The organism is Escherichia sp. WS568 (assembly GCF_046486085.1).
GTDB lineage: Bacteria > Pseudomonadota > Gammaproteobacteria > Enterobacterales > Enterobacteriaceae > Escherichia > Escherichia coli.
Window position 1 is genome coordinate 57,159 of the sequence record NZ_JBJQMC010000012.1, and the last position, 57,671, is coordinate 114,829.

Sequence of the window (57,671 nt, forward strand, 5' to 3'; positions counted from 1 at the left end):
ATAACAAAATACGGCGTAAGGTGAAGATAATCATGGCTTTTTCACCTCATCCTGTTTCTCGCGATACACCCCAGCAAAGGAGGCGTTACCAAACGGGCTAAGTACCAGACCTTTGATATCGTACCGATAGGCCTGCAAACGCAATGACGACGCCAGCGGCAGAATAGGTAATTCCTGCGCCAGAATACTTTGCGCTTCGTCATAGGCTTCAATACGCGCCGCCAGCTGCTGCGAAGAGAGCGCCTTACGCAATACGCTGTCGAATTTCGGATCGCACCAGTGGGCGAGGTTGGTCTGTGAATGAATTGCCGCGCAGCTCAGTAACGGACGGAAGAAACTGTCCGGGTCGTTACTGTCCGTCGCCCAACCGGATAACGTCAGATCATGGCTCATATCCATCAACCGCGCCTCCTGAAAACGACCTTCTACCGGCACAATCACCACTTTTACGCCAACCTGTGCCATATCCGCCTGAATCAGTTCGGCGGTTTTCAGTGGACTGGGGTTCCACGCCTGCGAACGTGTGGGCACCCACAGTTTCAGCGTTAAGTTTTCCAGCCCCAACGCCTTCAACTGTTCGCGCGATTTTGCCGGATTGTATTCAGTAATTTTAGCCTCGTTGTCATAGGCCCACGAGGCGCGCGGTAAAATAGAGGCCGCCGTTTCAGCCGTACCATAATAGATGGATTGCATCAGGCGCTGGTTATTAATCGCCAGTGCCAGTGCATGGCGGACCGCCGGATTATTTAGCGGCGGTTTAGCGGTGTTAAACGCCAGATAGGCGACGTTCATCCCCGGGCGCAGCGTTAAACGCAAGCGCGGGTCGTCACGCAAAATGGATAGCTGACTGGCGGCAGGCCAGGCCAGAACGTCGCATTCCCCGGTCAGGAGTTTCGACAGACGTCCGGTGCCGCCGGAGCCTAAATCCACCACCACCTGCGGCATTAACGGCTTACCACGCCAGAAGTCATCATGACGTTGTAAGCGAATATATTGCCCGGCGCGGTATTCCGACAACTGATACGGACCGGTGCCGACCGGTTGACGGTCGAGTTGCTCCTGGCGATCTTCTTTCTCTAACTTCCCTGCATATTCTGCCGACATGACCGAAGCATAATGGGTCGCGAGGTGCCACAAAAAAGAAGCATCCGGCTGAGCCAGACGGAACTCAACGGTATGATTATCCAGTTTACGGACGCTTTTCACGTTATCGGCAAATTGCAGGCTGTCGAAATAGGGGAAGTTGCTGCCATTAACGTTATGCCACGGGTTGTTGCGGTCAAAAATTCGCTGGAAGGTAAACACCACATCGTCGGCATTCATTTTACGAGTGGGAGTAAACCAGTCGGTTTTTTGAAACGGAACATCGCGACGCAGGTGGAAGCGATAGGTCGCGCCGTTGTCGAGTACTTCCCAGCTTTCGGCAAGTTCCGGCATCAGGCGATAGGTATAGGGATCGACATCCAGCAGTCGATCATAAAACTGGGCGGCAAGGGTATCGACAATTAACCCACTGCTCGCTTTGGATGGGTTAAAGGTGTTGACTTGCCCGCTGACGCAATAGACAAAACCGCTGTCGCGGATATCAGCATGCGGGGGGGATTCAGGCGCGGCGATTGCCTGACCACTCACAAGTCCAGCAATCACCAAAAGAGACGATAATACCTGGCGCATAATATTAAGGGATTTTATGTAAAGAGGCTATCTTACTAATATTTAATGACATTTGCCATTACCGTTTGTGTTCAGGGGTCGTAATGAGGGCCGTGTGGTTGGTCGTTGAACAGGTGGCGTCGCCATCTGTTCAACATTCGTACCCGTGATTTCTCTATAACTATAACTCACAGAACAACTTAGCGAGGAGCAGAGCGGTACGATCGTGAGAAACCCATTGAGGCACACTGCAGTGCGTGTCATTGTTAGCCGGATGCGGCGTGAACGCTTTATCCGGACAACGATACTGACCGATCGTCTGCAATGAAATAATTACTCATTACCCCATTGATTCAAAAACTCTGCGATCTCATCAATGCGTACGGGATTAATCCCCGCTTCAGCAGCCATTTCATGTTGGGCTTCTTCGCTGATTTCTTCATTGTTCATCAAACGGGTGAGCAGTAACTGGAAGTAGAGGGCCAGCGGTGTGCGTTCAGCGTCGGCGACAGGCTCTGCGCATTCGGTCGCGTACTCATCGGCAATATCGAAATATTTTAGCGGGATATCGTGGTTCATTATTTGCCCCTGGGGTTAATGCGCTAAGCATAAGGGCGGATGATAGCACTCGTGATCCGGGTCATACATCTTTTTATAGTTAATGGCGCGGCGCATTACCCTCAGGCAGGATAATGCGCCGCGCATCCGACAATTACGTTTCGCTCACCGGCGTTCTGTCACCATCATACAACGGCACTTTGCGATAGCGGCGGATCAGATACCACAAATATGCGCCGCCTAATGAAGCCCATACCAGACCGAGTGTCAGTGACGTTGACTCGAGGTTAACCCACAGCACACCCACCGTCAGCGCGCCAACCAGCGGCATCAGCAAATAGTGGAAGTGATCCTTCCAGCTTTTATTCATTCCTTTGCGCCGCCAGAAATGATTAAACACCGACAGATTCACGAAGGTAAACGCCACCAGAGCACCGAAGTTAATCAATGCTGTCGCGGTGACTAAATCAAAGAACAGCGCCGACAGCGCAACAATCCCGACCATAATGACGTTCAACGCTGGCGTGCGCCATTTCGGGTGCACATAGCCAAACACGCGCTCCGGAAACACATTGTCACGCCCCATCACATACAGCAGACGCGACACGCTGGCGTGCGACGCCAGGCCAGACGCTAACGTGTTCACAAACGTGGTACAGAGGAAAATCGACTGGAAGAGCTTGCCGCCGACGTACAGCGCAATTTCAGGCAGTGCGGCGTCCGGGTCTTTAAAGCGGCTGATATCAGGAAAGAACAGCTGCATAAAGAACGACGCAGCGATAAAGATAACGCCACCGTAGACCGCCGTCAGGAAGATGGCTTTCGGGATCACGCGTGCGGCGTCCGGCGTCTCTTCCGAAAGCGTGGTCACCGCATCGAAACCGAGGAAGGAGAAACAGACAATCGTCGCCCCGGTAATAATCGGGATCAGGTGCGCGTTCTCGCTGATAAACGGCTGAAGTGACCAGACGGTGCCAACGCCTTCTCCTTTATGCAGTCCCTGAACCACCAGGAAGATAAACACCACCATGATGGAGATTTGCACCAACACAAACAGGGTATTGAAGTTAGCAACCAGGTTGACGCTCTTCAGATTCGCGGCGGTTAAAATGGCGACGAAGGTTACTACCCACACCCACGGCGGCACTTCCGGGAAGAGGGCGGAGAGATAGATTTTCGCCAACAAGACGTTGATCATCGGCAAAAAGAGATAATCCAGCAGCGATGACCAGCCGACCATAAATCCGACGTGCGGGTTAATCGACTTTTGCGCGTAGGTATAGGCCGAACCGGCTTCCGGAAACTGGCGAACCAGTTTGCCGTAGCTGATAGCGGTAAACAGCACGCCCGCCAGCGCCAGCAAATAGGACGCCGGAACGTGACCGTCGCTAATGCCGGAGACAATACCAAAAGTATCAAATACGGTCATCGGCGTGAGATAGGCCAGACCCATCATCACCACCTGCCACAATTTCAGTGATTTTCGCAGACGGGTTTTGCCAGATTGCGCAGCAATAGTCAGTGGTGAATTAATAGCCATAGTTGCTGCCTCCCCTGCGTAATAAGGTTTGCGGTCGTGTCGACCTGAAATCAAACCTGTTTAGCAAGGGAAGCAAAGGGGGCGGAGTCCAGTCAGTCGCAGGAGGGGCGCATACGCAGCCTCCCTCGCCATGCGGGGATTTAATCATCGGCATCATCTCATTTCCTCGTCACAGTCTTAATCGTTAACGGAAGCCCGTTGCCGCCTGCGCTCCATAACGCGACATCCGGGAAATGTCTGGATTACCAGCAAATGTCAGGCCTGGCTCCGCTCAGGCCGATGAAACAACCCCGCAAGGGGTATTACGCGTTTTTCAACATCCACTCAATTTCTGTTTCTGTGATGAGGCGCTCAAACTGCAACAGCTCATCATTTTTACAGGCGTGATAGACATGGCAGAAGCGTTCGCCTAAATAGCGGCGCAGGTGATCATTCTCGATAAACTCACCCAGGGCATCGCTCTGGCGAATCGGGAAGGGTAAGCCTTCCTGTTCCAGCCCGTTACCTTCGACTTCTTCCTGTAATGGCAGTTCGTTATCAAGGCCATGCAAAATACCGGCAAAAATCGCCGCCATCACCAGATACGGGTTGGCATCGGCACCCGCCACGCGATATTCCACGCGGTGATTATGGCGATCGCCGCAGGGAATACGCAGGGCGACGGTGCGGTTGTTATGGCCCCACGACGCCTGCGTCGGTACATACATACCTGGCTGGAAGCGGCGATACGAGTTCACGTTTGGTGCCAGCAACGCCATTGATGACGGCATCAGGTCAATCATCCCGGCAAGCATCTTTTTCAGCAGCGGCGAATCTTCGCCTTCCGCGTCAGAAAGCACGTTCTCGCCACGGTTATTTTGCATACTGATATGGATATGCATCCCGCTGCCCGCGTGCTCTTCATACGGCTTCGCCATAAAAGTGGCGTGCATCTTATGCTTTTCTGCCATCAGACGCACCAGGCGTTTTAGTGCCAGCGCATCATCGCAAGCTTCCAGCACGTTATCGGTATGGTAAAGATTGATTTCAAACTGACCCGGCGAGGCCTCAGCGACCGCGCCATCTGCCGGAATCAGCTGTAACTGCGCCAGCTCATCAATATCATTGAGCACGTCGGCGAAGTGGTTGAGGTTATCAACGGAGTAAACCTGGCTTTGTGTATTGCGGTCATCGGTGCCGGGCGCGCAGGGCGGTTGCAGATACCCTTCAGCGTCGCGCTGGCGATCCAGTAAATAGAACTCCAGCTCTACCGCTACGACCGGGAACAATCCGCGCTGGCGCAGCTGCTGCCACAGGCGGTTAAGAACGTTCCGCGGCTCAACGTCAAAGGGAGCGCCATCTTCATCGACCATGGTCAGGAGCATCTGACCGATAAACTCTGGATCGGCGGCAGAAGGGGTTAAGGAACCGAGAACAGGAACACAGGTACGATCCGGCTCGCCCATTTCCTGACCCAGGCCCGCTTCTTCTACTACGTTGCCCAGAATATCCATTGCAAACACCGAGGCCGGGAAATAACACCCTTTCTCGAGCTTCTTCAGGCTTGAAACAGGAATACGTTTTCCACGGAAGCAACCATTCAAATCGGTAAGTAAAACATCAACATATTGCGTATTCGGGTAGCGCTCCAGGTAGCGTTTCACTTCCTGCGTAAAGGCGCTACCCCGCCTCTCTTCTGACTGCTGAACAAAGTTCTCTACTTCAACGATATTGGTTTCCATGATTCTTCGCCTTTGGTTTGTTTTCCGCTCGTTATCAAAGCGTAAAATATAATGACCACTATTCGAATCTGTATGCAAACTAAATGTTTGTCAAATGTTAAATTGAGTTTGCAAAAATGAAAAACCACTGCTAGATTGAAAAAATATTGAACATAAAGGTCATTTAAAGCGCAGTAATGGCGATAATTTAGTCCACTTTGTGAGATTGAGCATGGAAAATATAATGAACAATCCGGTTATCGGTGTCGTAATGTGCAGGAACAGGCTTAAGGGTCATGCGACCCAGACTCTGCAAGAAAAGTACCTGAATGCCATCATCCACGCAGGCGGTTTGCCAATAGCGCTACCACATGCGCTGGCGGAACCGTCGTTACTTGAACAACTTTTGCCGAAACTCGATGGTATTTATCTTCCTGGTAGTCCCAGCAATGTGCAGCCGCACCTATATGGTGAAAACGGCGATGAGCCTGACGCCGATCCCGGGCGTGATCTTCTGAGCATGGCGTTAATTAATGCCGCACTCGAAAGGCGCATCCCCATTTTCGCCATCTGCCGGGGTTTACAGGAACTGGTGGTGGCAACCGGTGGTTCGTTGCATCGCAAGCTGTGCGAACAGCCTGAATTGCTGGAACATCGGGAAGATCCCGAACTGCCGGTGGAGCAGCAATATGCACCGTCGCATGAAGTTCAGGTTGAAGAGGGGGGATTGCTGTCTGCGTTGTTACCTGAATGTAGCAACTTTTGGGTAAACTCTCTGCATGGACAAGGGGCGAAGGTCGTTAGCCCACGGTTGCGTGTTGAAGCTCGCTCGCCGGATGGCTTAGTTGAGGCGGTTAGCGTCATCAATCATCCTTTTGCGCTGGGCGTACAGTGGCACCCGGAGTGGAACAGTAGCGAGTACGCGCTTTCGCGTATATTGTTCGAGGGCTTTATCACCGCTTGTCAGCACCATATCGCTGAAAAACAGCGACTCTGACCACTACAGTTTAAGGAAATGCAAATATGAGTGATGAGGGACTGGCGCCAGGAAAACGCTTGTCGGAAATCCGCCAGCAGCAGGGGCTTTCACAACGTCGTGCCGCCGAACTCTCCGGGCTGACTCACAGTGCTATCAGTACGATAGAACAAGATAAAGTCAGCCCTGCCATCAGTACGCTGCAAAAGCTGCTGAAGGTGTATGGTCTGTCACTCTCGGAATTCTTTTCCGAGCCGGAAAAACCTGATGAGCCGCAGGTCGTCATTAATCAGGACGACTTAATTGAGATGGGCAGTCAGGGTGTGTCAATGAAGCTGGTTCATAACGGTAACCCGAATCGCACGCTGGCGATGATCTTTGAAACGTACCAGCCGGGCACAACCACTGGGGAAAGAATTAAGCATCAGGGTGAGGAAATAGGCACTGTACTGGAAGGTGAAATTGTTCTGACGATTAATGGTCAGGATTATCATCTCGTCGCGGGGCAAAGTTATGCCATTAATACCGGCATCCCGCACAGTTTCAGTAATACGTCGGCAGGTATTTGCCGAATTATCAGCGCCCATACGCCCACCACGTTTTAATCTTTTTGTTCTGTAAGCCGGGTAAGCGCAATGCGCCCGGCAATCCATAAAGAATGTCGCCAGAAATAAACGGGCATACGGCCCGGGGATCTCTGCGCCCTGACGTTCACAAACTGCATATATCTGATAGACGTGAAACAGGAGTCATAATGAATTTTCATCATCTGGCTTACTGGCAGGATAAAGCGTTAAGTCTCGCCATTGAAACCCGCTTATTTATTAACGGTGAATATACTGCTGCGGCGGAAAATGAAACTTTTGAAACCGTTGATCCGGTCACCCAGGCACCGCTGGCGAAAATTGCCCGCGGCAAGAGCGTCGATATCGACCGTGCGGTGAGCGCAGCACGCGGCGTATTTGAACGCGGCGACTGGTCACTCTCTTCTCCGGCTAAACGTAAAGCGGTACTGAATAAACTCGCCGATTTAATGGAAGCTAACGCTGAAGAACTGGCGCTGCTGGAAACGCTCGACACCGGCAAACCGATTCGTCACAGCCTGCGTGATGATATTCCCGGCGCGGCGCGCGCCATTCGCTGGTACGCCGAAGCGATCGACAAAGTGTATGGCGAAGTGGCGACCACCAGTAGCCATGAGCTGGCGATGATCGTGCGTGAACCGGTCGGCGTGATTGCCGCCATCGTGCCGTGGAACTTCCCGCTGCTGCTGACTTGCTGGAAACTCGGCCCGGCGCTGGCGGCGGGAAACAGCGTGATTCTAAAACCGTCTGAAAAATCACCGCTCAGTGCGATTCGTCTCGCGGGGCTGGCGAAAGAAGCGGGGCTGCCGGATGGTGTGTTGAACGTGGTGACGGGTTTTGGTCATGAAGCCGGGCAGGCGCTTTCGCGCCATAACGATATCGATGCCATTGCCTTTACTGGCTCAACCCGCACCGGGAAACAGCTGCTGAAGGACGCGGGCGACAGCAACATGAAACGCGTCTGGCTGGAGGCGGGCGGCAAAAGCGCCAACATCGTTTTCGCCGACTGCCCGGATTTACAACAGGCAGCAAGCGCCACCGCCGCAGGCATTTTCTACAACCAGGGCCAGGTGTGCATCGCCGGAACGCGTTTGTTGCTGGAAGAGAGCATCGCCGATGAATTCTTAGCCCTGTTAAAACAGCAGGCGCAAAACTGGCAGCCGGGCCATCCACTTGATCCCGCAACCACCATGGGCACCTTAATCGACTGCGCCCACGCCGACTCGGTCCATAGCTTTATTCGGGAAGGCGAAAGCAAAGGGCAACTGCTGCTGGATGGCCGTAACGCCGAGCTGGCTGCCGCCATCGGCCCGACCATCTTTGTGGAGGTAGACCCGAATGCGTCCTTAAGCCGCGAAGAGATTTTCGGTCCGGTGCTGGTGGTCACGCGTTTCACATCAGAAGAACAGGCGCTACAGCTTGCCAACGACTGCCAGTACGGACTTGGCGCGGCGGTATGGACGCGCGACCTCTCCCGCGCGCACCGCATGAGTCGCCGCCTGAAAGCCGGCTCCGTCTTCGTCAATAACTACAACGACGGCGATATGACCGTGCCGTTTGGCGGCTATAAGCAGAGCGGCAACGGGCGCGACAAATCCCTGCATGCCCTTGACAAATTCACCGAACTGAAAACCATCTGGATAAGCCTGGAGGCCTGAAATGACCGAACATACCAGCAGTTACTACGCCGCCAGTGCGAATAAATACGCGCCATTCGACACGCTGAATGAGTCGATTTCCTGCGACGTTTGCGTGGTCGGTGGCGGCTATACCGGGCTTTCCTCCGCGCTGCATCTGGCGGAAGCGGGCTTTGATGTAGTGGTTCTCGAAGCCTCACGCATCGGCTTCGGCGCAAGCGGACGCAATGGCGGGCAGCTTGTGAACTCCTACAGCCGCGACATCGACGTGATCGAAAAAAGCTACGGCATGGACACCGCCCGTATGCTCGGCAGCATGATGTTTGAAGGCGGAGAGATCATCCGCGAACGTATCAAACGTTATCAGATTGACTGCGACTACCGCCCCGGCGGCCTGTTTGTGGCGATGAATGATAAACAGCTCGCCACACTCGAAGAGCAGAAAGAGAACTGGGAACGCTACGGCAATAAACAGCTGGAGCTGCTGGACGCCAACGCTATTCGCCGCGAGGTCGCCAGCGATCGCTACACTGGTGCGCTGCTGGATCACAGCGGTGGGCATATTCATCCGCTAAACCTCGCCATTGGCGAAGCGGACGCCATCCGCCTGAACGGCGGGCGCGTGTATGAACTTTCTGCCGTGACGCAGATCCAGCACACCACGCCAGCCGTTGTGCGAACTGCCAAAGGTCAGGTGACGGCGAAATACGTGATTGTCGCCGGGAATGCGTATCTGGGCGATAAAGTAGAGCCGGAACTAGCGAAACGCAGCATGCCGTGCGGCACGCAGGTGATCACCACCGAACGGCTGTCGGAAGATTTAGCCCGTTCGCTGATCCCGAAAAACTACTGTGTGGAAGACTGTAACTATCTTCTTGATTACTACCGCCTGACTGCCGATAACCGCCTGCTGTACGGCGGCGGCGTGGTCTACGGCGCACGCGACCCGGACGATGTTGAGCGCCTTGTGGTGCCGAAACTGCTGAAAACCTTCCCGCAGCTGAAGGGCGTGAAAATTGATTACCGCTGGACGGGCAACTTCCTGCTGACCCTGTCACGCATGCCGCAGTTCGGTCGCCTTGATACCAACATCTATTACATGCAGGGTTACAGCGGCCACGGCGTCACCTGTACCCATCTTGCCGGGCGTTTGATTGCTGAACTGCTGCGCGGTGACGCCGAACGCTTCGACGCCTTTGCCAATCTGCCGCATTACCCGTTCCCCGGCGGGCGCACGCTGCGCGTGCCATTTACCGCGATGGGCGCGGCTTATTACAGCCTGCGCGATCGTCTGGGCGTTTAATTTCCGATTAACAGTGAAGAGTCAAAAGGTGTGAAACATGAGCAACAATGAATTCCATCAGCGTCGTCTTTCTGCTACCCCTCGCGGGGTTGGCGTGATGTGTAACTTCTTCGCCCAGTCGGCAGAAAACGCCATGCTGAAGGACGTAGAGGGCAACGAATACATCGATTTCGCCGCAGGCATTGCGGTGCTGAATACCGGGCATCGCCACCCTGATCTGGTCGCGGCGGTGGAGCAGCAATTGCAACAGTTTACCCACACGGCGTATCAGATTGTGCCGTACGAAAGCTACGTCACCCTGGCGGAGAAAATCAACGCCCTTGCCCCGGTGAGCGGGCAGGCTAAAACTGCGTTCTTCACCACCGGTGCGGAAGCGGTGGAGAACGCGGTGAAAATCGCCCGCGCCCATACCGGACGCCCTGGCGTGATTGCGTTTAGCGGCGGCTTCCACGGTCGTACATATATGACCATGGCGCTGACCGGAAAGGTCGCGCCGTACAAAATCGGCTTCGGCCCGTTCCCCGGTTCGGTATATCACGTACCTTATCCGTCAGATTTACATGGCGTTTCAACGCAGGACTCTCTCGACGCCATCGAACGCTTGTTTAAATCTGACATTGAAGCGAAGCAGGTGGCGGCGATTATTTTCGAACCGGTGCAGGGCGAAGGCGGTTTCAACGTTGCACCAAAAGAGCTGGTTGCCGCCATTCGCCGCCTGTGCGACGAGCACGGCATTGTGATGATTGCCGATGAAGTGCAAAGCGGCTTTGCGCGTACCGGTAAACTGTTTGCCATGGATCACTACGCCGATAAGCCGGACTTAATGACGATGGCGAAAAGCCTCGCGGGCGGCATGCCGCTTTCGGGCGTGGTCGGTAACGCGAATATTATGGACGCGCCCGCGCCGGGCGGGTTGGGTGGTACTTACGCCGGGAACCCGCTGGCGGTGGCTGCCGCGCACGCTGTGCTCAACATTATCGACAAAGAATCACTCTGTGAACGCGCGAATCAACTGGGCCAGCGCCTGACAAACACGTTGATTGATGCCAAAGAAAGCGTTCCGGCCATCGCGGCGGTACGCGGTCTGGGGTCTATGATTGCGGCAGAGTTTAACGATCCGCAAACGGGCGAGCCGTCAGCGGCGATTGCACAGAAAATCCAGCAACGCGCGCTGGCGCAGGGGCTGCTTCTGCTGACCTGTGGCGCATACGGCAACGTGATTCGTTTCCTGTATCCGCTGACCATCCCGGATGCGCAATTCGATGCGGCAATGAAAATTTTGCAGGATGCGCTGAAAGATTAATACGCAGAAGCAGGGTCAACGCAATAATGTCTGATACGCTGCGCTTATCAGGCCTGCAAACGACGTATTGATTATGTATGCCGGATAAGGCGTTCACGCCGCATCCGGCAAGTTGTATTGCCCAACTTCGCTAAATCTGGTGCTTTTTCAACAACGCGCGGAACTGATGATAGGTTAACCCCAGTAATTCAGCCGCGCGCTTCTGGTTATATTTCCCCTGTTGCAAACTGAGTTGCAGCAACTCTTTTTCCTGCTGCATCTGAAACTCACGTAAATCCAGCGGCAGTGTTGGAAGCGAGGTGGTTTCTGAAACGGCGATAGCGTCTTCAGGCGGACGCCGTTTAAAGGGATCAATAATGATGTCATCAAGCGGATAATCGCTGGTGCCGTGGCGATACACTGAACGTTCCACCACGTTTTTCAATTCACGAATATTTCCCGGCCAGCGATAATTCAGCAATGTTTCTCTGGCGCGCTCCGTAAAACCCGGGAACAGAGGCAGCTTGATTTCCCGACACATCTGAATGGCAAAGTGTTCTGCCATCAGCATAATGTCGCTTTCGCGCTCGCGCAGGGGCGGCAGTTGCACTACATCGAAAGCCAGCCGGTCGAGCAGGTCAGCGCGAAAAGTACCTTCATTGACCATCGCCGGGAGATCGGCATTCGTCGCGCATACCAACCGCACATTCACCTGCAATGGCTGACTACCGCCAACGCGCTCCAGTTCACCGTACTCAATCACACGCAATAATTTTTCCTGCACCATCATCGGTGCCGTAGCGAGTTCATCAAGAAATAGCGTACCGCCATCGGCACGTTCAAATCTCCCAGGATGACGTTTTTGCGCACCGGTAAACGCCCCCGCTTCGTGACCAAACAGTTCGGAATCCAGCAGATTTTCATTTAACGCCGCGCAGTTAAGGGAAATAAACGGCCCTTGCCAACGGGAGGAGAGATAATGCAGGCGGCTGGCAATCAACTCTTTACCGGTGCCGCGTTCGCCGATGATGAGCACCGGTTTATCCAGTGGTGCGAGATGCGAAACCTGTTCCAGCACTTCGAGAAAGCTATTCGCCTCACCAAGTAAATTATCTTTGTATTCTGCCATGATGAAATTCGCCACTTGTTAGTGTAATTCGCTAATTCATCCTGGCATGTTGCTGTTGATTCTTCAATCAGATCTTTATAAATCAAAAAGATAAAAAATTGGCACGCAAATTGTATTAATAGTTCAGCAGGACAATCCTGAATGCAGAAATCAAGAGGACAACATTATGGGTATTTTTTCTCGCTTTGCCGACATCGTGAATGCCAACATCAACGCTCTGTTAGAGAAAGCGGAAGATCCACAGAAACTGGTGCGTCTGATGATCCAGGAGATGGAAGATACATTGGTTGAAGTACGTTCTACTTCGGCGCGTGCGCTGGCAGAAAAGAAACAGCTGACTCGCCGTATTGAACAAGCGTCGGCTCGTGAAATTGAATGGCAGGAAAAAGCGGAACTGGCACTGCTGAAAGAGAGAGAGGATCTGGCGCGTGCGGCGTTAATTGAAAAACAGAAACTGACCGATCTGATTAAGAGCCTGGAACATGAAGTGACGCTGGTGGACGATACGCTGGTGCGTATGAAGAAAGAGATCGGCGAGCTGGAAAACAAATTGAGCGAAACACGCGCTCGCCAGCAGGCATTGATGTTACGCCATCAGGCGGCAAACTCGTCGCGCGATGTGCGTCGTCAGCTGGACAGTGGCAAACTGGATGAAGCAATGGCTCGTTTCGAATCTTTCGAACGCCGTATCGACCAGATGGAAGCGGAAGCAGAAAGCCACAGCTTCGGTAAACAAAAATCGCTGGACGATCAGTTTGCCGAACTGAAAGCCGATGATGCAATCAGCGAGCAACTGGCACAATTAAAAGCCAAAATGAAGCAAGACAATCAATAATAACATCCAGGCGGCGTCCGAACGCGCCGCCGCTCATCGTCTAAGGAGTCCTTATGAGCGCGCTATTTCTGGCTATTCCGTTAACCATTTTTGTGCTGTTTGTTTTACCGATCTGGTTATGGCTGCATTACAGCAATCGTTCTGGTCGCAGTGAATTGTCGCAAAGTGAGCAGCAGCGATTAGCGCAACTGGCTGATGAAGCAAAACGGATGCGCGAACGTATTCAGGCGCTGGAATCCATTCTTGATGCAGAACATCCGAACTGGAGGGATCGCTAATGGCGGGCATTAATCTCAATAAAAAATTATGGCGTATTCCACAGCAGGGCATGGTCCGTGGCGTCTGCGCCGGGATTGCCAACTATTTTGATGTACCAGTAAAACTGGTGCGTATCCTGGTGGTGCTGTCGATTTTCTTCGGTCTGGCGCTGTTTACCCTGGTTGCTTACATCATTTTGTCATTTGCGCTTGATCCAATGCCGGACAACATGGCCTTTGGTGAGCAGCTACCTTCCAGCAGCGAATTGCTGGATGAAGTCGACCGTGAACTGGCGGCAAGTGAAACGCGTTTACGCGAGATGGAACGTTATGTCACTTCCGATACTTTCACGTTACGTAGCCGTTTCCGTCAACTGTGAGGAAAGTTATGAATACTCGCTGGCAACAGGCCGGGCAAAAGGTGAAGCCTGGGTTCAAATTAGCAGGCAAGCTGGTACTTCTTACCGCACTGCGCTATGGCCCGGCGGGTGTGGCGGGCTGGGCGATAAAATCAGTTGCTCGCCGACCGCTGAAAATGTTGCTGGCTGTGGCGCTGGAACCGCTGTTAAGTCGGGCTGCCAATAAACTGGCACAGCGTTATAAAAGGTGAGGGGAATTTCGCAAAAATTGTTAAATCTCAGGCGTATAATGGATGGCAATTTTCATCCATAGAAGGACGCTTACATGTTTAAAAAAGGCTTACTTGCTCTGGCACTGGTGTTTTCACTGCCCGTTTTCGCCGCTGAACACTGGATCGATGTTCGTGTTCCTGAGCAGTATCAGCAAGAGCACGTTCAGGGGGCCATCAATATTCCCCTGAAGGAAGTGAAAGAGCGCATTGCCACCGCCGTTCCGGATAAAAACGACACCGTGAAAGTGTATTGCAATGCCGGACGCCAGTCAGGGCAGGCAAAAGAGATCCTTAGCGAGATGGGATATACCCACGTTGAGAACGCCGGCGGCCTGAAAGACATCGCAATGCCGAAGGTCAAAGGTTAAAAGAATCCACCCTAAGCGGCGCTTATGCGCCGTTTACTTTTTCTGTTACACCTTATTTACATCCCCATAGATTATTTGCGTCAGCTCACAAATACGCTTTTTCCCTGGTAAAAAATGATTTCCTGCGTGACTAAAACCCTTGTGCTCAATTGACAGTTTATTTTCTGCGGAGTAGTCTCTCGTTTCATGGGACCGCTACCACGGAAAGGCAACATGAAACAGAAAATTACGGATTACCTGGACGAAATCTACGGTGGAACATTTACCGCAACTCATTTACAGAAACTTGTAACGCGTCTTGAGAGTGCGAAACGATTAATTACACTGCGACGTAAAAAACACTGGGATGAAAGTGATGTCGTGTTAATCACCTATGCCGATCAATTTCACAGTAATGATTTAAAACCACTACCCACATTTAATCAGTTTTACCCTCAATGGCTGCAAAGCATTTTTTCACATGTTCATTTATTACCTTTTTATCCATGGTCATCTGATGATGGCTTTTCGGTAATTGATTATCAACAGGTCGCTAGTGAAGCGGGGGAGTGGCAGGATATTCAGCAACTCGGTGAATGCAGTCATTTAATGTTTGATTTTGTCTGCAACCATATGTCGGCAAAAAGTGAATGGTTTAAAAACTATTTACAACAGCAGCCAGGTTTTGAAGATTTTTTTATTGCCGTTGACCCGCAAACCGATCTCAGCGTCGTCACTCGCCCGCGTGCGTTACCGTTATTAACGCCATTCCAGATGCGCGATCATTCAACGCGCCATTTATGGACCACCTTTAGTGACGATCAAATTGACCTGAATTACCGTAGCCCTGAAGTGTTACTGGCGATGGTGGATGTATTGCTGTGCTACCTGGAAAAGGGCGCAGAATATGTCCGTCTGGATGCCGTTGGCTTTATGTGGAAAGAGCCGGGAACAAGCTGCATCCATCTGGAAAAAACACATCTGATTATCAAACTGTTACGGTCGATTATTGATGACGTAGCACCAGGTACAGTGATCATTACCGAGACCAATGTTCCGCACAGAGACAACATTGCTTACTTTGGCAACGGTGATGACGAAGCGCATATGGTGTACCAGTTCTCGCTGCCGCCGCTGGTGCTGCATGCGGTGCAAAAACAGAACGTTGAGGCGCTTTGTGCGTGGGCGCAAAACCTGACACTACCTTCCAGCAACACCACCTGGTTTAACTTCCTCGCCTCTCACGATGGCATCGGGCTTAACCCACTGCGTGGCTTGCTACCCGAAAGCGAAATATTAGCGCTGGTCGAGGCATTACAGCAGGAAGGGGCATTAGTTAACTGGAAAAATAATCCCGACGGTACGCGTAGCCCGTATGAAATGAATGTCACTTATATGGATGCGTTAAACCGCCGCGAGAGTAGCGATGAAGAACGTTGCGCCAGGTTTATCCTTGCCCATGCGATTTTGTTAAGTTTCCCCGGTGTGCCAGCGATATATATTCAAAGTATTCTGGGCTCGCGTAATGATTACGCAGGTGTCGAAAAACTGGGATATAACCGTGCGATTAACCGTAAAAAATATTACAGTAAAGAGATCACGACCGAACTGAACAATAAAACGACGTTAAGGCACGCGGTATATCATGAATTGTCGCGACTAATTAAAATTCGTCGAAGTCATAACGAGTTTCATCCAGATAATGATTTTACCATCGACACGGTTAATTCATCCGTAATGTGTATTCAAAGAAGCAACGCGGATGGTAATTGTCTGACAGGATTGTTTAATGTCAGTGAAAATATTCAGCATATAAATATTACTGACCTGCACGGTCGGGATCTGATTAGTGAAGTTGATATAGTGGGTAATGAAATAACGCTGCGCCCCTGGCAGGTTATGTGGATTAAATAAAAAGGAACATCTCATGATTAAATCAAAAATCGTGCTGTTATCAGCACTGGTTTCCTGCGCCCTGATTTCAGGTTGTAAAGAAGAAAATAAAACGAATGTCTCCATTGAGTTTATGCATTCTTCGGTGGAACAGGAACGCCAGGCGGTAATTAGTCAGTTAATTGCGCGTTTTGAAAAAGAAAACCCGGGCATCACCGTTAAACAAGTGCCCGTGGAAGAAGACGCCTATAACACCAAAGTCATTACCCTTTCACGTAGTGGTTCGCTGCCGGAAGTGATCGAAACCAGCCATGACTACGCCAAAGTTATGGACAAAGAGCAGCTTATCGATCGCCTGGCGGTTGCCACGGTCATCAGCAACGTCGGTGAAGGCGCGTTCTACGATGGCGTTCTGCGGATTGTGCGCACCGAAGATGGTAGCGCATGGACCGGTGTTCCTGTCAGCGCCTGGATTGGCGGCATCTGGTATCGCAAAGATGTGCTGGCAAAAGCCGGGCTGGAGGAGCCGAAAAACTGGCAGCAATTGCTGGATGTCGCGCAGAAACTGAATGACCCGGCGAATAAAAAATATGGCATTGCGCTGCCTACGGCAGAAAGTGTGCTGACGGAACAATCCTTCTCCCAGTTTGCCTTATCCAACCAGGCCAACGTCTTTAACGCCGAAGGCAAAATCACCCTTGATACACCAGAGATGATGCAGGCGCTGACCTATTACCGCGACCTTGCTGCCAACACCATGCCGGGTTCTAACGACATCATGGAGGTGAAAGACGCTTTTATGAACGGCACCGCGCCGATGGCGATTTACTCCACCTATATCCTTCCGGCTGTGATTAAAGAGGGCGATCCGAAAAACGTTGGTTTCGTTGTACCCACCGAGAAAAACTCTGCGGTCTACGGCATGTTGACCTCGCTGACCATTACCGCCGGGCAAAAGACCGAAGAGACCGAAGCGGCTGAAAAATTTGTCACCTTTATGGAGCAGGCAGACAACATTGCCGACTGGGTGATGATGTCGCCAGGCGCGGCGCTGCCGGTGAACAAAGCGGTTGTCACTACCGCCACCTGGAAAGACAACGACGTTATTAAGGCGCTGGGAGAATTGCCAAATCAGTTAATCAGCGAACTGCCAAATATTCAGGTCTTTGGCGCAGTAGGGGATAAAAATTTTACCCGCATGGGCGATGTGACGGGTTCTGGCGTGGTGAGCTCCATGGTGCATAACGTCACCGTGGGTAAAGCCGACCTCTCTACCACGCTGCAAACGAGCCAGAAAAAGCTGGATGAACTGATCGAACAGCACTAATCCCAGGACAGGAATCCGCAATGAACAGGCTTTTTTCAGGTCGTTCCGATATGCCCTTTGCGCTGCTGCTTCTCGCGCCCAGCTTATTACTGCTGGGCGGTCTGGTGGCGTGGCCAATGGTGTCGAATATCGAAATCAGTTTTTTACGTCTGCCGCTTAATCCCAACATCGAGTCAACGTTTGTTGGGGTGAGCAACTATGTGCGTATTCTCTCCGATCCCGGCTTCTGGCACTCGCTGTGGATGACGGTCTGGTATACCGCGCTGGTGGTGGCAGGTAGCACCGTGCTCGGGCTGGCAGTGGCGATGTTTTTCAACCGCGAGTTCCGCCTGCGTAAAACCGCGCGTTCGCTGGTGATCCTCTCCTACGTAACGCCGTCTATTTCGCTGGTGTTCGCCTGGAAATACATGTTCAACAACGGCTACGGCATTGTGAACTACCTCGGCGTCGATCTTCTGCATCTCTATGAGCAGGCACCGCTGTGGTTCGATAATCCGGGCAGTAGCTTTGTGCTGGTGGTGCTGTTCGCCATCTGGCGCTACTTCCCGTATGCCTTTATCTCGTTTCTGGCGATTTTGCAGACCATTGATAAATCGTTGTACGAAGCGGCAGAGATGGACGGCGCGAATGCCTGGCAACGGTTTCGCATCGTCACGCTGCCCGCGATTATGCCGGTCCTGGCGACGGTGGTGACGCTGCGCACCATCTGGATGTTCTACATGTTTGCTGATGTTTATCTGCTGACGACCAAGGTCGATATTCTCGGCGTCTATCTCTACAAAACCGCCTTTGCCTTTAATGACTTAGGGAAAGCGGCGGCGATCTCGGTGGTGCTCTTCATCATTATTTTCGCTGTCATTCTGCTGACCAGAAAACGGGTGAACCTCAATGGCAACAAATAAACGCACACTCAGTCGCATCGGTTTTTACTGCGGGCTGGCGCTGTTTCTCATCATCACGCTGTTTCCGTTTTTTGTGATGCTGATGACCTCGTTCAAAAGCGCGAAAGAGGCGATCTCGCTGCATCCTACGCTGCTGCCACAGCAGTGGACGCTGGAGCATTACGTCGACATTTTTAACCCGGTGATTTTCCCGTTTGTCGATTATTTCCGTAACAGCATGGTGGTGTCGGTAGTTTCATCCGTGATAGCAGTATTTCTCGGCATTCTCGGGGCTTACGCGCTTTCCCGCCTGCGCTTTAAAGGGCGGATGACCATCAACGCCAGCTTTTACACGGTGTACATGTTCTCCGGCATTTTGCTGGTGGTGCCGCTGTTCAAAATCATCACCGCGCTTGGCATATACGACACCGAGATGGCGCTGATCATCACCATGGTAACGCAAACCCTGCCCACCGCCGTGTTTATGCTGAAAAGCTACTTCGACACCATCCCTGATGAGATTGAAGAAGCGGCGATGATGGATGGCCTCAACCGGCTGCAAATCATCTTCCGCATTACCGTGCCGCTGGCAATGTCCGGGCTGATCTCCGTGTTCGTCTACTGCTTTATGGTGGCGTGGAACGACTATCTGTTTGCGTCGATTTTCCTCTCCAGCGCCAGCAATTTCACCTTACCAGTGGGCCTGAACGCGCTGTTCAGTACGCCTGATTACATCTGGGGACGCATGATGGCGGCCTCGCTGGTGACCGCATTGCCGGTGGTGATTATGTATGCGCTTTCGGAACGTTTTATTAAGAGTGGTTTGACCGCCGGTGGCGTGAAGGGCTAAAGCGGCCAGTTTCTTTACAAGGAGTTTTACATGAAAAAGTTAGTAGCCACAGCACCGCGCGTTGCTGCGCTGGTTGAGTATGAAGATCGGGCGATTTTAGCCAATGAAGTGAAGATCCGCGTGCGTTTCGGCGCACCGAAACACGGAACGGAAGTGGTCGACTTCCGCGCCGCCAGCCCGTTTATCGATGAAGACTTTAACGGCGAGTGGCAGATGTTCACCCCGCGTCCCGCAGATGCGCCGCGCGGCATTGAGTTTGGCAAATTCCAGCTTGGCAACATGGTGGTTGGCGACATTATCGAGTGCGGCAGCGACGTTACCGACTACGCGGTGGGCGACAGCGTATGCGGCTACGGCCCGCTCTCCGAGACGGTCATCATTAACGCAGTGAATAACTACAAGCTGCGCAAAATGCCGCAAGGCAGCTCCTGGAAAAACGCCGTCTGTTACGACCCGGCGCAGTTTGCCATGAGCGGCGTGCGCGATGCCAACGTACGCGTAGGGGATTTTGTCGTGGTGGTAGGGCTTGGCGCGATCGGTCAAATTGCCATCCAACTGGCGAAACGCGCTGGCGCATCGGTGGTAATTGGCGTCGATCCTATCGCCCATCGCTGTGAGATTGCCCGTCGCCACGGTGCTGATTTCTGCCTTAACCCCATTGGCACTGACGTAGGCAAAGAGATCAAAACGCTGACCGGCAAGCAGGGTGCCGATGTGATTATCGAAACCAGCGGTTACGCCGACGCGCTGCAATCGGCGCTGCGCGGTCTGTCCTACGGCGGCACCATCTCGTATGTCGCGTTTGCCAAACCATTTGCTGAAGGTTTTAACCTCGGACGCGAAGCGCATTTCAATAACGCCAAAATTGTTTTCTCCCGCGCGTGCAGCGAACCGAACCCGGATTATCCGCGCTGGAGCCGTAAGCGTATTGAAGAAACCTGCTGGGAACTGCTGATGAACGGTTATCTCAATTGCGAAGATTTAATCGACCCGGTAGTGACCTTTGCCAACAGCCCGGAAAGCTACATGCAGTATGTCGATCAGCATCCGGAACAGAGCATCAAAATGGGCGTTACGTTTTAATTCAAAGGAATGAAAAAATGAAAATAGGCACACAGAATCAGGCATTCTTTCCGGAAAATATTCTGGAGAAATTTCGTTATATCAAAGAGATGGGCTTCGATGGTTTTGAGATTGACGGCAAACTGCTGGTCAACAACATCGAAGAAGTCAAAGCGGCAATCAAAGAAACCGGTTTACCGGTGACCACCGCCTGCGGTGGCTATGACGGTTGGATTGGCGACTTTATCGAAGAGCGTCGACTTAATGGCTTAAAGCAGATCGAACGCATTCTTGAAGCTCTGGCAGAAGTGGGCGGTAAAGGTATCGTCGTTCCGGCTGCATGGGGCATGTTTACCTTCCGCTTACCGCCGATGACCTCGCCGCGTAGCCTGGATGGCGACCGCAAAATGGTGAGTGATTCCCTGCGCGTACTGGAACAGGCGGCCGCACGTACCGGAACCGTGGTGTACCTCGAACCGTTAAACCGCTATCAGGATCACATGATCAACACCCTCGCCGATGCTCGTCGTTACATCGTCGAAAACGATCTTAAACATGTACAGATTATCGGCGATTTCTATCACATGAATATCGAAGAAGATAACCTGGCGCAGGCGCTGCATGACAACCGCGACCTGCTCGGTCATGTGCATATTGCCGATAACCATCGCTACCAGCCGGGCAGCGGCACCCTGGATTTCCACGCGCTGTTTGAACAGCTGCGCGCGGATAACTATCAGGGCTATGTGGTGTACGAAGGGCGTATCCGGGCAGAAGATCCTGCCCAGGCGTACCGTGATTCTTTGGCCTGGTTGCGTACCTGCTAAGAGGTCTTTGTGAAAAGTGCAATGACAAGCTCTCCGCTGCGGGTCGCGATCATAGGCGCGGGCCAGGTGGCGGATAAAGTTCATGCTTCGTACTACTGCACCCGCAACGATCTGGAACTGGTGGCTGTCTGTGACAGCCGCCTTTCCCAGGCGCAGGCGCTGGCAGAAAAATACGGGAATGCATCCGTGTGGGACGATCCGCAGGCCATGCTGCTGGCGGTGAAACCTGATGTGGTTAGCGTCTGCTCACCTAACCGTTTTCATTACGAACATACCCTGATGGCGCTGGAAGCGGGCTGCCATGTGATGTGCGAAAAACCGCCCGCCATGACGCCAGAACAGGCGCGGGAAATGTGCGATACCGCGCGCAAACAGGGCAAGGTGCTGGCCTACGACTTTCACCATCGTTTTGCACTCGATACGCAACAGCTGCGTGAACAGGTGACCAACGGCGTTTTGGGAGAGATTTACGTTACCACCGCCCGCGCCCTGCGTCGCTGCGGCGTTCCCGGCTGGGGCGTTTTTACCAATAAAGAATTGCAGGGCGGCGGGCCGCTTATTGACATCGGCATTCATATGCTGGATGCGGCGATGTATGTACTGGGCTTTCCGGCGGTGAAAAGCGTGACCGCGCATAGCTTTCAAAAGATCGGCACACAAAAGAGCTGCGGTCAATTTGGCGAGTGGGACCCGGCAACCTACAGCGTCGAAGATTCGCTGTTTGGCACCATTGAATTTCATAACGGCGGCATTCTGTGGCTTGAGACCTCATTTGCACTCAACATCCGCGAACAGTCGATTATGAATGTCAGCTTTTGTGGTGATAAAGCCGGGGCGACGCTGTTTCCAGCACATATCTACACCGATAACAACGGTGAGTTAATGACGCTGATGCAACGGGAAATGGCAGACGACAACCGTCATCTGCGCAGTATGGAAGCCTTTATCAACCACGTACAAGGTAAGCCCGTGATGATAGCCGACGCCGAGCAGGGGTACATCATCCAGCAACTGGTGGCGGCGTTGTATCAATCCGCAGAAACAGGGACGCGTGTGGAATTATGACCAGGCCAGTAACGTTAACGGAACCCCATTTCAGCCAGCATACCCTGAACAAGTATGCTTCGCTGATGGCGCAGGGGAACGGCTATCTTGGGCTTCGCGCCAGCCATGAAGAAGATTATACGCGCCAGACACGCGGTATGTATCTGGCGGGGCTTTATCATCGCGCGGGGAAAAATGACATCAACGAACTGGTGAACCTGCCTGACGTCATAGGGATGGAGATTACCTTGAATGGTGAACTTTTTGCGCTATCCCGCGAAACGTGGCAGCGCGAGCTTGACTTCGCCAGTGGAGAATTACGTCGCAATGTCGTCTGGTCTTCAGCCAGCGGCGCACGTTATGCCATCGCCAGCCGTCGCTTTGTTTCGGCAGAACAACTGCCGCTGATGGCGCTGGAAATCAGCATTACGCCGCTGGACGCTGACGCGTCAGTGCTGATTTCAACAGGCATTGACGCCACGCAAACCAACCACGGACGACAACATCTCGACGAAACCCAGGTGCGGGTGTTTGGTCAGCATTTGATGCAGGGGATCTATACCACTCAGGATGGACGCAGTGATGTGGCCATCAGCTGTTGCTGCCAGGTGAGCGGTGACGTGCAGCAATGCTATACCGCCAAAGAGCGCCGCTTGCTGCAACATACCAGTGCACAACTACCTGCGGGCAAAACGCTGACGCTGCAAAAACGGGTGTGGATCGACTGGCGGGACGACAGACACGTCGCTTTAGACGAGTGGGGTAGTGCATCGCTTCGTCAGCTTGAAATGTGTGTACAGCAGAGTTACGACCAACTTCTTGCAGCATCCACAGAAAACTGGCGTCAATGGTGGCAGAAACGTCGTATCACGGTAAACGGTGGCGATGCGCACGATCAGCAAGCGTTAGATTATGCGCTTTATCACCTACGCATCATGACGCCTGCTCACGACGAGCGCAGCAGTATTGCGGCAAAAGGTTTGACCGGGGAAGGCTACAAAGGCCACGTTTTCTGGGATACGGAAGTATTTTTACTGCCGTTCCATCTGTTTAGCGAACCGACGATTGCCAGAAGTTTACTGCGTTATCGCTGGCACAACTTGCCAGGCGCGCAGGAGAAAGCGCGACGCAACGGCTGGCAGGGCGCGCTATTTCCGTGGGAAAGCGCGCGCAGCGGCGAAGAAGAGACGCCGGAATTTGCCGCCATTAACATTCGCACCGGGCTGCGGCAAAAAGTGGCCTCGGCGCAGGCGGAACATCATCTGGTCGCCGATATCGCCTGGGCGGTTGTTCAATACTGGCAGACCACGGGGGATGAAAGTTTCATTGCTCATGAAGGCATGGCGCTACTTCTGGAAACTGCAAAGTTCTGGATTAGCCGCACGGTGAGGGTTAACGACCGTCTGGAAATTCATGATGTTATTGGGCCAGACGAATATACCGAACATGTCAATAATAACGCCTTCACCAGCTATATGGCGTATTACAACGTCCAGCAGGCGCTGAACATCGCTCGTCAATTTGGCTGTAGCGACGATGCGTTTATCCATCGCGCCGAAATGTTCCTTAAAGAACTGCGGCTGCCAGAAATTCAGCCCGACGGCGTTTTGCCGCAGGATGATTCGTTTATGGCGAAACCAGCGATTAATCTGGCGAAATACAAAGCGGCGGCGGGGAAGCAAACCATTCTGCTGGATTATTCACGCGCAGAAGTGAACGAGATGCAGATCCTCAAACAAGCTGATGTGGTGATGCTCAATTACATGCTGCCGGAGCAGTACTCAGCGGCATCGTGTCTTGCCAATCTGCAATTTTATGAACCGCGCACCATTCACGACTCTTCACTGAGTAAAGCGATCCACGGCATTGTTGCCGCACGCTGTGGCCTGTTGGCGCAAAGTTATCAGTTCTGGCGGGAGGGGACTGAAATCGATCTTGGTGCTGATCCGCATAGCTGTGATGACGGTATCCACGCTGCCGCAACTGGCGCAATCTGGTTGGGGGCGATTCAGGGTTTTGCCGGGGCCAGCGTGCGCAACGGTGAATTACATCTCAATCCGGCGTTACCTGAGCAGTGGCAACAGTTGTCTTTCCCTCTGTTCTGGCAGGGCTGTGAATTACAGGTCACTCTTGACGCGCAGCGCATTGCGATTCGGACTTCTGCGCCAGTTTCACTGCGTTTGAACGGTCAGCTTATTTCAGTCTCTGAAGAATCTGTTTTCTGTTTAGGGGATTTTATTTTGCCCTTCAATGGGACCGCTACCACGCATCAGGAGGGTGAATGAAACTGCAAGGGGTAATTTTCGATCTGGATGGAGTAATCACCGATACCGCACATCTGCATTTCCAGGCGTGGCAGCAGATTGCCGCTGAAATTGGCATCAGCATTGATGCGCAGTTTAACGAATTCCTAAAAGGGATCAGCCGCGATGAGTCCCTGCGGCGAATTCTGCAGCACGGGGGTAAAGAGGGCGATTTTAACCCACAGGAACGGGCGCAACTGGCGTATCGCAAAAATCTGCTTTACGTCCACTCACTGCGCGAACTGACGGTTAATGCTGTGCTGCCTGGCATTCACAATTTGCTGGTAGAGCTCCGAGCACAGCAGATTCCGGTTGGGCTGGCTTCTGTCTCCCTGAATGCGCCGACGATTTTAGCAGCGCTGGAGCTGCGCGAGTTTTTCACCTTCTGCGCGGACGCTTCCCAACTCAAAAATTCGAAACCGGACCCGGAAATCTTTCTCGCCGCCTGTGCAGGGCTGGGCGTGCCGCCACAGGCATGTATCGGCATTGAAGATGCGCAGGCGGGCATTGAAGCCATTAACGCCAGCGGTATGCGCTCGGTGGGGATCGGCGCGGGCTTAACCGGGGCGCAATTGCTGTTGCCCTCAACGGAATCTCTCACATGGCCGCGGTTATCGGCCTTCTGGCAAAACGTATAGCAAAGGAATCAACATGGCTCAGCTTTCGTTACAACATATTCAAAAAATCTACGATAACCAGGTGCATGTGGTGAAGGACTTCAACCTGGAAATTGCCGATAAAGAGTTCATTGTCTTTGTCGGTCCGTCAGGCTGCGGTAAATCGACTACGCTGCGCATGATTGCCGGGCTTGAGGAGATCAGCGGTGGCGATCTGTTGATCGACGGCAAACGAATGAATGACGTTCCAGCCAAAGCGCGCAATATCGCGATGGTGTTCCAGAACTACGCGCTGTATCCGCATATGACGGTCTACGACAACATGGCGTTTGGCCTGAAGATGCAAAAAATCGCCAAAGAGGTGATTGATGAGCGGGTTAACTGGGCGGCGCAAATCCTCGGCCTGCGTGAGTACCTGAAACGCAAGCCGGGCGCGCTTTCTGGCGGGCAACGCCAGCGTGTGGCGCTCGGACGGGCGATTGTGCGCGAAGCGGGCGTGTTTTTAATGGATGAACCGCTCTCTAACCTTGATGCCAAGCTGCGCGTACAAATGCGCGCAGAGATCAGCAAGCTGCATCAGAAACTGAACACCACCATGATCTACGTGACCCACGATCAGACCGAAGCGATGACCATGGCGACGCGGATTGTGATTATGAAGGATGGGATTGTTCAGCAGGTCGGTGCGCCGAAAACGGTTTATAACCAACCTGCGAATATGTTTGTTGCCGGATTTATTGGATCGCCTGCGATGAATTTTATTCGCGGCACGATCGATGGCGATAAATTCGTTACGGAAACGCTTAAATTAACCATACCCGAAGAGAAATTAGCGGTTCTGAAAACACAGGAAAGTTTGCATAAGCCCATCGTGATGGGAATACGCCCGGAAGATATTCATCCGGACGCGCAAGAGGAAAATAACATTTCCGCCAAAATTAGCGTGGCAGAATTAACCGGTGCGGAATTTATGCTCTACACCACGGTTGGGGGGCACGAGTTAGTGGTCCGTGCTGGTGCGTTAAATGATTATCATGCAGGAGAAAATATCACTATTCATTTTGATATGACTAAATGTCATTTCTTTGATGCAGAAACGGAAATAGCAATTCGCTAAATACAGGGGGAAGGCATTCCCCCAGGATAATACAAGGAACAATAATGAAAAAGTTATTACCCTGTACCGCACTGGTGATGTGTGCGGGAATGGCTTGCGCACAGGCCGAGGAAAAGAACGACTGGCACTTTAATATCGGCGCGATGTACGAAATAGAAAACGTCGAAGGTTATGGCGAAGATATGGATGGGCTCGCGGAGCCTTCTGTCTATTTTAATGCCGCCAACGGGCCGTGGAGAATTTCTCTGGCCTATTATCAGGAAGGGCCGGTAGATTATAGCGCGGGTAAACGTGGAACGTGGTTTGATCGCCCGGAGCTGGAGGTACATTATCAGTTCCTCGAAAGCGATGATTTCAGTTTCGGTCTGACTGGTGGTTTCCGTAATTATGGTTATCACTACGTTGATGAACCGGGTAAAGACACGGCGAATATGCAGCGTTGGAAAATCGCGCCAGACTGGGATGTGAAACTGACTGACGATTTACGTTTCAACGGTTGGTTATCGATGTATAAATTTGCCAACGATCTGAACACGACCGGTTACGCTGATACCCGAGTCGAAACGGAAACAGGTCTGCAATATACCTTCAACGAAACGGTTGCTTTGCGAGTGAACTATTATCTCGAGCGCGGCTTCAATATGGACGACAGCCGCAATAACGGTGAGTTTTCCACGCAAGAAATTCGTGCCTATTTGCCGCTGACGCTCGGCAACCACTCGGTGACGCCGTATACGCGCATTGGGCTGGATCGCTGGAGTAACTGGGACTGGCTGGATGATATTGAACGTGAAGGCCATGATTTTAACCGTGTGGGGTTATTTTACGGTTATGATTTCCAGAATGGTCTTTCCGTTTCGCTGGAATACGCGTTTGAGTGGCAGGATCACGACGAAGGCGACAGCGATAAATTCCATTATGCAGGTGTCGGCGTAAATTACTCGTTCTGATAATGGGTTAAATTGCCGGATGCGGCGCGAGCGCCAAATCCGGCATACATTTATTTCAACGACATATGCGTGGCAACGGTAATATTTTGTGGTGACGGTTTTCCGGCAATTAAGCGGAATAATAACTCGCAGCTTTGTTGCCCTAACTCCTGCGTCGGAACATCGATGCCGCCCGGTGCAGGCGTTAAAATAAATGACAGCGTTTCATTGCTATAACCCACCACCGCTAACTGCTGCGGAATAGCAATATTTTTCTCTGCTGCCGCACGATAAATGCTCATTAATTTCAGGCTGTCAGTGGCAAATACGGCTTCTGGCAACGGCGACTGGCTTAATAATTGCCGTGCGGCTTGCAAGGCTGTTTCATGGGTATAACCGCCGTCAACAATCCATTCATCACGCACTGCAATATTATGCGTAGCCAGGCTTTGCTTATAACCATTTACCCGATCCACTGAAACATGAACATCAAGCGGCGCATGCAGGCAGGCAATATTCTTATGCCCGCTTTCAATTAACGCATTGGTCAGCGCAATACTGTCGCCATAATTATCGGTATCGACGGAATAAACATGGCTGTATTGACCTTCAACTTTGCCAATTACCACTACCGGAATATCATATTTATCGAGTTGGGCAAAAAATGACTCATCCGCTGGCGAACTTAGCATAATAATGCCTTTAATCATTTTCTGCTTAATTTTGCTTTCGCATTTTTGTAAGTCTTCTGCCAGGTTGTGCGACGTCTGCAATATCACGTCGAAACCTTCTTCTTCAGCTTTGGCGGTGATGGCATGTAAAACTTCCGAGAAAAACGGATTACCCGCCGTAGTTTTGGTCGAACGGGTAGAAATCACCATAATGGCATCAAAACCCGAAGAGGTCAGCGCGCGTGCCAGCTTGTTTGGTTGATACTGTAATTCTTCAATGGCCCGTAACACTTTTTCGCGCGCTTCCGGGGAGATATTGGTTTGCTTATTCAGCACGCGTGATACGGTGGATTTTGATACGCCTGCAACCCTGGCAATATCATAAATAGTAGGGGACATAGGTCAGGAACTCCGTCCGAACGTGAATGTTGCACATCTTATGGAGTTCGCCCGTCGATGACAACACGGGCAGTTGATAATCAATGGCCTGGCCCCCACATTCATATCCTTACTGATGGTTTTTTCTGGTCCACAGGACAGCAATGAAGCGACTTAAAAATGAACTTAATGCGCTGGTGAATCGGGGTGTCGACAGACATCTGCGCCTCGCCGTAACCGGACTTAGCCGCAGCGGCAAAACGGCGTTTATCACTGCGATGGTCAATCAGTTGCTCAATATTCACGCCGGAGCAAGGTTGCCGCTGTTAAGCGCGGTGCGTGAAGAACGGCTGCTGGGCGTAAAACGCATTCCCCAGCGTGACTTTGGCATTCCGCGCTTCACCTATGATGAAGGGCTGGCGCAGTTATATGGCGATCCACCCGCCTGGCCAACGCCAACGCGCGGCGTCAGCGAAATTCGCCTGGCGCTACGTTTTAAATCGAACGATTCGCTGCTACGCCACTTTAAGGATACCTCCACGCTGTATCTGGAGATTGTGGATTATCCCGGCGAATGGTTGCTCGACCTGCCGATGCTGGCGCAGGACTATTTAAGCTGGTCGCGCCAGATGACGGGCTTACTTAATGGTCAGCGCGGCGAATGGTCGGCGAAATGGCGAATGATGTGCGAAGGGCTGGACCCGCTAGCGCCTGCCGACGAAAACCGGCTGGCAGACATTGCCGCCGCCTGGACCGAGTATCTCCACCACTGCAAACAGCAGGGGTTGCACTTTATTCAGCCTGGGCGCTTTGTCTTGCCGGGAGATATGGCAGGAGCACCCGCGCTGCAATTCTTCCCGTGGCCGGATGTCGATGCCTGGGGCGAGTCCAAACTGGCGCAGGCCGATAAGCATACCAATGCCGGAATGCTGCGCGAGCGGTTTAATTATTACTGCGAGAAAGTGGTGAAGGGGTTCTATAAGAATCATTTTCTGCGCTTTGACCGCCAGATTGTGCTGGTGGATTGCCTGCAACCTCTCAACAGTGGGCCACAGGCATTTAATGATATGCGTCTGGCGCTGACGCAGCTGATGCAAAGTTTCCACTACGGGCAGCGAACCCTGTTCCGGCGTTTGTTTTCACCGGTTATCGATAAGCTATTGTTTGCTGCCACTAAAGCAGACCATGTGACCATCGATCAGCACGCCAATATGGTTTCATTACTGCAACAACTGATTCAGGATGCCTGGCAAAATGCGGCGTTCGAAGGGATCAGCATGGACTGCCTGGGGCTGGCGTCAGTTCAGGCGACCACCAGCGGCATTATTGATGTTAACGGTGAGAAAATCCCGGCGCTGCGCGGTAATCGACTCAGCGATGGCGCACCGCTCACTGTTTATCCTGGCGAAGTTCCCGCTCGTTTGCCCGGTCAGGCGTTCTGGGATAAGCAAGGCTTCCAGTTTGAGGCGTTTCGTCCGCAGGTGATGGATGTTGACAAACCGCTGCCGCATATTCGCCTTGATGCTGCGCTGGAATTTTTAATAGGAGATAAATTGCGATGACCGAACCGTTAAAACCACGTATTGATTTCGACGGTCCGCTGGATGTCGATCAGAATCCTGAATTCAGGGCGCAGCAGACCTTTGACGAAAATCAGGCACAAAATTTTGCCCCGGCCACACTCGACGAAGCGCCTGAAGAAGAGGGGCAAGTTGAAGCGGTAATGGATGCAGCGTTACGTCCTAAACGCAGCCTGTGGCGCAAAATGGTGATGGGCGGGCTGGCTCTGTTTGGCGCAAGCGTTGTCGGGCAGGGTGTACAGTGGACAATGAATGCCTGGCAAACCCAGGACTGGGTAGCGCTGGGTGGATGTGCTGCAGGGGCATTGATTATCGGCGCTGGCGTAGGTTCTGTGGTAACAGAGTGGCGGCGCTTATGGCGCTTGCGACAGCGCGCCCATGAACGCGACGAAGCGCGTGATTTATTGCACAGCCACGGCACCGGCAAAGGCCGCGCATTTTGCGAAAAACTGGCACAGCAGGCGGGCATCGATCAGTCACATCCGGCGCTGCAACGCTGGTATGCCTCAATCCATGAAACGCAAAACGACCGTGAAGTGGTCAGTTTGTATGCGCATTTGGTCCAGCCAGTTTTAGATGCCCAGGCGCGGCGTGAAATCAGCCGTTCGGCAGCGGAATCAACATTGATGATTGCGGTCAGCCCGCTGGCGCTGGTGGATATGGCATTTATCGCCTGGCGCAATCTGCGTTTGATTAATCGCATCGCCACGCTGTATGGCATTGAACTGGGGTATTACAGCCGTTTGCGCCTGTTTAAGCTGGTATTGCTGAATATCGCTTTCGCCGGAGCCAGCGAACTGGTGCGCGAAGTGGGGATGGACTGGATGTCGCAAGATCTCGCTGCTCGTTTGTCTACCCGCGCAGCTCAGGGGATTGGTGCAGGACTTCTGACGGCACGACTGGGGATTAAAGCTATGGAGCTTTGCCGCCCGCTGCCGTGGCTTGACGATGACAAGCCACGCCTCGGGGATTTCCGTCGTCAGCTTATCGGTCAGGTGAAAGAAACTCTGCAAAAAGGCAAAACGCCCAGCGAAAAATAATGCAATATCGGGTGCTGACCGGATATCTTTACGCCGAAGTGCCCGTTTTTCCGTCTTTGTGTCAATGATTGTTGACAGAAACCTTCCTGCTATTCAAATAGTGTCATATCATCATATTAATTGTTCTTTTTTCAGGTGAAGGTTCCCATGCGTCTGGAAGTCTTTTGTGAAGACCGACTCGGTCTGACCCGCGAATTACTCGATCTACTCGTGCTAAGAGGCATTGATTTACGCGGTATTGAGATTGATCCCATTGGGCGAATCTACCTCAATTTTGCTGAACTGGAGTTTGAGAGTTTCAGCAGTCTGATGGCCGAAATACGCCGTATTGCAGGTGTTACCGATGTGCGTACTGTCCCGTGGATGCCTTCCGAACGTGAGCATCTGGCGTTGAGCGCGTTACTGGAGGCGTTGCCTGAACCTGTGCTCTCTGTCGATATGAAAAGCAAAGTGGATATGGCGAACCCGGCGAGCTGTCAGCTTTTTGGGCAAAAATTGGATCGCCTGCGCAACCATACCGCCGCGCAATTGATTAACGGCTTTAATTTTTTACGCTGGCTGGAAAGCGAACCGCAAGATTCGCATAACGAGCATGTCGTTATTAATGGGCAGAATTTCCTGATGGAGATTACGCCTGTTTATCTTCAGGATGAAAATGATCAACACGTCCTGACCGGTGCGGTGGTGATGTTGCGATCAACGATTCGTATGGGCCGTCAGTTGCAAAATGTCGCTGCCCAGGACGTCAGCGCCTTCAGTCAAATTGTCGCTGTCAGCCCGAAAATGAAGCATGTTGTCGAACAGGCGCAGAAACTGGCGATGCTAAGCGCGCCACTGCTGATTACGGGTGATACCGGCACCGGAAAAGATCTCTTTGCCTACGCCTGTCATCAGGCAAGCCCCAGAGCGAGCAAACCTTACCTGGCGCTGAACTGTGCGTCTATACCGGAAGATGCGGTCGAGAGTGAACTGTTTGGTCATGCTCCGGAAGGGAAGAAAGGGTTCTTTGAGCAGGCGAACGGTGGTTCGGTGCTGTTGGATGAAATAGGGGAAATGTCACCACGGATGCAGGCGAAATTACTGCGTTTCCTTAATGATGGCACCTTCCGTCGGGTTGGCGAAGACCATGAGGTGCATGTCGATGTGCGGGTGATTTGTGCTACGCAGAAGAATCTGGTCGAACTGGTGCAAAAAGGCGTGTTCCGTGAAGATCTCTATTATCGTCTGAACGTGTTGACGCTCAATCTGCCGCCGCTACGTGACTGTCCGCAGGACATCATGCCGTTAACCGAGCTGTTCGTCGCCCGCTTTGCCGACGAGCAGGGCGTGCCGCGTCCGAAACTGGCCGCTGATCTGAATACTGTACTTACGCGTTATGCGTGGCCGGGAAATGTGCGGCAGTTAAAGAACGCTATCTATCGTGCACTGACACAACTGGACGGTTATGAGCTGCGTCCACAGGATATTTTGTTGCCGGATTATGACGCCGCAACGGTAGCCGTGGGCGAAGATGCGATGGAAGGTTCGCTGGACGAAATCACCAGCCGTTTTGAACGCTCGGTATTAACCCAGCTTTATCGCAATTATCCCAGCACGCGCAAACTGGCAAAACGTCTCGGCGTTTCACATACCGCGATTGCCAATAAGTTGCGGGAATATGGTCTGAGTCAGAAGAAGAACGAAGAGTAAGCGTGAATATGCCTGATGGTGCAACACCATCAGGCATATTAACTTATGCTTTCAGTACAGCCAGAGCTGCTTCGTAATCCGGCTCGGTGGTGATTTCATCCACCAGCTGGCTGAAAATCACATTGTCATTTTCATCAATAACCACAACGGCACGCGCTGCCAGACCTTTCAGTGGGCCATCAGCAATTGCCACACCGTAGGCTTGCAGGAATTCAGCGTTACGGAAAGTGGAGAGGGTGATAACGTTGTTCAGACCTTCTGCGCCGCAGAAACGAGACTGGGCGAACGGCAGATCGGCAGAGATACACAGCACAACGGTGTTGTCGATCTCGGTTGCCAGTTGGTTAAACTTACGTACTGATGCGGCGCAAACACCGGTATCAATACTCGGGAAAATGTTCAGCACTTTGCGTTTACCCGCAAACTGACCGAGGGTGACGTCAGACAGATCTTTTGCCACGAGAGTAAAAGTCTGCGCTTTGCTACCCGCCTGCGGGATGGAATTGGCGACTGTAACCGGGTTGCCCTGGAAATGAACGGTTTGTGACATGATTATCTTTCCTGTTTACATATAGTTAACGTCACACCTAGTTTATGCTAACTGTCAATAACACAGCAAACGCTATTTGCGCTTAATCCGCAGACCACCGCGACAACAAGGAGTAAAGATGAGAACCGTTAAGGTATTTGAGGAGGCCTGGCCCTTACATACCCCGTTTGTGATTGCTCGGGGAAGTCGCAGTGAAGCGCGCGTGGTGGTGGTTGAACTGGAAGAAGAAGGTATTAAAGGCACCGGTGAATGCACGCCGTATCCGCGTTATGGAGAAAGTGATGCCTCGGTAATGGCGCAAATTATGAGCGTCGTGCCGCAATTAGAGAAAGGGCTGACACGGGAGGAGTTGCAAAAAATCCTCCCTGCCGGCGCAGCACGTAATGCGCTGGATTGTGCATTGTGGGATCTGGCGGCGCGAAAACAGCAGCAATCGCTGGCTGCTTTGATCGGCATAACGCTTCCCGAGACAGTCACCACGGCACAGACGATAGTCATCGGTACGCCTGATCAGATGGCCAATAGTGCATCAACACTCTGGCAGGCAGGCGCGAAATTACTGAAAGTGAAGCTGGATAACCATCTTATCAGTGAGCGGATGGTGGCAATTCGCACCGCTGTGCCCGATGCGACGCTGATCGTTGATGCAAATGAATCCTGGCGTGCAGAAGGGTTGGCGGCGCGTTGCCAGCTATTGGCAGATTTAGGCGTTGCGATGCTTGAACAACCGCTTTCTGCGCAGGACGATGCGGCGCTGGAGAATTTTATTCATCCGTTACCGATTTGTGCTGATGAAAGTTGTCATACTCGTAGCAATCTGAAGGCGCTGAAAGGGCGCTATGAGATGGTTAACATTAAGCTTGATAAAACCGGTGGTCTGACGGAAGCGCTGGCGCTGGCGACTGAAGCGCGTGCACAAGGTTTTCGTCTGATGCTGGGCTGCATGTTGTGTACCTCTCGTGCCATTAGCGCCGCTTTACCGCTGGTGCCGCAGGTCAGTTTCGCCGATCTTGACGGACCGACCTGGCTGGCGGTAGATGTGGAACCGGCGCTTCAGTTCACGACGGGCGAATTGCATCTTTAGGATGCCAGCGCAGCAAGTTTGCCATCGCAAAGAGATATTTTTCGCTGGCTTCGTCGGAGGAGATGGGTGGAAACTCTGCGGTGATGCAATGCAAGTTGAGATCTGCACACCAACTGCCGAAAGAGCCAGGTGTTTCATAACCGACGCTGGTTACCAGAGGCAATTCAAACGCCTGGGCCAGCCATTCACCTAATTCGCTGTGTCTGGGATCTTCAATACAGGCCAGCGGATCGTGGAATGAGACCACCCAGGCAGGTTGAATGCGGTGTATAAGTTGGCACAGCGCCTGGGTTTCAGGTTCGGAGCCAGGTTTGCCACCTGTCAGTAAAACGACATCACGTTCTTCAGCGGCGCTGTTCCAGCGATAAACTGTTTCACCTTCCTTCCAGTTCGCTGCCGGAAAGTTTCGGTTTAAATCCACACCATTAGCATTGGCCCGTAACCCTAACTGGCAGCCGTCAGGATTCACACACAGCACCACATGATGGCGGCGCAAAGACGGTGTCAAAGTCCGCAGAGCACAGGAGAGCGTGACGATCGAAGAGTTTTCATCACCGTGAGTGCCAGCCAGAATCAAACCACTTTCGTGACTGGCTGCAGGGGCCGGAAACCAGATTAACGGCGCGCCCAATAATGAACGTCCGTAATGTTCTGTACCGGGCGGAAATGCGCCGCGTTCGGCGCGTGGGCGAGTTACGGTCATGATCGTCTCTGGTTCAGGAAGTATTACAGGCAGTGTTGTGCAAATTTTGCGGATTATCAAATCCTTTTCTTCAACGCTATGTTATCGATCTTGTATCACTTTTTTGATGGAAGTTGTTTGTATTTTCATTGATGTGCAGATATTAGAATTGTCGTAATGTTATATACATGGCGTATTTTATTCTTACTGGTTCTACACATGTTAATCGCATCTGATTGATCAGTTCACCTTAATAAGTTTAATAAATCGTACTGCACATAGTACAGTACGATGGTAGCTATATAATTGATTTACATGAAGAAGGGCTTATCACCATCAGTCCCGGGTTGATTGATGCCTATATTCTCACCAATGTGTTTCTCAGGTTTATCGATGATATCTGTGATTAATGCTGCGACACTCTTACGTGATACGATCGTACCTTTGAATGGTTCATTGCGTGAGGTAAGCTCATAATCAATAATATCTTCATCAGTCAGCCAGGCAGGGCGAAGAATTGTATATTCCAGTCCAGAAGCCTCAATTGCATCCGCAGCCCTGCGGAATGGTTTTAGGGGTTCACCAATAACTGCATTATTCCATTCGCCAAATTTTCCTGGAACTTCATCATAAATACCGAGGGAAAGAACAAAGATCAGACGTTTAACATCACAGGCTTTCATCGCAGCGATCACTGAATTTGCCTGAATATCTAAATCTTCCCCCGTAAGGTTGGCATACACAACATCCTGTCCCTGCATGGCCTGCTTCAGTGCTGCATGATTCAGTACATCCCCCATAATAATCTTGCTATTAGTTGGATAGGGTTTGTGGATTTTTGCTGGCTGACGGGCAAATAAAGTTTGTTTAATGGTTTGTTTATCTGCCAGTTGATTAATCACATGGCGGGCTATCTGACCGCCAGCACCAAGAATCAGTATATTTTTCATGAAACTTTTCCCAGATTATTGGCAGCAATATGCCAGGCCATATCACTATTACGGATTTGAATATGTTTCATTACAGAGTTTCCTCAAAGAACGGAGCTAATACTGAAATTGCTTCAGCCACATAGACTTTGCCGTCATAAAGATCCATATGGTTTGCGCCTTCAACAATGTGATAGCGTTTATCCTTGCTTGATGCTCGATCGTACAGGTCGTCACTCATCCATTTGCTCCCAGCCTGGCTGCCCGCCACAATCTGTATCGGCTGAGTCAGGTACACTTCCGCCATATGGTAAGCATCATAGGTAATAATCTGGTTAAGGCTGCGCAAAGTAGCGTAACCCGGTGCTGTTGGATACTGCGCGCGAGGGGTGTGGTAATACTCCCAGGCCTGACGCAGTTCTTCGTTCGGCGCATCGGACTCCTTCATTGGTGCCAGTGGCATAGTGGCGTATTCTCCGCTGCTAATATCGCTGGTTCGGGCGTCTGAACCCGCGTCAACGTATGGTAGGGCATCAATAGATTTCACATTGTTTTCCCAACCATTACGGAACATCGAACCAATATTGACCGCACTAACAGTACCGATGGCCTTGATGCGGCGATCCTGAATTGCAGCATTGGCTGTATATCCTGCTCCGGCACAAATTCCCATCGCACCAATTCGGGTATTGTCGACATAAGAAAGCGTTGTCAGGTAATCAATCACGGCACTGACGTCTTCAGTACGAATGTATGGGTTTTCTAACTGACGCGGCTCGCCGCCGCTTTCACCTTGATAAGATGCGTCATAAGCAATAGTGACAAATCCCTTTTCCGCCAGTTTTTCGGCATAGGTTCCGGCCGTTTGCTCTTTAACGCCCCCACCTGGGTGAGATACCACAATTACCGGATACTGACGGGTTTCATCAAATTTTGGAGGGAAATAGATCACTGCAGACAAAGAGATGGTTGGATTATTGCTGTTAGTGAAGCTGACTTTATTATTCATCATTCCGTTCCTCATGGAGTTGTCGGTTCGTTTTAACGGTTGGTGATATCACTATAGATATTGATCATTAAGTTGATTAGACCCAAAATCATGATTAGACCTATCATTTAAATGATTAATAGATTGTATGGAGATACTGAATGAAGCGTGAAGAAATCGCTGATCTGATGGCGTTTGTCGTTGTTGCAGAGGAGCGTAGCTTCACTCGCGCAGCAGCCCGCCTGAGCATGGCGCAGTCAGCTTTAAGCCAGATAGTGCGCCGTATAGAAGAACGATTGGGATTGCGGCTTCTGACGCGAACCACGCGCAGCGTTGTACCCACTGAAGCGGGCGAGCATCTTTTGTCTGTTCTTGGCCCTATGTTGCATGACATAGATTCTGCCCTGACATCCCTGAGCGATCTGCAGAACCGCCCATCCGGGACAATACGTATTACTACTGTAGAACATGCAGCAAAAACGATATTGTTACCAGCTATGCGCACATTCCTGAAATCGCATCCTGAAATTGATATTCAGCTTACCATTGATTATGGTTTGACCGATGTCGTTTCTGAACGTTTTGATGCAGGCGTCCGTCTGGGTGGGGAGATGGATAAAGATATGATCGCCATTCGAATCGGGCCAGACATACCAATGGCTATTGTTGGCTCACCGGATTATTTTTCTCGTCGAAGTGCTCCAACGTCAGTGTCACAATTAATAGATCATCAGGCAATTAATTTGTATCTTCCCACATCGGGTACAGCAAATCGCTGGAGATTAATACGCGGTGGACGTGAAGTTCGTGTTCGCATGGAAGGTCAGCTTTTACTGAATACGATAGACCTGATCATTGATGCTGCAATTGATGGGCATGGATTGGCGTATCTACCTTATGATCAGGTTGAGCGGGCTATTAAAGAAAAAAAACTGATACGTGTTTTGGATAAATTCACACCAGATTTACCCGGTTATCACCTGTACTATCCACACCGTCGACATGCTGGCTCGGCATTCTCATTATTTATAGATAGGCTGAAGTATAAAGGTGCTGTTTAGCACTACTTGCTGATACATTAATTTAATTCTTCTCTTAACGTATTCTCAGTTCCTTTCAACGTTTTGGTTATTTTTTATTCTTCGCACAATGGCGACAGATGCTGATTATGATACCGAAAACGGGTTTGAACGTGCGAAGCCCGAACGTAGTGTTCGGAGTTCTATGTGCTTTACCGCATTTTGGAGACTATTATTTACACTAAATCTGATTTGATATATTGATACTTAAAACATTTGATGCTTCCTTTGTCACTTTTTTGATGGAAGTTGTTTGCATTTCTTTAAGGCGAAACAAATAATTACGCATCAATTTTAATGTCGGTTAGAGGGAAACTTATGAAGCACTCTGTTTCAGTCACGTGTTGTGTGCTGTTGGTCAGCAGCATTTCTCTTTCGTATGCTGCTGAAGTTCCGAGCGGCACAGTACTGGCAGAGAAGCAGGAGCTGGTGCGCCACATTAAAGATGAGCCAGCGTCGCTGGATCCCGCTAAAGCCGTGGGCCTGCCGGAGATTCAGGTCATTCGCGATCTGTTTGAAGGACTGGTGAATCAGAACGAGAAAGGGGAGATTGTCCCCGGCGTTGCGACTCAGTGGAAAAGTAATGACAGCCGTATCTGGACTTTTACCCTGCGCGATAACGCAAAATGGGCGGATGGCACACCGGTAACGGCGCAAGATTTTGTCTACAGCTGGCAACGTCTGGTGGACCCGAAAACGCTATCGCCATTTGCATGGTTTGCCGCGCTGGCGGGAATCAACAACGCACAGGCGATTATTGATGGTAAAGCCACGCCTGACCAGCTTGGCGTCACCGCAGTTGATGCCCATACTTTGAAAATCCAGCTTGATAAACCATTGCCGTGGTTTGTGAATTTAACCGCTAACTTTGCCTTCTTCCCGGTGCAAAAAGCCAACGTAGAAAGCAGTAAAGAGTGGACGAAACCCGGAAATCTGATCGGCAATGGCGCTTATGTTCTTAAAGAGCGCGTAGTCAATGAAAAACTGGTCGTAGTGCCGAATACCCATTATTGGGATAACGCCAAAACGGTACTGCAAAAAGTGACCTTCCTGCCAATTAATCAGGAATCCGCAGCCACTAAGCGTTATCTCGCGGGGGATATTGATATCACCGAATCCTTCCCGAAAAATATGTATCAGAAGTTGTTGAAGGATATTCCGGGGCAGGTTTATACGCCGCCGCAGCTCGGGACCTATTATTATGCGTTTAACACGCAAAAAGGGCCGACGGCAGATCAGCGCGTTCGCCTGGCATTAAGTATGACGATAGATCGCCGCCTGATGACCGAAAAAGTGTTGGGGACGGGCGAAAAGCCAGCGTGGCATTTTACACCAGATGTTACCGCGGGATTTACGCCGGAACCTTCGCCGTTTGAACAAATGAGTCAGGAAGAACTGAATGCGCAGGCAAAAACTTTGTTGAGCGCAGCTGGTTATGGTCCGCAAAAACCGCTGAAGTTGACGCTTTTGTATAACACTTCAGAAAACCATCAAAAAATTGCGATTGCTGTAGCATCGATGTGGAAAAAGAACCTGGGCGTAGATGTTAAATTGCAAAACCAGGAATGGAAAACCTATATCGATAGCCGTAATACCGGCAATTTTGATGTTATCCGCGCCTCGTGGGTAGGGGATTATAATGACCCCTCCACTTTCCTGACATTATTAACGTCAACGCATTCCGGGAATATTTCACGCTTTAACAATCCGGCATATGACAAAGTTCTGGCCCAGGCATCGACGGAAAATACCGTTAAAGCGCGTAATGCCGATTACAACGCGGCAGAAAAAATCCTCATGGAGCAAGCACCGATTGCACCAATTTATCAATATACCAATGGACGATTAATCAAGCCGTGGCTGAAAGGTTATCCCATTAATAACCCTGAAGATGTGGCGTACAGTCGGACTATGTATATTGTGAAGCATTGATGTGATGGGAACTGGCGTTACCCTTGTGGATAACGCCAGTGATGTCTGATTTAGCGACCCTGGTCCGGCGGTGTAATGTTATCCATATACAGCGTCTGGCTGGGGAAGGCAAAGTCCGCACCGTGTGACTGTACAATATCGATAATCTTCAAATAAACGTCTTGCTGTGCAGCAAGCCACTCAGCCCATACCGTGGTTTTGGTAAAGCAATAAACCATAATATTTAATGACGAATCAGCAAACTGGTTGAAATAAACCAGTAAGGTTTGTCGCTGGTCGATGGCCGGGTGATTTTTCAGCATCTCACGTACGGCTTCGACAATAACGCCCACTTTTGCCGCATCCTCATAACGTAAACCAATGGTCGTGGTAATGCGCCGGTTGGTCATTCGTCCAGGATTTTCTACGCTGATCGACGAAAACAGCGAGTTCGGTACGTACAATGGACGATTATCAAAGGTCTTAATTTTGGTAATTCGCCAGCCAATTTCCGCTACTGTACCTTCGATATTTCTGTCCGGTGAACGGATCCAGTCGCCAATACTGAAAGGACGGTCGAAATAGAGCATAATCCCGGAAAAGAAGTTACTCAGAATATCTTTACCGGCCATACCGACAGCCAGACCACCAATACCACCAAAGGTCAACAAGCCAGAAAGGCTCATGCCGAAATGTTCGCCATAAAGCAGAACAAGCACCACAATAATGGTGATTTTGATAATGCGCGACATGATCCGCGCACTGGTGATATCGCGACCTTTTTTAATCTGCTGTTTTTCAAACTGATTAATCAGCAGAAATAGCTTAATCGTCAGAATAACCGCAATCAGGGACGTACAGATAAAATCGATAACGCCTGGGGTGATAAATTTGAGTTTATAGTTTTCTATAACATAGTTAATGATGCTACCAACAGCACTAATAATTATGGTGTAGATTAAAAATTGCACCGCATGGAATAAAAATCCTTTTCTTTTACGATTTCCACGGCGAAACCAAAAGCTCATCAGAATCAATGCTGCGCAGCTACCGAAAATAATGACCAGATTAAGCGCATTATTTGTAAACAGTTCAGCGATCATTGTTTTATCAGGCTCCTCCAGATAATTGTCGTCATGCCGGAAACCCCTGGCGGGGCTATTTTACCGCGACAATTCATTCAGATCATCAATAGTCAGGGAAGTAAGTAGCAACATTAGCTAACAAATCAATGCATTGATTGTAAATCCAGCTAAGAGGTGAGGTTTTCAGAGCAGACAAGAGTGAAATGTCATGGTATTGTTACGTTTAGGTAACAAGAAATTTGTCTGCACAAGGATTACATCATGATTATGGCGAAACTGAAGTCAGCGAAAGGGAAGAAATTTCTCTTTGGTTTGTTGGCGGTTTTCATTATTGCGGCGTCGGTTGTGACTCGCGCGACCATCGGCGGCGTTATAGAACAGTACAATATTCCGCTGTCTGAGTGGACGACATCAATGTATGTGATTCAGTCATCGATGATTTTTGTTTATAGCCTGGTCTTTACTGTGTTGCTGGCAATCCCGTTGGGAATTTATTTCCTTGGCGGCGAAGAGCAGTAAGTAAAAAATAGGCCCGATAACTCGGGCCTTGTCAGTTATTGAAGAGTCGTTAATCGTCTTCTTCGTCATCCAGTTCAACGGGTGTCTGATACTGGTCAGGTTTAATGACCAGCAGGTCGCAGCGAAGATGATCAATCACCTGTTCCGCCGTGTTGCCAAGGAATGCTGCTGAAATACCGGTGCGTCCGACCGTGCCCAGAACCACAATCCCCGCCTGTAAATGCTCCGCCAAATCAGGAATCACCTCTTCTGGCAGACCTTTTTCTACGTGCGTCATGTTTTCATTAATGCCGAATTTCTGCCGCAGGGCTTTCATTGCCAGCAAATGTTGCCCACGAATGGCATCGTTATAAACGCTCGGATCAAATTCCGGCAGTTCAATCGCGATATTAATTGGCGTTACCGGATAAGCGCCAACCAGATGAACTTCGGTATGGTTGACTTGTTCCGCCAGTTCGATCGTCTCTTTGACCAGTTTTTCATTGAGCGCATTATGGTACGGTTCTTCACTGGCGAGATTCACCGCCACCAGCGCCTTACCCCCTTCCGGCCACGGCTGGTCTTTCACCATCCACACGGGGCTTGGGCATTTGCGTAACAGATGCCAGTCCGTTGGCGTAAAAATCACCGCTTCCAGACGGTCATGTTGGTGCGCCATTTTTAGCACCAAATCGTGCCCGCCGCTGATCACTTCCTGAATGATGGCTTCGAAAGGACGGTTATGCCAGACCACTTTAATTTCAATGGGAACGCCAGCATTGAGATAATATTTTGCCTGCTCGTGGATCCAGGCTGTACGCTGGCTGATGACGCCCTGACGCATAGCGGTACGTTCGTCCGGAGAGAGCAGGGTGGTCATTTCGTATGAGAAGTCATAGATCGGCAAAAAGGCTTTAATTTTGCCACCAATCCGTTGATGTAAATAAACAGCTCGCCGCAATGCTGGTTGGTCGTCCTGGTTAGGATCGATAACAACGAGCATGTTCTGATACATAGCCATACAGGGTCTCCTTACAACAACTGTCAACGCAGTTTGTAATTAAAAGATTAACCCATATCTGGTGAATGAAACAGTGATGAACCTTCTGTCAGATCAATAAATCAGAAAAATTTAATGATATGACAGAAGGATAGTGAGTTATGCGGAAGAATCAGGCAACGTTACGCGTGTGACCAGCAAGCTGGGCCAGCGCATCGTTATTTTCGATGGTGATGTATTTACCTTTGACTGCCAGCATACCGCTTTTCTGGAAGCGGCCCAGCAGACGGCTGATGGTTTCAACCGTCAGGCCCAGATAGTTACCGATATCACCACGAGTCATCGTCAGGCGGAATTCACGAGGGGAGAAGCCGCGTTGGGCAAAACGACGGGACAGGTTGTAGATGAATGCAGCCAGACGTTCCTCGGCATTTTTCTTCGACAACAGCAGGATCATGTCCTGATCGCCTTTGATTTCACCGCTCATCAGACGCATCATCTGCTGACGCAGATTCGGCATTTTACCGGACAAATCGTCCAGCGTTTCGAACGGGATTTCACATACCATCGAGGTTTCCAGCGCCTGAGCGAAGCTCGGGTGATGACCGCTGCCGATAGCGTCAAATCCCACCAGGTCGCCTGCTAAATGGAAACCAGTGATTTGCTCGTCGCCTTGCTCAGTGATGGTATAACTTTTAATCGTACCGGAGCGGATGGCATAAAGCGATTTAAGTTCATCACCAGCCTTAAACAGCGTCTGGCCTTTCTGAATAGGCTTCTTCCGCTCAATGATATTATCAAGCTGATCAAGCTCATGTTCGTTGAGTGTGAACGGGATGCAAAGCTGGCTGATGCTGCAATCCTGGCAATGGATAGCACAACCGCCAGACTGAATGCGCCGTATAATTCGCTTTTCCGGGATCATAGGTCTGCTCAAGCCGTAATTGATATTTGTCAATTTTAACATCTTTTTAGGGAGCAAGTAAGTCTAAGCAAACCTTAACAGCAGAGAATTCCGATATTAGATGTAAATATATGTCTATCTATTTGAAAACCCTTAAGTTGTTAAGGGTAACTTTACATAAAAGTGTGAACAAGCTGGCACAAATTGTTTAATGTTTACAGCAAAAGATAACCTTCGTGGCGCAATAACCACTCTTTTCGCTGAACTCCGCCTGCATATCCGGTCATGGTACCGTTTCTGCCAATGACCCGATGACAAGGCACAACAATGCTGATGGGATTCGATCCATTTGCCGCACCTACGGCACGCGCCGCACCGGGGCGGCCCAATTGTTCAGCCAGTTGGCCGTAATGCATTACCTGCCCGCAGGGGATTGTGCGTAATGTTTTCCAGACTTCGCGCTGAAATGGCGTCCCCCCCGTGGCAGTGGGAAGCGTATCAATAATGCTAAGATTACCGGCAAAATATTCACGAAGCTTGTCGCTTAAACCACCTGGGTTGGTGGCAGAAATGCGCTCATAGCCTTCTTTGCGATAATGGATGTCCAGCAGCTGCACCATGCGTTCGCTGTACTCTTCCCATTCAACCGCCCGCAGGCGAAATTGCTCATCGCAAATCACCCACAGTGGACCCAGTGGCGTGACAATTTTTTCTTCAAGTAATCTCAGCATCCGTTCTCTCTTAAGACAAACGTGGGTAAATCCCCGGACCTATCGGCAGACCAACAAGATACCACGCCAGCAACATCAGCAGCCATACCACCAAAAAGATAAGTGGATAGGGCAAAACTAACGAATAGTAAGTACCCAGTTTCGCGTCTGGTTTGTAGCGTTGCAGGAATCCAAGAAACAGTGGAACAAAAGGAGATACTGGCGCTAAAGGCAATACGGATGAGTCGGCAATACGAAAGAGGATTTGCGCAAATGCCGGGTGAAAGCCAAGTAGCATAAACATCGGTACGAAAATGGGGGCCAGAATCGACCAGATTGCGGAACCGCTGGCGATAAACATGCATAAGAAAGAGGAAAGCAACGCCAGACCGACAAACGCCGGGATGCCGCTAAGCCCTGAACTTTCCAGTATATCGGTCAGCCCCACGGCGATGAATTTCCCCATGTTGCTCCAGTTAAACATGGCGACAAACTGGGCGAGGGGAAAAACCATCACGATAAATCCCGCCATCTCTTTCATCGGTTCAATCATTAAATGCGGTAAATCCGCCTGACGTCGAATTGTGCGGGTAGCGATGCCATAAGCCAGCGAGACCACAAAGAAAAAAAGAATGATCAGTGGCACGATACCTTTAATAAAGGGTGATGGCATCACGGTGTGATTAATCGGATCGCGCAATATCCCGTTTTCCGGGATCACCATCAGCGCAATCGCAGCAATAAAAAGTAGCGATACGACACCTGCTATGCGTAAACCAAAACGCTGACTTTCGGTCAATGTCTGCAGTTTCTCATCGCTGTTTCCCTGCCATTGACCTAAACGTGGCTCAATGATTTTGTCGGTTATCAGGCCGCCAACAATCGTCAGTACGACTACGGAGCTGGCCATAAAATACCAGTTATCAATTACACTGACGTGCATTTGCGGATTGAACGCAGCCGCAGCCTCCGTGCTGATCCCCGACAGCAACACGTCGGTTGTGACAATCAGTAAATTAGCCGTAAAGCCGCAACCTACGCCTGCAATGGCAGCCAGTAAACCTGCAACTGGATGCCTGCCCACCGCCAGAAAAATTAGCGCACCCATCGGTGGCATGATCACTAACGCCGCATCGGAAGAAATGTGGCTGAAAAAAGCAATAAACAGCACCATATAACTGGCGTAGCGGGCATTAACATGCGATGCCATTTTAACCATTAGCGCTGGCAGTAAGCCTACGCGCTCCGCCAGACCGGCACCTAAAACCAGCGCCAGGATCGCACCAAGTGGAGCAAAACCGCTAAAGTTTTTAATAACATTGGGTAAAAACCAGTGTAATCCTTCCACACTGAGCAGGTTTTTCACCACCACCGGCGTACCATCGGCCGGGTTTTTCGCACTGACGCCAAAGGCTGACAAAATTGCCGTCGTCACCATGAGTACGATAATCAAATAGATAAAGAGCAAAAAAGGATGGGGAACCTTGTTACCAATTCTTTCGACCCAGCCATAGAGCTTCCCGGATTGGGAGGACGACGGTATGGATGACATACTCATGGGCATTCCTCGTTTGTTGTGTTTGCGTTGTTGTTGTTATTTTAAAGGTGACGGTGTCACGTTTTTCGGGATAGGGCAGTGATACGGTTGCGTGTCCGTAACTTGCTGATGCTCTTGTTGGCATTCTTGCAATAGCCCTGAATCAATGAAGAGATTAAGTGTGGTTGCTGCCATAGTTTTCGCCGCCAGCAGCATTCCTTTATGAGCAATAGATGTTCGCCCCTGGCTAACCAGTTGCCACGTATGTAGCGGGGTACCGACGGCAAAGCAGGGGCTGAAACACTGGGCAACAGGCAGTTTCCAACTGACGTCGCCGACATCAGTCGATGCCGCAAGCACGTTATCGGTGGCGGCATATGGAGCGACTTCATTCGCCAGTACCGTTTCACGATGACGTAGTGCAAAAGCCTTGCCGTTTTCGCCACCGGTTGCAGCGATATTATTCAGACTGTTTTGCCGATCGTTGGGGGTGAGCGTAGCCTGAATTTGTTTCGCAAAAGCCAGTTCTTCGCAGTTCCATTCCGGGGTACCAAAATGGGATAGGGCTCGGTACATGGCATTTTCTAAGGTGCGATTCGGGAGATAACTGGAACAGGCTTTGTCGAAGCGGCATTCAACCGTGGTTTCGGTCATCAATGCCGCACCTTCGGCGATTTTGGCGACCCGATCATAAATATGCTGCACATCGGTCATTTCGGGGGCGCGGATAAGATAAAGCACTTCTGCCTGCGCCTGGACCACGTTGGGCGAGATCCCGCCGCTATCTGTGATGGCATAGTGTACGCGCGCTTTTTCAATAATATGTTCGTTGAGGAAGTTGGTGCCAGTGGTCATCAACGTTACGGCATCAAGGGCGCTGCGTCCCAAATGAGGGGAATTCGCGGCATGTGCTGCGATCCCTTTAAAGCGCCATGATGCCTGAATGTTTGCCAGCGTGCGGGTATTGAACATACCGGCAAAGGCTTCCGGGTGCCAGGTGAGTGCCGCATCCACATCATCAAATACCCCCTCGCGGACCATGAACGTTTTACCCGAGCCGCCTTCTTCGCCAGGACAACCATAAAAGCGCACCGTGCCGCCTTGCCCATATTGTTCCAGCCATTTCTTGACGGCTATTGCAGCGGCAAAGGCGGCGGTTCCCAGCAAATTGTGTCCGCAACCGTGACCATTTTCACCGGGCGTCGCGGATGTAGGTTGCGCGCAACTTGCTTGCTGACTTAAACCTGCCAGGGCGTCATATTCCCCCAGCAGGGCGATAACCGGTTTGCCTTGACCAAACGAAGCAATAAAGGCATTTGGGATATTGCCTACGTTGCGGGTAACGGTGAAGCCTGCAGACTCCAGCGCCGAAGCCAGATGCTCCGCTGACCAGAACTCTTCAAAACGTGTTTCTGGATGATCCCAGATTTGATCGGCAATATCGGTATAACGTTGGCGATCGGCTTCAATCGCATCGTCGATAAAACGATAGATTTCCTGCATCAGATACCTCGCGTCCAGGGAAAATTGAGCGCGGTGCGCGCCAGCGTTTCGACGGCAATAGCGAGAACCTGCTCGTCAAAATCGAATTTTTCATTGTGATGACCTGCCGCCAGCTGTGTGCCAAATACCATGTAGGAGGCTTGCCCTTGATGTCGCTGCACGCGGGCCATCATTAATGTGGCATCTTCGGAACCCGCAGGCGCTTCAACACGTTCAATGGCCTGATTGACCCCCGCGACCTGAGCCGCCTGGATTTGCAACCATGCGACCCATTGCGGCGAAGGAGAACTGGCGGTAGCAGCACCCATCAGACGAGTTTCAACGCCGACACCATACATGGTTGCTGCGCCCTGAATCGCTTGTTGTGCACGTTCAAAAACATATTGATTAATGACGTCGCTGGCCCCGCGTGTTTCCACTTTCAGCAACGCCGAGGCAGGAACAACATTACGACCGCTTCCTGCCTGCATAACGCCCACGTTTACTCTGGAAGCGCCTTCGCTGTGCGGGGCGATTGCATGCAGTGCAAGAGTTGCTTGTGCTGCCGCCAACAAGGCATTGTGACCGTCTTCTGGTTTTGCGCCTGCGTGAGCGGCGGTCCCGGTGAAGTGCGCGTCAAATTTGGTGGTTGCCATAAAATTATCACTGCCGCACACCACGGTGCCCGCAGGTACGCCAGTGCCAATGTGCACGGCAGTAAAATAATCAACATCATCTACGACACCTGCATCGACCATCGCCCGCGCGCCACGCGTACCTTCCTCTGCAGGCTGAAAAATCAGTTTGATGACGCCATGTAGTCCGGACTCGAATTGTTTAAGGGTATGCGCCAGCCCAAGCCCAATGGCGGTATGCCCATCATGACCACAGGCATGCATCATTCCGGCGTTACATGACGCAAAACCGTCGCGGTAGGGGCGATGGCTGACATCCTGCTCTTCACTGAGATCCAGCGCGTCCATATCGACACGGAAAGCCATCACCGGACCGGGGCGACCAGTATCCAGGGTAGCGACGATGCCAGTGAAACCGCCTTCAAAAGCCGCAATCCATTGTTCTAGCGCCCCCTGTTGACGAGCGCGCTCGAATTCGCGTTGTAGAGTGAATTCATCAGGTAATCCCATCCGGCTACTTTCATTAACGACTTCGCGGCCCAGCGCCAGTGAATAACCGAGCTGGTGCAATTCTTCCGCAACAACGGTGGCAGTGCGGAATTCCACCCAGCCAGACTCTGCATAGTGGTGAAAATCACGTCGCCAGTGCGATAATTTTGGGGCAAGCGAATTAATAAATTGATTCAAAGACTCCATAACCTTTCCCGTCATCAGTAAAAAGTGTGACCCGGTTCACGTAGCGATAGTTTTTACTTATCACTAACTGATTTTTCACAGTTTTAACCGTTCATAAATTACCCTGACACAATCATCTGCATTAAAGTAGATGCCAGTTTCTTTGGTCTGATAAATAACGGTTATCGGTGGCGTCATGGCTTTTCAGGTAAAAATTCATCAAATTCGGGCTTTTGTTGAAGTGGCTCGTCAGGGCAGCATTCGCGGAGCGAGCCGAATGTTGAATATGTCGCAACCGGCACTGAGTAAATCTATTCAGGAACTGGAAGAAGGGTTGGCGGCACAACTCTTTTTTCGCCGTAGTAAAGGCGTGACGTTAACTGATGCCGGTGAAAGTTTTTATCAGCACGCCAGTCTTATTCTTGAAGAGCTGCGCGCAGCGCAAGAGGATATTCGCCAACGACAAGGGCAACTGGCAGGGCAAATTAATATCGGCATGGGGGCCAGTATTTCCCGCAGTCTGATGCCAGCTGTCATATCTCGTTTTCATCAGCAGCATCCGCAGGTAAAAGTACGCATTATGGAAGGGCAACTGGTGTCGATGATTAATGAATTGCGCCAGGGAGAACTGGATTTCACCATCAATACCTATTATCAGGGACCCTACGACCACGAATTTACTTTTGAGAAATTACTGGAAAAGCAATTCGCGATCTTTTGCCGCCCGGGACATCCCGCCATTGGTGCCCGTTCGATCAAACAGTTACTGGACTACAGCTGGACAATGCCGACGCCACACGGCAGCTACTACAAACAGTTGAGTGAATTGCTTGACGATCAGGCGCAAACGCCACAGGTCGGCGTAGTCTGCGAGACGTTCTCAGCCTGTATCAGTCTGGTGGCAAAAAGCGATTTTCTCAGCATACTACCTGAAGAAATGGGCTGCGATCCCTTGCACGGACAGGGGCTGGTGATGTTGCCGGTTAGCGAAATTTTACCGAAAGCGACCTATTATTTGATTCAGCGGCGTGATAGTCGCCAGACACCACTGACCGCGTCATTAATCACGCAATTTCGGCGAGAATGCGGCTATCTGCAAAGTTAAAACTGCATAAAAAAAATAGAGTCTGTCGACATCCGCCAGACTCTACAGTACACACAGCAGTGCATCCGCGTCTTAAATCCGGCATGGTCTCCTCTGCGCCGGTGACTGTGTTATAACGGTTTTAACCTTTAGTTGCCAATTTTCTTCAGTGACAGATTTCACGAAAATATAAGTTACATTATTAATATAGTGAATGAATAATCATGCATAAGCATTTTGCTTAAAATATCGGCAACATTTGGAACTTATTACTGGAAATTTGGGTAATACGTTGTTGGACCAGCCCGGTCTGGTTATCATATCGCGCTCTTAATTGCGGGAGGATGTAACATGAACCTTGACGACAAATCGCTGTTTCTTGACGCCATGGAAGATGTCCAGCCGCTGAAACGTGCTACAGATGTCCACTGGCATCCAACGCGTAACCAACGTGCGCCGCAGCGTATCGACACGCTGCAACTTGATAATTTCCTCACCACTGGATTTCTCGACATCATCCCGCTAACTCAGCCGCTGGAGTTTCGGCGGGAAGGGTTGCAACATGGGGTGCTGGATAAGCTGCGCAGTGGTAAATACCCGCAACAGGCGAGCCTGAATCTTTTGCGCCAGCCGGTGGAAGAGTGCCGCAAAATGGTGTTCAGTTTCATTCAACAAGCCCTGGCGGATGGTTTGCGTAATGTGCTGATTATTCATGGTAAAGGGCGGGAAGATAAATCGCATGCCAATATTGTCCGCAGCTATGTGGCGCGCTGGTTGACCGAATTTGATGATGTCCAGGCATATTGTACCGCGCTACCGCATCATGGCGGCAGCGGGGCGTGTTACGTCGCACTACGTAAAACGGCACAGGCAAAGCAAGAAAACTGGGAGCGCCACGCTAAGCGCAGTCGTTGATCTCGAGACGCATCCGCGGCTTATGCCGCCAGCACGCGGTTGCGTCCATCATTTTTCGCCCGATACAAAGCATCATCAACGCGTTTAAACAGCTCATCGATGCTTTCATTTCCTTCGTGATGCGCCACACCAATGCTGACGGTAAAGCGTGGTAAGCCCGAAATACTCACTTTTGCCACGCTTACGCGGATAGTTTCAGCCAGCGAAAGCGCGGTATCCAGTGGGGTTCTTGGTAGCAATAAGACAAACTCTTCGCCTCCCCAACGAAACACCAAATCGCCTTTGCGAGCGCAACTTTCGAGGGTGCGGGCGAGGGCGCATAACACCTCATCACCTTTAGAATGCCCATAGAGATCGTTAATGTGTTTAAAACGATCGGTGTCGATGAGCAACAAGCTGTAATCCTGAGCGATGGCGAGGTGCTGCATTTGGCCTGGCTCGGTAATGTGATAAAACTGTCGCCGATTCAGTAATCCGGTCATCGCGTCATGGTGGGCAGCATGTTCCAGCTGCTCCTCCAGCCGTTTTTGCTCAGTAATATCATGCACAATACATAACATGAGCTTGTCGCCATAAATTTCAATCGGACCGGCATAGGTCTGCACATGACGAGTCGAACCATCCGCCAATTTATGAACAAAATTCAAAGGCTTATGGCCACCGGGTAAATGCGAAATTTCATGCATGATAGGCATGACGCGTCGCCCGAGCATATTTATTTCCCAGGTATGTTTCTGGCACATCGTTTCATGGTTATAACCATAGAAATTGAGCGCGGCGAGGTTAGCATCAACGATTTGGCCATCTCGTGAGGGGTCAATCAACAACATTGGTGCAGAGTTAGTCAGAAAAAAGCGCGCATAAAAACCTTGTTTTTTGCGCTGATAATTTGCCGAGCGACTGGCTTTTAAACCCAGCGTTGCCGGCGCTTCGATACCTTCGAAAATAATCACCGGTTCTGCTTCTGTCAGCTCTCGCAAAACAAGCCGACAGCTTAATGCTGTTTCCTCTTCTTTACGTTGAACGGTGAGGATTTCGATAATATCGTGTTGGTTTTGCAGATCGGAGAGGTATTTCGGCAGTTCTTTTTGTGAGGAGACGGAATAGGGACCGGTTCGTAGCTGACTAAACGTGAGGTCTTGCATCAACAGTCGCGCCGCGCTGTTGGCATAAATTAACTGTTCCTCAAAGGGCGAAACGATCCAGACAGGACTGGTGAGTAAGTCCAGGGTATTGAAGTTGTGCGTAATCATTGAGATCCCGTTATTTTTATCAATTTTTGTTGCTATCCGATCGCAAAAAAGCCACGTCATATGATCAGATAATTCTGATAATGATAGACGCTATTTAACACTTCACACGGTTTGTATACGGAAAAGCATTTTGCTTTTTGTATTCAATTTAGACAGAATTTTATTAATCATTTCAGGGTAATGGGGTGATGAGATGTTGCGTAACAGGGCCAGAAGGCTAGACTACAAAATAATGCGTTGATGATGGAGGCACTGTGGAAGCGATTAAGGGATCGGACGTTAATGTCCCGGATGCAGTATTTGCATGGATGCTGGATGGTAGAGGCGGCGTTAAACCGCTGGAAAATACAGATGTGATTGATGAAGCGCATCCCTGCTGGCTCCACCTTAATTATGTACACCATGATAGCGCCCAATGGCTGGCGACAACACCGCTGCTTCCCAATAACGTACGTGATGCGCTGGCGGGCGAGAGCACACGGCCCCGAGTCAGCCGTCTCGGTGAAGGCACGCTGATTACATTGCGCTGTATAAACGGCAGCACCGATGAACGCCCCGATCAACTGGTCGCCATGCGTGTATATATGGACGGGCGGTTAATTGTTTCGACCCGACAACGCAAAGTGCTGGCGCTGGACGATGTGGTAAGCGATCTGGAAGAGGGCACGGGTCCGACCGATTGCGGGGGATGGCTGGTGGATGTGTGCGATGCGTTGACCGATCATTCCAGCGAATTTATCGAGCAGCTGCACGATAAAATTATCGACCTTGAAGATAATCTCCTTGATCAGCAAATTCCACCGCGTGGATTCCTGGCTCTGCTGCGCAAACAATTAATTGTGATGCGTCGCTATATGGCACCGCAACGTGATGTTTATGCTCGTCTTGCCAGTGAACGTTTGCCGTGGATGAGCGATGACCAACGCCGTCGGATGCAGGATATTGCCGATCGCCTTGGGCGCGGCCTTGACGAAATCGACGCCTGTATAGCACGGACTGGCGTGATGGCGGATGAAATCGCTCAGGTGATGCAGGAAAATTTAGCGCGTCGTACCTATACAATGTCGTTGATGGCAATGGTCTTTTTACCCAGTACCTTTCTGACCGGGTTATTTGGCGTCAACCTTGGTGGGATCCCTGGCGGCGGGTGGCAATTCGGATTTTCAATTTTTTGTATTCTGTTAGTTGTTCTTATTGGTGGTGTTGCTTTATGGTTGCATCGTAGTAAATGGTTGTAACAAAAGCAATTTTCCCGGCTGTCTGTATACAAAAACGCCGCAAAGTTTGAGCGAAGTCAATAAACTCTCTACCCATTCAGGGCAATATCTCCCTTGCAGGTGAATGCAACGTCAAGCGATGGGCGTTGCGCTCCATATTGTCTTACTTCCTTTTTTGAATTACTGCATAGCACAATTGATTCGTACGACGCCGACTTTGATGAGTCGGCTTTTTTTTGCCTGTTATATATCAGCGTCTACCCTTTAAGAGTCCACCCAATGACCGGAGGGAAATATGACGACACTCATTTATTTGCAAATTCCTGTCCCTGAACCGATTCCTGGCGATCCTGTTCCTGTGCCCGATCCGATCCCTCGCCCGCAACCCATGCCTGACCCACCCCCCGATGAAGAACCGATTAAATTGTCGCATCGTGAGCGTAGATCTGCGAGGATACGTGCCTGCTGACTTTGCGTCGATGACCACGAGAATAGATTGTGACCGCTTTTTCTACCCTGAATGTTTTGCCTCCCGCCCAACTCACGAACCTTAATGAGTTGGGTTATTTAACCATGACGCCGGTGCAGGCCGCCGCGCTTCCGGCGATCCTTGCCGGAAAAGATGTTCGCGTGCAGGCGAAAACCGGCAGTGGCAAAACGGCGGCTTTTGGCCTCGGCTTGTTACAGCAAATTGATGCGTCGCTATTTCAAACCCAGGCTTTAGTGCTGTGTCCTACGCGTGAACTGGCGGATCAGGTGGCAGGTGAATTGCGTCGGCTGGCGCGTTTTCTGCCAAATACCAAAATTTTGACGTTGTGCGGTGGTCAACCGTTCGGTATGCAGCGTGATTCGTTGCAACATGCGCCGCATATTATCGTGGCAACGCCGGGTCGTTTGCTGGATCACTTGCAAAAAGGCACGGTATCACTGGATGCGCTGAATACTTTGGTGATGGATGAGGCCGACCGCATGCTGGATATGGGATTTAGCGACGCCATTGATGATGTCATCCGTTTTGCGCCAGCATCTCGACAGACGCTTCTGTTTTCGGCAACCTGGCCGGAAGCCATCGCCGCAATCAGCGGACGAGTGCAACGCGATCCTTTAGCGATTGAAATTGACTCAACAGATGCTCTGCCTCCCATTGAACAACAATTTTATGAGACATTCAGCAAAGGCAAAATTCCGTTGTTGCAACGGTTATTAAGTTTGCATCAGCCATCCTCTTGCGTGGTGTTTTGCAATACCAAAAAAGATTGCCAGGCTGTCTGTGACGCGCTGAATGAAGTAGGGCAAAGTGCATTGTCGTTACACGGCGATCTGGAGCAACGCGATCGCGATCAGACTCTGGTACGTTTTGCTAACGGTAGCGCCCGTGTACTGGTCGCGACTGATGTTGCTGCGCGTGGTCTGGATATTAAATCGCTTGAGCTGGTAGTGAACTTTGAACTGGCGTGGGACCCTGAAGTTCATGTACATCGCATCGGTCGTACAGCGCGTGCAGGAAATAGCGGTCTGGCGATCAGTTTCTGTGCCCCGGAAGAAGCACAGCGGGCCAATATCATTTCTGACATGTTGCAGATAAAACTTAACTGGCAAACGCCGCCAGCTAATAGTTCCATTGTGCCGCTGGAAGCCGAAATGGCAACGTTATGTATCGATGGCGGGAAAAAAGCCAAAATGCGCCCGGGTGATGTATTAGGTGCGCTGACAGGAGATATCGGGCTTGATGGCGCAGATATTGGCAAAATCGCCGTGCATCCGGCGCATGTCTATGTCGCGGTGCGTCAGGCTGTTGCTCATAAAGCATGGAAACAGTTACAGGGCGGGAAGATTAAAGGAAAAACGTGCCGGGTGCGGTTATTAAAATAATGAAATGTTGAATCGCAGGGTGCAAGAGTCAATATCTTCTTCGGGATTGCCGGATGCGACGCTGGCCGCGTCTTCTCCGGCCTCCATAAGAGTAGCCCGATAAGCTTGCGCATCGGGCGCTATCCGGGTTATTTCACTTCAACCACATTCAGTCGTAACTCATCCAACTGATTTTCATCTTCTTCAGGCTGCCAACCCGCCGGTTGTAGAGGGATCTCTTCGCGATCAAACGCCAGATCACCCCCGTTAACCACTTCAGAACCGTGGGTAATGCCTTTGAAATCGAACAGGTTGGTATCGCACAGATGCGATGGCACCACATTCTGCATCGCGCTGAACATCGTCTCGATACGCCCCGGATAACGTTTATCCCAGTCACGCAACATGTCAGCAATCACCTGACGTTGCAGGTTAGGCTGTGAACCGCACAGGTTGCACGGAATAATCGGGAACGCTTTTGCATCGGCAAAGCGCTGAATATCTTTCTCGCGGCAGTAGGCCAGCGGGCGAATCACGATATGTTTGCCATCATCGCTCATCAGTTTCGGAGGCATACCTTTCATCTTGCCGCCGTAGAACATATTTAAGAACAGCGTTTGCAGGATATCGTCACGATGGTGACCCAACGCGATCTTCGTCGCCCCCAGTTCCGTTGCGGTGCGATAAAGGATACCGCGACGAAGACGAGAACACAGTGAGCAAGTGGTTTTGCCCTCCGGAATCTTCTCTTTCACGATACCGTAAGTGTTCTCTTCCACAATCTTGTACTCAACGCCCAGCGTTTCAAGATACTCGGGCAGAACGTGTTCCGGAAAGCCCGGTTGTTTTTGATCGAGGTTAACAGCCACCAGCGAAAAATTGATTGGCGCGCTTTGCTGCAAATTGCGCAGAATTTCCAGCATGGTATAGCTGTCTTTACCCCCGGAGAGGCAAACCATGATGCGATCGCCTTCTTCAATCATATTGAAGTCAGCAATGGCTTCGCCCACGTTACGACGCAGACGTTTTTGTAATTTGTTCAGATTGTATTGTTCTTTCTTACTAATTTCTTGATTTTGCGACATTTAAAAGCGACTCAATTCGTTATATGGCATCAGAAGAGTATGCGTCATGCCGGAACGCCCAGCATAAGAAATCTGATATAAAAACTGTGGCGTGTATGGTACGGATTAGAGGGGAAAATGTCAGCACATTTGCGAAATGAATCAAAAAGCCCGCAGCAATGTGCGGGCGTTAGTGTCAGCGCACAACCAGCACGGAGCACTCTGCGTGACGCACTACAGCTGCGGCGTTAGAACCGAGCAGATAAGTGGTGATATCCGGTCGATGGGAAGCAATGATGATCATATGAGCGGGGATCTTCTTCGCCAATTCCAGAATGCGGTCTTTGGGCGAGCCTTCCTCAACATGGACATGCACTCTGTCGGTTGGTAGTTTAAATTTTTTAATGATCTCTTCCAGTTGCGATTTGGCTTCCGCTTTCAGGTCATCCATTGCCGGTAATTCTGCGGAATACGCTAAACCCAGAGAGGCATAGTAGGGCAGTGAAGGTATTACCGTCAGGAAATGAACCTCTGCATCATCAATCTTTGCCTCTGCCTCAACGTGGCTAATCACGCGTTGAGTTAATTCTGAATCGGAAATATCGATAGGGACAAGAATCGTTCTGTTCATAAAACCTCCTGTTTTAGTATCCGCATAAAGTGTAACGCCAGATGACACTTTTTGTGTAATGACGGAGTTCACATTTTTAATTTAGATCAAAGGAGGAAGAATAAGCAGAAAAAGCCCGCCATAACAGCGGGCAGGAGGATTTAGAACTGATAAACCAGACCTAAAGCGACAATATCATCGGTAGAGATGCCGTTGGCAGCGTAGAAGCTGTCATCTTCATCCAACAGGTTGATTTTATAGTCAACGTAGGTGGACATATTTTTGTTGAAATAGTAAGTCGCGCCAACATCGGCGTATTTAACCAGATCTTTATCACCGTCGGTACCGACCAAATCCTTGCCTTTAGACATCAGGAAAGAGACTGCCGGACGCAGCCCAAAATCGAACTGATACTGCGCAGTAACTTCAAAGTTCTGGGTTTTGTTGGCAATCGTATTTGTTGAATCACCGTAAGGTGTCATGTTACGCGTTTCAGAATACATGGTCGCCAGGTAGATATTGTTAGCATCGTATTTTGCCCCGGCAGTCCAGGCGTCAGCCTTATCGCCTTTTGCGGTAGAGAATTCAGCCTGCTGGTTAGTGCGATCGGAGCTGGTATAGGCGGCACCAAAACTCATGCCCATACCTAAGTCGTAGGTAGTGGAGATGCCAAAACCGTCGCCATTGGCGTTCTTAATGTTTCGATCACCACCGTTTGCGGTACCTTCTTGCTCATGGGTGACCTGGTTTTCATTCGCGCCCTGGTACTGTAACGCAAAATTCAGACCATCAACCAGACCGAAGAAATCAGTATTACGATAGGTTGCTACGCCATTGGCTCGACCGGTCATATAGTTATCGGCTTTGGTATAAGAGTCACCACCGAATTCCGGTAGCATATCGGTCCAGCCTTCGATGTCGTACATTACGCCATAATTACGACCATAGTCGAATGAACCCAGGTCACCAAATTTCAGACCGGCAAAAGCAAGACGAGTCCAGGAATCACCTTTATCACCTTCAGAGCCATTAGCCTGCACGTTATATTCCACTGGCCATACCCAACCAGTTGATCCGTGATTTGCGTTTCACCCTTAAAACCAAAACGCACGTAAGTTTGATCACCATCACTATTGGTATTATCAGAAAAATAATGCAGGCCATCAACTTTGCCATACAGATCTAATTTGTTGCCGTCTTTATTATAAACTTCGGCTGCATGTGCAGCACCTGCGGCGAGCAGGGCAGGAATTAAAAGTGCCAGAACTTTGCTTTTCATTGAATAAAT

Annotated in this window: 56 protein-coding genes and 1 pseudogene (1 of these 57 only partly in view); 34 read left to right on the forward strand and 23 right to left on the reverse strand. The window is 50.7% G+C overall.

Annotated features, from left to right (window positions below):
* The 6 genes from sapB to puuA form a co-directional block, all read right to left on the reverse strand.
* Positions 1-34 carry the beginning of a putrescine export ABC transporter permease SapB gene (gene sapB / locus ACJHWR_RS14770; protein WP_000583265.1) on the reverse strand. It extends 932 nt beyond the left edge of the window, so only the first 34 of its 966 coding nucleotides appear in the window; it begins with the start codon at positions 32-34; its stop codon lies beyond the left edge, outside the window.
* Positions 31-1,674, reverse strand: a complete 1,644-nt coding sequence (gene sapA / locus ACJHWR_RS14775; protein ID WP_001250202.1) for an ABC transporter substrate-binding protein SapA — start codon at positions 1,672-1,674, stop codon at positions 31-33. Before sapA ends, sapB begins: the two co-directional genes overlap by 4 nt.
* A 312-nt stretch (positions 1,675-1,986) precedes the next feature.
* Positions 1,987-2,232, reverse strand: a complete 246-nt coding sequence (locus ACJHWR_RS14780; protein ID WP_001015102.1) for a YmjA family protein — start codon at positions 2,230-2,232, stop codon at positions 1,987-1,989.
* Between the two features lie 133 nt (positions 2,233-2,365).
* Positions 2,366-3,751, reverse strand: a complete 1,386-nt coding sequence (gene puuP / locus ACJHWR_RS14785) for a putrescine/proton symporter PuuP (protein WP_001309476.1) — start codon at positions 3,749-3,751, stop codon at positions 2,366-2,368.
* Complete coding sequence (locus ACJHWR_RS14790; protein ID WP_120795382.1) at positions 3,741-3,905, reverse strand: protein YmjE; 165 nt, start codon at positions 3,903-3,905, stop codon at positions 3,741-3,743. The genes puuP and ACJHWR_RS14790 overlap by 11 nt, the downstream gene beginning before the upstream one ends.
* Positions 3,906-4,053: 148 nt before the next feature.
* On the reverse strand, positions 4,054-5,472 hold the full coding sequence (puuA, locus tag ACJHWR_RS14795) for a glutamate-putrescine ligase (RefSeq protein WP_001296746.1): 1,419 nt from the start codon (positions 5,470-5,472) through the stop codon (positions 4,054-4,056).
* A 211-nt stretch (positions 5,473-5,683) separates the two neighbouring features.
* On the opposite strand from puuA, the gene puuD reads away from it, so the two are divergent.
* From puuD to puuE, 5 genes are all read left to right on the forward strand, one after another.
* Positions 5,684-6,448: a gamma-glutamyl-gamma-aminobutyrate hydrolase gene (gene puuD, locus ACJHWR_RS14800; RefSeq protein ID WP_001307158.1), complete on the forward strand. Its 765-nt coding sequence runs from the start codon at positions 5,684-5,686 to the stop codon at positions 6,446-6,448.
* Between the two features lie 26 nt (positions 6,449-6,474).
* Complete coding sequence (gene puuR, locus ACJHWR_RS14805; RefSeq protein ID WP_001278727.1) at positions 6,475-7,032, forward strand: HTH-type transcriptional regulator PuuR; 558 nt, start codon at positions 6,475-6,477, stop codon at positions 7,030-7,032.
* Positions 7,033-7,181: 149 nt separating this feature from the next.
* A complete protein-coding gene (puuC, locus tag ACJHWR_RS14810; RefSeq protein WP_001009147.1) occupies positions 7,182-8,669 on the forward strand; it encodes an aldehyde dehydrogenase PuuC in 1,488 nt (495 codons plus the stop codon).
* A 1-nt stretch (position 8,670) separates the two neighbouring features.
* Positions 8,671-9,951, forward strand: coding sequence for a gamma-glutamylputrescine oxidase (gene puuB, locus ACJHWR_RS14815; RefSeq protein WP_000134843.1), 1,281 nt, complete (start codon positions 8,671-8,673; stop codon positions 9,949-9,951).
* A 37-nt stretch (positions 9,952-9,988) separates the two neighbouring features.
* Positions 9,989-11,254 carry a 4-aminobutyrate transaminase gene (gene puuE / locus ACJHWR_RS14820; protein WP_000069209.1) on the forward strand — a complete coding sequence of 422 codons (1,266 nt, stop codon included), beginning with the start codon at positions 9,989-9,991 and terminating at the stop codon, positions 11,252-11,254.
* A gap of 130 nt (positions 11,255-11,384) precedes the next feature.
* Here puuE and pspF read toward each other — a convergent pair whose 3' ends face one another.
* Positions 11,385-12,362, reverse strand: coding sequence for a phage shock protein operon transcriptional activator (pspF, locus tag ACJHWR_RS14825; RefSeq protein WP_000852835.1), 978 nt, complete (start codon positions 12,360-12,362; stop codon positions 11,385-11,387).
* 166 nt (positions 12,363-12,528) lie between these two features.
* On the opposite strand from pspF, the gene pspA reads away from it, so the two are divergent.
* From pspA to ompG, 16 genes are all read left to right on the forward strand, one after another.
* Entirely contained in the window at positions 12,529-13,197 is a 669-nt protein-coding gene (gene pspA, locus ACJHWR_RS14830; RefSeq protein WP_000511017.1) for a phage shock protein PspA, read from the forward strand.
* A 53-nt stretch (positions 13,198-13,250) separates the two neighbouring features.
* Positions 13,251-13,475, forward strand: coding sequence for an envelope stress response membrane protein PspB (pspB, locus tag ACJHWR_RS14835; RefSeq protein ID WP_001274963.1), 225 nt, complete (start codon positions 13,251-13,253; stop codon positions 13,473-13,475).
* Positions 13,475-13,834, forward strand: coding sequence for an envelope stress response membrane protein PspC (gene pspC / locus ACJHWR_RS14840; protein WP_000907387.1), 360 nt, complete (start codon positions 13,475-13,477; stop codon positions 13,832-13,834). The genes pspB and pspC overlap by 1 nt, the downstream gene beginning before the upstream one ends.
* Positions 13,835-13,842: 8 nt before the next feature.
* Positions 13,843-14,064 carry a phage shock protein PspD gene (gene pspD / locus ACJHWR_RS14845; protein ID WP_001295585.1) on the forward strand — a complete coding sequence of 74 codons (222 nt, stop codon included), beginning with the start codon at positions 13,843-13,845 and terminating at the stop codon, positions 14,062-14,064.
* A 74-nt stretch (positions 14,065-14,138) separates the two neighbouring features.
* The gene (gene pspE / locus ACJHWR_RS14850; RefSeq protein ID WP_000473109.1) at positions 14,139-14,453 is read left to right on the forward strand and encodes a thiosulfate sulfurtransferase PspE; all 315 of its coding nucleotides are present in this window, start codon (positions 14,139-14,141) and stop codon (positions 14,451-14,453) included.
* A 213-nt stretch (positions 14,454-14,666) separates the two neighbouring features.
* A complete protein-coding gene (gene ycjM, locus ACJHWR_RS14855; protein WP_012311604.1) occupies positions 14,667-16,346 on the forward strand; it encodes a glucosylglycerate phosphorylase in 1,680 nt (559 codons plus the stop codon).
* A gap of 13 nt (positions 16,347-16,359) precedes the next feature.
* Positions 16,360-17,652 (forward strand): ABC transporter substrate-binding protein, encoded by a 1,293-nt coding sequence (locus tag ACJHWR_RS14860; RefSeq protein WP_000597477.1) that lies wholly within the window; start codon positions 16,360-16,362, stop codon positions 17,650-17,652.
* A 20-nt stretch (positions 17,653-17,672) separates the two neighbouring features.
* Entirely contained in the window at positions 17,673-18,554 is an 882-nt protein-coding gene (locus tag ACJHWR_RS14865; RefSeq protein WP_001080790.1) for a carbohydrate ABC transporter permease, read from the forward strand.
* A complete protein-coding gene (locus tag ACJHWR_RS14870; RefSeq protein ID WP_000224671.1) occupies positions 18,541-19,383 on the forward strand; it encodes a carbohydrate ABC transporter permease in 843 nt (280 codons plus the stop codon). Before ACJHWR_RS14865 ends, ACJHWR_RS14870 begins: the two co-directional genes overlap by 14 nt.
* A 30-nt stretch (positions 19,384-19,413) precedes the next feature.
* Positions 19,414-20,466, forward strand: coding sequence for a zinc-dependent alcohol dehydrogenase (locus tag ACJHWR_RS14875; protein ID WP_000737351.1), 1,053 nt, complete (start codon positions 19,414-19,416; stop codon positions 20,464-20,466).
* Between the two features lie 17 nt (positions 20,467-20,483).
* Positions 20,484-21,272 (forward strand): sugar phosphate isomerase/epimerase family protein, encoded by a 789-nt coding sequence (locus ACJHWR_RS14880; protein WP_000690227.1) that lies wholly within the window; start codon positions 20,484-20,486, stop codon positions 21,270-21,272.
* 9 nt (positions 21,273-21,281) lie between these two features.
* Positions 21,282-22,337: a Gfo/Idh/MocA family protein gene (locus tag ACJHWR_RS14885; RefSeq protein ID WP_000833579.1), complete on the forward strand. Its 1,056-nt coding sequence runs from the start codon at positions 21,282-21,284 to the stop codon at positions 22,335-22,337.
* Complete coding sequence (locus ACJHWR_RS14890) at positions 22,334-24,601, forward strand: glycoside hydrolase family 65 protein (protein WP_000198069.1); 2,268 nt, start codon at positions 22,334-22,336, stop codon at positions 24,599-24,601. The genes ACJHWR_RS14885 and ACJHWR_RS14890 overlap by 4 nt, the downstream gene beginning before the upstream one ends.
* A complete protein-coding gene (gene pgmB, locus ACJHWR_RS14895) occupies positions 24,598-25,257 on the forward strand; it encodes a beta-phosphoglucomutase (RefSeq protein ID WP_000775773.1) in 660 nt (219 codons plus the stop codon). Before ACJHWR_RS14890 ends, pgmB begins: the two co-directional genes overlap by 4 nt.
* Positions 25,258-25,270: 13 nt before the next feature.
* Positions 25,271-26,353, forward strand: a complete 1,083-nt coding sequence (locus tag ACJHWR_RS14900; protein WP_000057972.1) for an ABC transporter ATP-binding protein — start codon at positions 25,271-25,273, stop codon at positions 26,351-26,353.
* A gap of 44 nt (positions 26,354-26,397) precedes the next feature.
* Positions 26,398-27,303 (forward strand): monomeric porin OmpG, encoded by a 906-nt coding sequence (gene ompG / locus ACJHWR_RS14905; RefSeq protein WP_000735244.1) that lies wholly within the window; start codon positions 26,398-26,400, stop codon positions 27,301-27,303.
* A gap of 50 nt (positions 27,304-27,353) precedes the next feature.
* Here ompG and ACJHWR_RS14910 read toward each other — a convergent pair whose 3' ends face one another.
* Positions 27,354-28,352: a LacI family DNA-binding transcriptional regulator gene (locus ACJHWR_RS14910; protein WP_000075365.1), complete on the reverse strand. Its 999-nt coding sequence runs from the start codon at positions 28,350-28,352 to the stop codon at positions 27,354-27,356.
* A gap of 143 nt (positions 28,353-28,495) precedes the next feature.
* Between ACJHWR_RS14910 and ACJHWR_RS14915 the strand changes: the two genes are divergently transcribed.
* The 3 genes from ACJHWR_RS14915 (at position 28,496) to tyrR (ending at position 32,640) form a co-directional block, all read left to right on the forward strand.
* Complete coding sequence (locus ACJHWR_RS14915; RefSeq protein WP_000825768.1) at positions 28,496-29,893, forward strand: YcjX family protein; 1,398 nt, start codon at positions 28,496-28,498, stop codon at positions 29,891-29,893.
* Positions 29,890-30,951 (forward strand): YcjF family protein, encoded by a 1,062-nt coding sequence (locus ACJHWR_RS14920; RefSeq protein ID WP_000138696.1) that lies wholly within the window; start codon positions 29,890-29,892, stop codon positions 30,949-30,951. Before ACJHWR_RS14915 ends, ACJHWR_RS14920 begins: the two co-directional genes overlap by 4 nt.
* Positions 30,952-31,098: 147 nt before the next feature.
* On the forward strand, positions 31,099-32,640 hold the full coding sequence (tyrR, locus tag ACJHWR_RS14925; protein WP_001296041.1) for a transcriptional regulator TyrR: 1,542 nt from the start codon (positions 31,099-31,101) through the stop codon (positions 32,638-32,640).
* 43 nt (positions 32,641-32,683) lie between these two features.
* Here tyrR and tpx read toward each other — a convergent pair whose 3' ends face one another.
* Complete coding sequence (gene tpx / locus ACJHWR_RS14930) at positions 32,684-33,190, reverse strand: thiol peroxidase (RefSeq protein ID WP_000084387.1); 507 nt, start codon at positions 33,188-33,190, stop codon at positions 32,684-32,686.
* A gap of 118 nt (positions 33,191-33,308) precedes the next feature.
* Between tpx and ycjG the strand changes: the two genes are divergently transcribed.
* Positions 33,309-34,274 (forward strand): L-Ala-D/L-Glu epimerase, encoded by a 966-nt coding sequence (gene ycjG / locus ACJHWR_RS14935; RefSeq protein WP_001329593.1) that lies wholly within the window; start codon positions 33,309-33,311, stop codon positions 34,272-34,274.
* Here ycjG and mpaA read toward each other — a convergent pair.
* From mpaA to ACJHWR_RS14950, 3 genes are all read right to left on the reverse strand, one after another.
* Positions 34,249-34,977, reverse strand: a complete 729-nt coding sequence (mpaA, locus tag ACJHWR_RS14940; protein ID WP_001329595.1) for a murein tripeptide amidase MpaA — start codon at positions 34,975-34,977, stop codon at positions 34,249-34,251. The two genes, ycjG and mpaA, sit on opposite strands and share 26 nt — an antisense overlap.
* 290 nt (positions 34,978-35,267) lie before the next feature.
* A complete protein-coding gene (locus ACJHWR_RS14945; RefSeq protein WP_000789793.1) occupies positions 35,268-35,906 on the reverse strand; it encodes an SDR family oxidoreductase in 639 nt (212 codons plus the stop codon).
* A gap of 70 nt (positions 35,907-35,976) precedes the next feature.
* On the reverse strand, positions 35,977-36,897 hold the full coding sequence (locus ACJHWR_RS14950; protein WP_012311724.1) for an alpha/beta hydrolase: 921 nt from the start codon (positions 36,895-36,897) through the stop codon (positions 35,977-35,979).
* A 137-nt stretch (positions 36,898-37,034) separates the two neighbouring features.
* Here ACJHWR_RS14950 and pgrR point away from each other — a divergent pair, with 137 nt between their 5' ends.
* Both pgrR and mppA read left to right on the forward strand, forming a co-directional pair.
* A complete protein-coding gene (gene pgrR / locus ACJHWR_RS14955) occupies positions 37,035-37,934 on the forward strand; it encodes a DNA-binding transcriptional regulator PgrR (RefSeq protein ID WP_000817700.1) in 900 nt (299 codons plus the stop codon).
* Positions 37,935-38,270: 336 nt separating this feature from the next.
* A complete protein-coding gene (mppA, locus tag ACJHWR_RS14960; protein ID WP_000683043.1) occupies positions 38,271-39,884 on the forward strand; it encodes a murein tripeptide ABC transporter substrate-binding protein MppA in 1,614 nt (537 codons plus the stop codon).
* A gap of 50 nt (positions 39,885-39,934) precedes the next feature.
* Here the strand turns inward: mppA and ynaI are convergent, their stop codons facing one another.
* Positions 39,935-40,966, reverse strand: coding sequence for a low conductance mechanosensitive channel YnaI (ynaI, locus tag ACJHWR_RS14965; protein WP_000559889.1), 1,032 nt, complete (start codon positions 40,964-40,966; stop codon positions 39,935-39,937).
* Between the two features lie 243 nt (positions 40,967-41,209).
* Here ynaI and ACJHWR_RS14970 point away from each other — a divergent pair, with 243 nt between their 5' ends.
* Positions 41,210-41,467, forward strand: coding sequence for a DUF2534 family protein (locus tag ACJHWR_RS14970; RefSeq protein WP_000605090.1), 258 nt, complete (start codon positions 41,210-41,212; stop codon positions 41,465-41,467).
* Between the two features lie 49 nt (positions 41,468-41,516).
* On the opposite strand, the gene uspE is transcribed toward ACJHWR_RS14970, so the two are convergent.
* The 6 genes from uspE to abgA form a co-directional block, all read right to left on the reverse strand.
* Positions 41,517-42,467, reverse strand: coding sequence for a universal stress protein UspE (gene uspE / locus ACJHWR_RS14975; protein ID WP_001262123.1), 951 nt, complete (start codon positions 42,465-42,467; stop codon positions 41,517-41,519).
* 151 nt (positions 42,468-42,618) lie between these two features.
* Entirely contained in the window at positions 42,619-43,371 is a 753-nt protein-coding gene (gene fnr, locus ACJHWR_RS14980; protein ID WP_000611911.1) for a fumarate/nitrate reduction transcriptional regulator Fnr, read from the reverse strand.
* Positions 43,372-43,565: 194 nt separating this feature from the next.
* Positions 43,566-44,081 carry a methylated-DNA--[protein]-cysteine S-methyltransferase gene (ogt, locus tag ACJHWR_RS14985; protein ID WP_000945046.1) on the reverse strand — a complete coding sequence of 172 codons (516 nt, stop codon included), beginning with the start codon at positions 44,079-44,081 and terminating at the stop codon, positions 43,566-43,568.
* 10 nt (positions 44,082-44,091) lie between these two features.
* Entirely contained in the window at positions 44,092-45,618 is a 1,527-nt protein-coding gene (abgT, locus tag ACJHWR_RS14990; protein WP_000062952.1) for a p-aminobenzoyl-glutamate transporter, read from the reverse strand.
* Positions 45,619-45,654: 36 nt separating this feature from the next.
* Entirely contained in the window at positions 45,655-47,100 is a 1,446-nt protein-coding gene (abgB, locus tag ACJHWR_RS14995) for a p-aminobenzoyl-glutamate hydrolase subunit AbgB (RefSeq protein WP_001156454.1), read from the reverse strand.
* Positions 47,100-48,410 (reverse strand): p-aminobenzoyl-glutamate hydrolase subunit AbgA, encoded by a 1,311-nt coding sequence (gene abgA / locus ACJHWR_RS15000; protein ID WP_000444923.1) that lies wholly within the window; start codon positions 48,408-48,410, stop codon positions 47,100-47,102. The genes abgB and abgA overlap by 1 nt, the downstream gene beginning before the upstream one ends.
* 175 nt (positions 48,411-48,585) lie before the next feature.
* Here abgA and ACJHWR_RS15005 point away from each other — a divergent pair, with 175 nt between their 5' ends.
* Together ACJHWR_RS15005 and smrA are read left to right on the forward strand one after the other, a co-directional pair.
* Positions 48,586-49,494, forward strand: a complete 909-nt coding sequence (locus ACJHWR_RS15005) for a LysR family transcriptional regulator (protein WP_000885457.1) — start codon at positions 48,586-48,588, stop codon at positions 49,492-49,494.
* Between the two features lie 330 nt (positions 49,495-49,824).
* Positions 49,825-50,388: a DNA endonuclease SmrA gene (smrA, locus tag ACJHWR_RS15010; protein ID WP_001046840.1), complete on the forward strand. Its 564-nt coding sequence runs from the start codon at positions 49,825-49,827 to the stop codon at positions 50,386-50,388.
* A gap of 20 nt (positions 50,389-50,408) precedes the next feature.
* Here the strand turns inward: smrA and dgcM are convergent, their stop codons facing one another.
* The gene (gene dgcM, locus ACJHWR_RS15015) at positions 50,409-51,641 is read right to left on the reverse strand and encodes a diguanylate cyclase DgcM (protein WP_001361837.1); all 1,233 of its coding nucleotides are present in this window, start codon (positions 51,639-51,641) and stop codon (positions 50,409-50,411) included.
* Between the two features lie 193 nt (positions 51,642-51,834).
* Between dgcM and ydaN the strand changes: the two genes are divergently transcribed.
* From ydaN to dbpA, 4 genes are all read left to right on the forward strand, one after another.
* A complete protein-coding gene (gene ydaN / locus ACJHWR_RS15020; protein WP_211180494.1) occupies positions 51,835-51,882 on the forward strand; it encodes a protein YnaN in 48 nt (15 codons plus the stop codon).
* Positions 51,883-51,895: 13 nt separating this feature from the next.
* The gene (gene zntB, locus ACJHWR_RS15025) at positions 51,896-52,879 is read left to right on the forward strand and encodes a zinc transporter ZntB (RefSeq protein WP_000387388.1); all 984 of its coding nucleotides are present in this window, start codon (positions 51,896-51,898) and stop codon (positions 52,877-52,879) included.
* A gap of 274 nt (positions 52,880-53,153) precedes the next feature.
* Positions 53,154-53,327, forward strand: a complete 174-nt coding sequence (gene ynaL, locus ACJHWR_RS15030) for a protein YnaL (protein ID WP_001296046.1) — start codon at positions 53,154-53,156, stop codon at positions 53,325-53,327.
* 29 nt (positions 53,328-53,356) lie between these two features.
* Positions 53,357-54,730: an ATP-dependent RNA helicase DbpA gene (gene dbpA, locus ACJHWR_RS15035; protein WP_000123727.1), complete on the forward strand. Its 1,374-nt coding sequence runs from the start codon at positions 53,357-53,359 to the stop codon at positions 54,728-54,730.
* A 128-nt stretch (positions 54,731-54,858) separates the two neighbouring features.
* On the opposite strand, the gene ttcA is transcribed toward dbpA, so the two are convergent.
* The 3 genes and pseudogenes from ttcA to ompC all read right to left on the reverse strand — a co-directional run bounded on the left by ttcA (position 54,859) and on the right by ompC (position 57,662).
* Complete coding sequence (gene ttcA, locus ACJHWR_RS15040) at positions 54,859-55,794, reverse strand: tRNA 2-thiocytidine(32) synthetase TtcA (protein WP_000081424.1); 936 nt, start codon at positions 55,792-55,794, stop codon at positions 54,859-54,861.
* Between the two features lie 175 nt (positions 55,795-55,969).
* Entirely contained in the window at positions 55,970-56,404 is a 435-nt protein-coding gene (gene uspF, locus ACJHWR_RS15045; RefSeq protein ID WP_001295593.1) for a universal stress protein UspF, read from the reverse strand.
* Positions 56,405-56,544: 140 nt separating this feature from the next.
* Positions 56,545-57,662: pseudogene (gene ompC, locus ACJHWR_RS15050) on the reverse strand (porin OmpC).
* Between the last annotated feature and the right edge of the window lie 9 nt (positions 57,663-57,671).

Bases quoted from the DNA above. Each gene is read 5' to 3' on its own strand.
- sapA (WP_001250202.1), bottom strand. From the start codon at position 1,674: ATGCGCCAGGTATTATCGTCTCTTTTGGTGATTGCTGGACTTGTGAGT.
- ACJHWR_RS14780 (WP_001015102.1), bottom strand. From the start codon at position 2,232: ATGAACCACGATATCCCGCTAAAATATTTCGATATTGCCGATGAGTAC.
- puuP (WP_001309476.1), bottom strand. From the start codon at position 3,751: ATGGCTATTAATTCACCACTGACTATTGCTGCGCAATCTGGCAAAACC.
- ACJHWR_RS14790 (WP_120795382.1), bottom strand. From the start codon at position 3,905: ATGCCGATGATTAAATCCCCGCATGGCGAGGGAGGCTGCGTATGCGCC.
- puuA (WP_001296746.1), bottom strand. From the start codon at position 5,472: ATGGAAACCAATATCGTTGAAGTAGAGAACTTTGTTCAGCAGTCAGAA.
- puuD (WP_001307158.1), top strand. From the start codon at position 5,684: ATGGAAAATATAATGAACAATCCGGTTATCGGTGTCGTAATGTGCAGG.
- puuR (WP_001278727.1), top strand. From the start codon at position 6,475: ATGAGTGATGAGGGACTGGCGCCAGGAAAACGCTTGTCGGAAATCCGC.
- puuC (WP_001009147.1), top strand. From the start codon at position 7,182: ATGAATTTTCATCATCTGGCTTACTGGCAGGATAAAGCGTTAAGTCTC.
- puuB (WP_000134843.1), top strand. From the start codon at position 8,671: ATGACCGAACATACCAGCAGTTACTACGCCGCCAGTGCGAATAAATAC.
- puuE (WP_000069209.1), top strand. From the start codon at position 9,989: ATGAGCAACAATGAATTCCATCAGCGTCGTCTTTCTGCTACCCCTCGC.
- pspF (WP_000852835.1), bottom strand. From the start codon at position 12,362: ATGGCAGAATACAAAGATAATTTACTTGGTGAGGCGAATAGCTTTCTC.
- pspA (WP_000511017.1), top strand. From the start codon at position 12,529: ATGGGTATTTTTTCTCGCTTTGCCGACATCGTGAATGCCAACATCAAC.
- pspB (WP_001274963.1), top strand. From the start codon at position 13,251: ATGAGCGCGCTATTTCTGGCTATTCCGTTAACCATTTTTGTGCTGTTT.
- pspC (WP_000907387.1), top strand. From the start codon at position 13,475: ATGGCGGGCATTAATCTCAATAAAAAATTATGGCGTATTCCACAGCAG.
- pspD (WP_001295585.1), top strand. From the start codon at position 13,843: ATGAATACTCGCTGGCAACAGGCCGGGCAAAAGGTGAAGCCTGGGTTC.
- pspE (WP_000473109.1), top strand. From the start codon at position 14,139: ATGTTTAAAAAAGGCTTACTTGCTCTGGCACTGGTGTTTTCACTGCCC.
- ycjM (WP_012311604.1), top strand. From the start codon at position 14,667: ATGAAACAGAAAATTACGGATTACCTGGACGAAATCTACGGTGGAACA.
- ACJHWR_RS14860 (WP_000597477.1), top strand. From the start codon at position 16,360: ATGATTAAATCAAAAATCGTGCTGTTATCAGCACTGGTTTCCTGCGCC.
- ACJHWR_RS14865 (WP_001080790.1), top strand. From the start codon at position 17,673: ATGAACAGGCTTTTTTCAGGTCGTTCCGATATGCCCTTTGCGCTGCTG.
- ACJHWR_RS14870 (WP_000224671.1), top strand. From the start codon at position 18,541: ATGGCAACAAATAAACGCACACTCAGTCGCATCGGTTTTTACTGCGGG.
- ACJHWR_RS14875 (WP_000737351.1), top strand. From the start codon at position 19,414: ATGAAAAAGTTAGTAGCCACAGCACCGCGCGTTGCTGCGCTGGTTGAG.
- ACJHWR_RS14880 (WP_000690227.1), top strand. From the start codon at position 20,484: ATGAAAATAGGCACACAGAATCAGGCATTCTTTCCGGAAAATATTCTG.
- ACJHWR_RS14890 (WP_000198069.1), top strand. From the start codon at position 22,334: ATGACCAGGCCAGTAACGTTAACGGAACCCCATTTCAGCCAGCATACC.
- pgmB (WP_000775773.1), top strand. From the start codon at position 24,598: ATGAAACTGCAAGGGGTAATTTTCGATCTGGATGGAGTAATCACCGAT.
- ACJHWR_RS14900 (WP_000057972.1), top strand. From the start codon at position 25,271: ATGGCTCAGCTTTCGTTACAACATATTCAAAAAATCTACGATAACCAG.
- ompG (WP_000735244.1), top strand. From the start codon at position 26,398: ATGAAAAAGTTATTACCCTGTACCGCACTGGTGATGTGTGCGGGAATG.
- ACJHWR_RS14910 (WP_000075365.1), bottom strand. From the start codon at position 28,352: ATGTCCCCTACTATTTATGATATTGCCAGGGTTGCAGGCGTATCAAAA.
- ACJHWR_RS14915 (WP_000825768.1), top strand. From the start codon at position 28,496: ATGAAGCGACTTAAAAATGAACTTAATGCGCTGGTGAATCGGGGTGTC.
- ACJHWR_RS14920 (WP_000138696.1), top strand. From the start codon at position 29,890: ATGACCGAACCGTTAAAACCACGTATTGATTTCGACGGTCCGCTGGAT.
- tyrR (WP_001296041.1), top strand. From the start codon at position 31,099: ATGCGTCTGGAAGTCTTTTGTGAAGACCGACTCGGTCTGACCCGCGAA.
- tpx (WP_000084387.1), bottom strand. From the start codon at position 33,190: ATGTCACAAACCGTTCATTTCCAGGGCAACCCGGTTACAGTCGCCAAT.
- ycjG (WP_001329593.1), top strand. From the start codon at position 33,309: ATGAGAACCGTTAAGGTATTTGAGGAGGCCTGGCCCTTACATACCCCG.
- mpaA (WP_001329595.1), bottom strand. From the start codon at position 34,977: ATGACCGTAACTCGCCCACGCGCCGAACGCGGCGCATTTCCGCCCGGT.
- ACJHWR_RS14945 (WP_000789793.1), bottom strand. From the start codon at position 35,906: ATGAAAAATATACTGATTCTTGGTGCTGGCGGTCAGATAGCCCGCCAT.
- ACJHWR_RS14950 (WP_012311724.1), bottom strand. From the start codon at position 36,897: ATGATGAATAATAAAGTCAGCTTCACTAACAGCAATAATCCAACCATC.
- pgrR (WP_000817700.1), top strand. From the start codon at position 37,035: ATGAAGCGTGAAGAAATCGCTGATCTGATGGCGTTTGTCGTTGTTGCA.
- mppA (WP_000683043.1), top strand. From the start codon at position 38,271: ATGAAGCACTCTGTTTCAGTCACGTGTTGTGTGCTGTTGGTCAGCAGC.
- ynaI (WP_000559889.1), bottom strand. From the start codon at position 40,966: ATGATCGCTGAACTGTTTACAAATAATGCGCTTAATCTGGTCATTATT.
- ACJHWR_RS14970 (WP_000605090.1), top strand. From the start codon at position 41,210: ATGATTATGGCGAAACTGAAGTCAGCGAAAGGGAAGAAATTTCTCTTT.
- uspE (WP_001262123.1), bottom strand. From the start codon at position 42,467: ATGGCTATGTATCAGAACATGCTCGTTGTTATCGATCCTAACCAGGAC.
- fnr (WP_000611911.1), bottom strand. From the start codon at position 43,371: ATGATCCCGGAAAAGCGAATTATACGGCGCATTCAGTCTGGCGGTTGT.
- ogt (WP_000945046.1), bottom strand. From the start codon at position 44,081: ATGCTGAGATTACTTGAAGAAAAAATTGTCACGCCACTGGGTCCACTG.
- abgT (WP_000062952.1), bottom strand. From the start codon at position 45,618: ATGAGTATGTCATCCATACCGTCGTCCTCCCAATCCGGGAAGCTCTAT.
- abgB (WP_001156454.1), bottom strand. From the start codon at position 47,100: ATGCAGGAAATCTATCGTTTTATCGACGATGCGATTGAAGCCGATCGC.
- abgA (WP_000444923.1), bottom strand. From the start codon at position 48,410: ATGGAGTCTTTGAATCAATTTATTAATTCGCTTGCCCCAAAATTATCG.
- ACJHWR_RS15005 (WP_000885457.1), top strand. From the start codon at position 48,586: ATGGCTTTTCAGGTAAAAATTCATCAAATTCGGGCTTTTGTTGAAGTG.
- smrA (WP_001046840.1), top strand. From the start codon at position 49,825: ATGAACCTTGACGACAAATCGCTGTTTCTTGACGCCATGGAAGATGTC.
- dgcM (WP_001361837.1), bottom strand. From the start codon at position 51,641: ATGATTACGCACAACTTCAATACCCTGGACTTACTCACCAGTCCTGTC.
- ynaL (WP_001296046.1), top strand. From the start codon at position 53,154: ATGACGACACTCATTTATTTGCAAATTCCTGTCCCTGAACCGATTCCT.
- ttcA (WP_000081424.1), bottom strand. From the start codon at position 55,794: ATGTCGCAAAATCAAGAAATTAGTAAGAAAGAACAATACAATCTGAAC.
- uspF (WP_001295593.1), bottom strand. From the start codon at position 56,404: ATGAACAGAACGATTCTTGTCCCTATCGATATTTCCGATTCAGAATTA.